General features: G+C 62.5%; 53 protein-coding genes (2 of these 53 cut by a window edge). 26 read left to right on the top strand and 27 right to left on the bottom strand.

Annotation, left to right across the window (positions count from 1 at the left end; all coding sequences use genetic code 11):
- Both VGL01_RS01980 and VGL01_RS01975 read left to right on the top strand, forming a co-directional pair.
- Nucleotides 1-911 carry the 3' portion of a DUF6708 domain-containing protein gene (locus VGL01_RS01980; RefSeq protein WP_331566525.1) on the top strand. The gene continues 61 nt to the left of window position 1, outside the view, so only the last 911 of its 972 coding nucleotides appear in the window; its start codon lies beyond the left edge, outside the window; its stop codon occupies nucleotides 909-911.
- The gene (locus tag VGL01_RS01975; RefSeq protein ID WP_331566523.1) at nucleotides 908-1,192 is read left to right on the top strand and encodes a PAAR domain-containing protein; all 285 of its coding nucleotides are present in this window, start codon (nucleotides 908-910) and stop codon (nucleotides 1,190-1,192) included. The genes VGL01_RS01980 and VGL01_RS01975 overlap by 4 nt, the downstream gene beginning before the upstream one ends.
- A gap of 450 nt (nucleotides 1,193-1,642) precedes the next feature.
- On the opposite strand, the gene VGL01_RS01970 is transcribed toward VGL01_RS01975, so the two are convergent.
- Nucleotides 1,643-3,760, bottom strand: coding sequence for a D-(-)-3-hydroxybutyrate oligomer hydrolase (locus VGL01_RS01970; protein ID WP_331566521.1), 2,118 nt, complete (start codon nucleotides 3,758-3,760; stop codon nucleotides 1,643-1,645).
- Between the two features lie 327 nt (nucleotides 3,761-4,087).
- On the opposite strand from VGL01_RS01970, the gene VGL01_RS01965 reads away from it, so the two are divergent.
- Nucleotides 4,088-4,525 carry a YciI family protein gene (locus VGL01_RS01965; protein WP_331566519.1) on the top strand — a complete coding sequence of 146 codons (438 nt, stop codon included), beginning with the start codon at nucleotides 4,088-4,090 and terminating at the stop codon, nucleotides 4,523-4,525.
- A gap of 66 nt (nucleotides 4,526-4,591) precedes the next feature.
- On the opposite strand, the gene VGL01_RS01960 is transcribed toward VGL01_RS01965, so the two are convergent.
- On the bottom strand, nucleotides 4,592-5,707 hold the full coding sequence (locus VGL01_RS01960; protein ID WP_331566517.1) for a 3-deoxy-7-phosphoheptulonate synthase: 1,116 nt from the start codon (nucleotides 5,705-5,707) through the stop codon (nucleotides 4,592-4,594).
- A 301-nt stretch (nucleotides 5,708-6,008) separates the two neighbouring features.
- Between VGL01_RS01960 and VGL01_RS01955 the strand changes: the two genes are divergently transcribed.
- Entirely contained in the window at nucleotides 6,009-6,704 is a 696-nt protein-coding gene (locus VGL01_RS01955) for a phosphatase PAP2 family protein (protein ID WP_331566597.1), read from the top strand.
- A gap of 27 nt (nucleotides 6,705-6,731) precedes the next feature.
- On the opposite strand, the gene VGL01_RS01950 is transcribed toward VGL01_RS01955, so the two are convergent.
- The 3 genes from VGL01_RS01950 to VGL01_RS01940 form a co-directional block, all read right to left on the bottom strand.
- The gene (locus VGL01_RS01950) at nucleotides 6,732-6,962 is read right to left on the bottom strand and encodes a hypothetical protein (RefSeq protein WP_331566515.1); all 231 of its coding nucleotides are present in this window, start codon (nucleotides 6,960-6,962) and stop codon (nucleotides 6,732-6,734) included.
- Nucleotides 6,959-8,206, bottom strand: a complete 1,248-nt coding sequence (locus tag VGL01_RS01945; protein WP_331566513.1) for an alkaline phosphatase family protein — start codon at nucleotides 8,204-8,206, stop codon at nucleotides 6,959-6,961. The genes VGL01_RS01950 and VGL01_RS01945 overlap by 4 nt, the downstream gene beginning before the upstream one ends.
- A gap of 85 nt (nucleotides 8,207-8,291) precedes the next feature.
- Complete coding sequence (locus tag VGL01_RS01940; RefSeq protein ID WP_331566511.1) at nucleotides 8,292-9,179, bottom strand: LysR substrate-binding domain-containing protein; 888 nt, start codon at nucleotides 9,177-9,179, stop codon at nucleotides 8,292-8,294.
- Between the two features lie 102 nt (nucleotides 9,180-9,281).
- Between VGL01_RS01940 and VGL01_RS01935 the strand changes: the two genes are divergently transcribed.
- The gene (locus tag VGL01_RS01935) at nucleotides 9,282-10,271 is read left to right on the top strand and encodes a zinc-dependent alcohol dehydrogenase family protein (RefSeq protein WP_331566509.1); all 990 of its coding nucleotides are present in this window, start codon (nucleotides 9,282-9,284) and stop codon (nucleotides 10,269-10,271) included.
- A 103-nt stretch (nucleotides 10,272-10,374) separates the two neighbouring features.
- On the opposite strand, the gene VGL01_RS01930 is transcribed toward VGL01_RS01935, so the two are convergent.
- A complete protein-coding gene (locus tag VGL01_RS01930; protein WP_331566507.1) occupies nucleotides 10,375-11,268 on the bottom strand; it encodes a LysR family transcriptional regulator in 894 nt (297 codons plus the stop codon).
- Between the two features lie 91 nt (nucleotides 11,269-11,359).
- On the opposite strand from VGL01_RS01930, the gene VGL01_RS01925 reads away from it, so the two are divergent.
- Nucleotides 11,360-12,136, top strand: coding sequence for an NAD(P)H-dependent oxidoreductase (locus VGL01_RS01925; protein ID WP_331566595.1), 777 nt, complete (start codon nucleotides 11,360-11,362; stop codon nucleotides 12,134-12,136).
- Nucleotides 12,137-12,190: 54 nt separating this feature from the next.
- Here the strand turns inward: VGL01_RS01925 and VGL01_RS01920 are convergent, their stop codons facing one another.
- From VGL01_RS01920 to dapA, 9 genes are all read right to left on the bottom strand, one after another.
- Nucleotides 12,191-13,246: a GGDEF domain-containing protein gene (locus tag VGL01_RS01920; RefSeq protein ID WP_331566505.1), complete on the bottom strand. Its 1,056-nt coding sequence runs from the start codon at nucleotides 13,244-13,246 to the stop codon at nucleotides 12,191-12,193.
- 70 nt (nucleotides 13,247-13,316) lie between these two features.
- Complete coding sequence (locus tag VGL01_RS01915; protein WP_331566503.1) at nucleotides 13,317-13,901, bottom strand: hypothetical protein; 585 nt, start codon at nucleotides 13,899-13,901, stop codon at nucleotides 13,317-13,319.
- A gap of 386 nt (nucleotides 13,902-14,287) precedes the next feature.
- Nucleotides 14,288-14,554: a hypothetical protein gene (locus VGL01_RS01910; RefSeq protein ID WP_331566501.1), complete on the bottom strand. Its 267-nt coding sequence runs from the start codon at nucleotides 14,552-14,554 to the stop codon at nucleotides 14,288-14,290.
- A gap of 191 nt (nucleotides 14,555-14,745) precedes the next feature.
- Nucleotides 14,746-15,528 carry a DeoR/GlpR family DNA-binding transcription regulator gene (locus VGL01_RS01905; protein ID WP_331566499.1) on the bottom strand — a complete coding sequence of 261 codons (783 nt, stop codon included), beginning with the start codon at nucleotides 15,526-15,528 and terminating at the stop codon, nucleotides 14,746-14,748.
- Nucleotides 15,529-15,565: 37 nt separating this feature from the next.
- Complete coding sequence (locus VGL01_RS01900; protein WP_414720148.1) at nucleotides 15,566-16,768, bottom strand: sialidase family protein; 1,203 nt, start codon at nucleotides 16,766-16,768, stop codon at nucleotides 15,566-15,568.
- A gap of 72 nt (nucleotides 16,769-16,840) precedes the next feature.
- The gene (locus VGL01_RS01895; protein ID WP_331566498.1) at nucleotides 16,841-18,235 is read right to left on the bottom strand and encodes a sodium:solute symporter family protein; all 1,395 of its coding nucleotides are present in this window, start codon (nucleotides 18,233-18,235) and stop codon (nucleotides 16,841-16,843) included.
- A 75-nt stretch (nucleotides 18,236-18,310) separates the two neighbouring features.
- Nucleotides 18,311-20,713 (bottom strand): 4-hydroxythreonine-4-phosphate dehydrogenase PdxA, encoded by a 2,403-nt coding sequence (gene pdxA, locus VGL01_RS01890; protein WP_331566496.1) that lies wholly within the window; start codon nucleotides 20,711-20,713, stop codon nucleotides 18,311-18,313.
- The gene (locus tag VGL01_RS01885) at nucleotides 20,710-21,879 is read right to left on the bottom strand and encodes an iron-containing alcohol dehydrogenase (protein WP_331566494.1); all 1,170 of its coding nucleotides are present in this window, start codon (nucleotides 21,877-21,879) and stop codon (nucleotides 20,710-20,712) included. Before VGL01_RS01885 ends, pdxA begins: the two co-directional genes overlap by 4 nt.
- Before the next feature lie 48 nt (nucleotides 21,880-21,927).
- Nucleotides 21,928-22,815 (bottom strand): 4-hydroxy-tetrahydrodipicolinate synthase, encoded by an 888-nt coding sequence (gene dapA, locus VGL01_RS01880; protein WP_331566591.1) that lies wholly within the window; start codon nucleotides 22,813-22,815, stop codon nucleotides 21,928-21,930.
- 316 nt (nucleotides 22,816-23,131) lie between these two features.
- On the opposite strand from dapA, the gene VGL01_RS01875 reads away from it, so the two are divergent.
- The gene (locus VGL01_RS01875; protein ID WP_331566492.1) at nucleotides 23,132-24,106 is read left to right on the top strand and encodes a LysR family transcriptional regulator; all 975 of its coding nucleotides are present in this window, start codon (nucleotides 23,132-23,134) and stop codon (nucleotides 24,104-24,106) included.
- 129 nt (nucleotides 24,107-24,235) lie between these two features.
- Nucleotides 24,236-25,162, top strand: coding sequence for a polyphosphate kinase 2 (ppk2, locus tag VGL01_RS01870; RefSeq protein WP_331566490.1), 927 nt, complete (start codon nucleotides 24,236-24,238; stop codon nucleotides 25,160-25,162).
- A gap of 57 nt (nucleotides 25,163-25,219) precedes the next feature.
- Here ppk2 and VGL01_RS01865 read toward each other — a convergent pair whose 3' ends face one another.
- From VGL01_RS01865 to VGL01_RS01855, 3 genes are all read right to left on the bottom strand, one after another.
- Complete coding sequence (locus VGL01_RS01865) at nucleotides 25,220-25,600, bottom strand: VOC family protein (protein WP_331566488.1); 381 nt, start codon at nucleotides 25,598-25,600, stop codon at nucleotides 25,220-25,222.
- A 5-nt stretch (nucleotides 25,601-25,605) separates the two neighbouring features.
- Entirely contained in the window at nucleotides 25,606-27,006 is a 1,401-nt protein-coding gene (locus tag VGL01_RS01860; protein WP_331566486.1) for an FAD-containing oxidoreductase, read from the bottom strand.
- Nucleotides 27,007-27,095: 89 nt separating this feature from the next.
- Nucleotides 27,096-27,998 carry a LysR family transcriptional regulator gene (locus VGL01_RS01855; protein ID WP_331566484.1) on the bottom strand — a complete coding sequence of 301 codons (903 nt, stop codon included), beginning with the start codon at nucleotides 27,996-27,998 and terminating at the stop codon, nucleotides 27,096-27,098.
- A 120-nt stretch (nucleotides 27,999-28,118) separates the two neighbouring features.
- Between VGL01_RS01855 and VGL01_RS01850 the strand changes: the two genes are divergently transcribed.
- The 6 genes from VGL01_RS01850 to VGL01_RS01825 all read left to right on the top strand — a co-directional run bounded on the left by VGL01_RS01850 (nucleotide 28,119) and on the right by VGL01_RS01825 (nucleotide 33,683).
- The gene (locus VGL01_RS01850; protein WP_331566482.1) at nucleotides 28,119-29,111 is read left to right on the top strand and encodes a 2Fe-2S iron-sulfur cluster-binding protein; all 993 of its coding nucleotides are present in this window, start codon (nucleotides 28,119-28,121) and stop codon (nucleotides 29,109-29,111) included.
- A gap of 92 nt (nucleotides 29,112-29,203) precedes the next feature.
- Complete coding sequence (locus VGL01_RS01845) at nucleotides 29,204-30,445, top strand: aromatic ring-hydroxylating dioxygenase subunit alpha (protein WP_331566480.1); 1,242 nt, start codon at nucleotides 29,204-29,206, stop codon at nucleotides 30,443-30,445.
- 1 nt (nucleotide 30,446) lies between these two features.
- On the top strand, nucleotides 30,447-30,920 hold the full coding sequence (locus VGL01_RS01840) for an aromatic-ring-hydroxylating dioxygenase subunit beta (RefSeq protein WP_331566478.1): 474 nt from the start codon (nucleotides 30,447-30,449) through the stop codon (nucleotides 30,918-30,920).
- An 8-nt stretch (nucleotides 30,921-30,928) separates the two neighbouring features.
- Nucleotides 30,929-31,240, top strand: coding sequence for a non-heme iron oxygenase ferredoxin subunit (locus VGL01_RS01835; protein WP_173256721.1), 312 nt, complete (start codon nucleotides 30,929-30,931; stop codon nucleotides 31,238-31,240).
- 97 nt (nucleotides 31,241-31,337) lie between these two features.
- A complete protein-coding gene (locus VGL01_RS01830; RefSeq protein ID WP_331566476.1) occupies nucleotides 31,338-32,672 on the top strand; it encodes an aromatic acid/H+ symport family MFS transporter in 1,335 nt (444 codons plus the stop codon).
- A 105-nt stretch (nucleotides 32,673-32,777) separates the two neighbouring features.
- A complete protein-coding gene (locus VGL01_RS01825; protein WP_414720152.1) occupies nucleotides 32,778-33,683 on the top strand; it encodes an endo alpha-1,4 polygalactosaminidase in 906 nt (301 codons plus the stop codon).
- A gap of 24 nt (nucleotides 33,684-33,707) precedes the next feature.
- Here VGL01_RS01825 and VGL01_RS01820 read toward each other — a convergent pair whose 3' ends face one another.
- Together VGL01_RS01820 and VGL01_RS01815 are read right to left on the bottom strand one after the other, a co-directional pair.
- Complete coding sequence (locus VGL01_RS01820; RefSeq protein ID WP_331566472.1) at nucleotides 33,708-34,046, bottom strand: DUF4148 domain-containing protein; 339 nt, start codon at nucleotides 34,044-34,046, stop codon at nucleotides 33,708-33,710.
- Between the two features lie 102 nt (nucleotides 34,047-34,148).
- On the bottom strand, nucleotides 34,149-34,298 hold the full coding sequence (locus VGL01_RS01815) for a hypothetical protein (protein WP_331566470.1): 150 nt from the start codon (nucleotides 34,296-34,298) through the stop codon (nucleotides 34,149-34,151).
- Between the two features lie 389 nt (nucleotides 34,299-34,687).
- Here VGL01_RS01815 and mprF point away from each other — a divergent pair, with 389 nt between their 5' ends.
- From mprF to VGL01_RS01785, 6 genes are all read left to right on the top strand, one after another.
- Nucleotides 34,688-37,282 carry a bifunctional lysylphosphatidylglycerol flippase/synthetase MprF gene (gene mprF, locus VGL01_RS01810; RefSeq protein ID WP_331566468.1) on the top strand — a complete coding sequence of 865 codons (2,595 nt, stop codon included), beginning with the start codon at nucleotides 34,688-34,690 and terminating at the stop codon, nucleotides 37,280-37,282.
- An 8-nt stretch (nucleotides 37,283-37,290) separates the two neighbouring features.
- Nucleotides 37,291-38,712 (top strand): virulence factor family protein, encoded by a 1,422-nt coding sequence (locus VGL01_RS01805; protein WP_414720147.1) that lies wholly within the window; start codon nucleotides 37,291-37,293, stop codon nucleotides 38,710-38,712.
- Nucleotides 38,713-38,925: 213 nt separating this feature from the next.
- The gene (locus VGL01_RS01800) at nucleotides 38,926-39,315 is read left to right on the top strand and encodes a hypothetical protein (protein ID WP_331566464.1); all 390 of its coding nucleotides are present in this window, start codon (nucleotides 38,926-38,928) and stop codon (nucleotides 39,313-39,315) included.
- A 73-nt stretch (nucleotides 39,316-39,388) separates the two neighbouring features.
- Nucleotides 39,389-40,537 carry a transporter substrate-binding domain-containing protein gene (locus tag VGL01_RS01795; protein WP_331566462.1) on the top strand — a complete coding sequence of 383 codons (1,149 nt, stop codon included), beginning with the start codon at nucleotides 39,389-39,391 and terminating at the stop codon, nucleotides 40,535-40,537.
- Nucleotides 40,534-41,154 carry an ANTAR domain-containing response regulator gene (locus VGL01_RS01790; protein ID WP_331566460.1) on the top strand — a complete coding sequence of 207 codons (621 nt, stop codon included), beginning with the start codon at nucleotides 40,534-40,536 and terminating at the stop codon, nucleotides 41,152-41,154. Before VGL01_RS01795 ends, VGL01_RS01790 begins: the two co-directional genes overlap by 4 nt.
- A 38-nt stretch (nucleotides 41,155-41,192) precedes the next feature.
- Nucleotides 41,193-41,666, top strand: a complete 474-nt coding sequence (locus VGL01_RS01785; RefSeq protein ID WP_414720151.1) for a CreA family protein — start codon at nucleotides 41,193-41,195, stop codon at nucleotides 41,664-41,666.
- A gap of 36 nt (nucleotides 41,667-41,702) precedes the next feature.
- Here the strand turns inward: VGL01_RS01785 and VGL01_RS01780 are convergent, their stop codons facing one another.
- The gene (locus VGL01_RS01780; protein WP_331566456.1) at nucleotides 41,703-41,870 is read right to left on the bottom strand and encodes a hypothetical protein; all 168 of its coding nucleotides are present in this window, start codon (nucleotides 41,868-41,870) and stop codon (nucleotides 41,703-41,705) included.
- A 413-nt stretch (nucleotides 41,871-42,283) separates the two neighbouring features.
- Here VGL01_RS01780 and VGL01_RS01775 point away from each other — a divergent pair, with 413 nt between their 5' ends.
- The gene (locus VGL01_RS01775; RefSeq protein WP_331566454.1) at nucleotides 42,284-43,825 is read left to right on the top strand and encodes a methyl-accepting chemotaxis protein; all 1,542 of its coding nucleotides are present in this window, start codon (nucleotides 42,284-42,286) and stop codon (nucleotides 43,823-43,825) included.
- A gap of 5 nt (nucleotides 43,826-43,830) precedes the next feature.
- On the opposite strand, the gene VGL01_RS01770 is transcribed toward VGL01_RS01775, so the two are convergent.
- Nucleotides 43,831-44,088 carry a hypothetical protein gene (locus VGL01_RS01770; protein WP_331566452.1) on the bottom strand — a complete coding sequence of 86 codons (258 nt, stop codon included), beginning with the start codon at nucleotides 44,086-44,088 and terminating at the stop codon, nucleotides 43,831-43,833.
- Nucleotides 44,089-44,110: 22 nt separating this feature from the next.
- Complete coding sequence (locus VGL01_RS01765) at nucleotides 44,111-45,013, bottom strand: DMT family transporter (RefSeq protein ID WP_331566450.1); 903 nt, start codon at nucleotides 45,011-45,013, stop codon at nucleotides 44,111-44,113.
- 192 nt (nucleotides 45,014-45,205) lie between these two features.
- Between VGL01_RS01765 and VGL01_RS01760 the strand changes: the two genes are divergently transcribed.
- Entirely contained in the window at nucleotides 45,206-46,762 is a 1,557-nt protein-coding gene (locus VGL01_RS01760) for a methyl-accepting chemotaxis protein (RefSeq protein ID WP_331566448.1), read from the top strand.
- Between the two features lie 98 nt (nucleotides 46,763-46,860).
- Here the strand turns inward: VGL01_RS01760 and lhpI are convergent, their stop codons facing one another.
- Together lhpI and VGL01_RS01750 are read right to left on the bottom strand one after the other, a co-directional pair.
- On the bottom strand, nucleotides 46,861-47,781 hold the full coding sequence (lhpI, locus tag VGL01_RS01755; RefSeq protein ID WP_331566446.1) for a bifunctional Delta(1)-pyrroline-2-carboxylate/Delta(1)-piperideine-2-carboxylate reductase: 921 nt from the start codon (nucleotides 47,779-47,781) through the stop codon (nucleotides 46,861-46,863).
- Between the two features lie 163 nt (nucleotides 47,782-47,944).
- Nucleotides 47,945-48,853: a LysR family transcriptional regulator gene (locus tag VGL01_RS01750; RefSeq protein ID WP_331566444.1), complete on the bottom strand. Its 909-nt coding sequence runs from the start codon at nucleotides 48,851-48,853 to the stop codon at nucleotides 47,945-47,947.
- Between the two features lie 100 nt (nucleotides 48,854-48,953).
- On the opposite strand from VGL01_RS01750, the gene VGL01_RS01745 reads away from it, so the two are divergent.
- Nucleotides 48,954-49,982, top strand: a complete 1,029-nt coding sequence (locus VGL01_RS01745; protein WP_331566442.1) for a DUF1338 domain-containing protein — start codon at nucleotides 48,954-48,956, stop codon at nucleotides 49,980-49,982.
- A gap of 24 nt (nucleotides 49,983-50,006) precedes the next feature.
- Here VGL01_RS01745 and VGL01_RS01740 read toward each other — a convergent pair whose 3' ends face one another.
- Nucleotides 50,007-50,657, bottom strand: a complete 651-nt coding sequence (locus VGL01_RS01740; protein WP_331566440.1) for an XRE family transcriptional regulator — start codon at nucleotides 50,655-50,657, stop codon at nucleotides 50,007-50,009.
- Nucleotides 50,658-51,012: 355 nt separating this feature from the next.
- Between VGL01_RS01740 and VGL01_RS01735 the strand changes: the two genes are divergently transcribed.
- The 3 genes from VGL01_RS01735 (at nucleotide 51,013) to VGL01_RS01725 (ending at nucleotide 55,063) form a co-directional block, all read left to right on the top strand.
- Entirely contained in the window at nucleotides 51,013-52,512 is a 1,500-nt protein-coding gene (locus VGL01_RS01735; protein ID WP_331566438.1) for an aldehyde dehydrogenase family protein, read from the top strand.
- Between the two features lie 109 nt (nucleotides 52,513-52,621).
- The gene (locus tag VGL01_RS01730) at nucleotides 52,622-53,794 is read left to right on the top strand and encodes an FAD-binding oxidoreductase (protein ID WP_331566436.1); all 1,173 of its coding nucleotides are present in this window, start codon (nucleotides 52,622-52,624) and stop codon (nucleotides 53,792-53,794) included.
- A 63-nt stretch (nucleotides 53,795-53,857) separates the two neighbouring features.
- Nucleotides 53,858-55,063 (top strand): PLP-dependent aminotransferase family protein, encoded by a 1,206-nt coding sequence (locus VGL01_RS01725; RefSeq protein WP_331566434.1) that lies wholly within the window; start codon nucleotides 53,858-53,860, stop codon nucleotides 55,061-55,063.
- Here VGL01_RS01725 and VGL01_RS01720 read toward each other — a convergent pair.
- Nucleotides 55,058-56,049 carry the 3' portion of a DnaJ C-terminal domain-containing protein gene (locus VGL01_RS01720; protein WP_331566432.1) on the bottom strand. The gene runs 85 nt beyond the window's last position, so 992 of the gene's 1,077 nt are visible here — the last part of the coding sequence; its start codon lies beyond the right edge, outside the window — the gene reads right to left on this strand; the stop codon is at nucleotides 55,058-55,060. The two genes, VGL01_RS01725 and VGL01_RS01720, sit on opposite strands and share 6 nt — an antisense overlap.

The following is a 56,049-nucleotide window of genomic DNA, read 5'->3' as shown; positions in this document are numbered from 1 at the left end:
CTGCCCGCCTTCCAACTGCGCAGCCCTGCTCTGAAACCGCGAAGGACGGCAATACCGTCTTCTCGATGAGCGATTGTTGCCTGGAGATTTCGGATGCCAAATATTGGGACAAAGGGCGTGGCCTTCTGGCGTTCTTATTGCCGGGTACGTTTTCGATCGCAGGCACCGGTCTCATCTTGTGGATGATGACTCACGTTCCGCCCGTCTATAAAGAGCGAGGGGAACTTGGGCTTGTATACGGAACCCTCAGTTTTTTCTTGGTGGTAATGCTTTGTTTCATCGGCCTCGGCGTGTGGGGCTTAACAAGGGAGTGCTTCGGCTATACGCGCAATCCTATCCGGTTGAATCGAGCTAATCGGACAGTGTATGTCTTCCGCCGCAACGGGCGGGGTGGTGTGCTTTCGGTGCCATGGGACAAGGCATTGTTTTATGTTGAGCGCAAGCCTAGGGCAGGTCTGATGAAAACTGCCCCGCGTATGGTCCGTTGTCTCGTCCTCGACGGCAATGGTAAGGTCATCGACACGTTTTCAGTGGGGAAACGTCTTGTTTTGGCGTTCGACGAGAACAGCGCTTCCGGCCGGCTGCTGATGGATGAGCTTTATCAATGCTTCGAATTCTATCGACGATTCATGGAGGACGGCCCGTCCTCCGTGCCGCCCGTGACAGAGTTTTTGAGTACGGAAGTCTCATTCCGTAACACGTTGAAGTTGTATTTTGGAAGCGTTTCCGACATCACTCATTCAGGACATCCTCTGCTCTGGTTGCTTTTCGCTATCACGGCACTTCCGACCTTTATGCAGGCAACTGTGCATTACCTGACCCAACGGACCTGCCGCGAGCCAGTTTGGCCGGAAGACGTCGAGCGTGCGTGTACGCCATCCCTGAGACGGCCAGAAGGAGTGGCATCGTGAGCCGCCGGTTCATCCGCAAGGGCGACAAGACCGACCACAACGGCGTCGTCGAAGACGGCATTGAAAACTCGTCGTTCCAAGGCCAACTGTTGGCGTACCTTGGTGGCCGTGTGCGATGCCCGGCCTGCGGGACAGAGGGCGTCATCATCAGCGACGGCTCTCCACGCACGATGACCGCTAGGGGCAAACAGGTCGCGCTTGAAAACGACCTCTGCCAGTGCAAATGCGAGCCGCTGCCGAAGCTCATCGCATCGCAGGCACTTGGTTCCATAGCGACGTAATCAGTCGCGCGTAGTTTTCGGGCCGACCTCGAGTGCGCGCGCGCGCATGCGGGCTCAAACAGTTGTGGCGCTCATTGCGGCGCTTCGAGCGTGGCGACGGAACCGACTCCGATAATCCAACCTTCGACCTGGGCCACGGCCCGCTCCCGGTCAGTCAACGGTGGGCGCAGCACCTGTTGAAGACGCTCTTCAGCGTCGGCCGAGTCGTAGCCAGTTGGCGATGGCGTACGCATCGTACTGGTCGGCGGTCATGTTCTCCGTGCCCCAGTGGCGATCGCCGGCAGCGCTTCCGGAAAACGACAAATCCTCGGCGGCGAGGGAACAGAGCTCAGCGTAACGCCGCGCGCAATGGTCGGTATGAACCAACCGCCTCCACGTGGTCCGGTACTCTCCAGATCACGTGGGGCGCGGCGTCACCGACCATTACGCGGCTCGGACATCACTGCCTGATCAATGCGGTATCAGCACCGTTCCGTGATTCGCCTCGATCGCATTGCTGCCCGGATTTTCCACGATCGCCGGCAGATTGGCTAAATCGAGCGCCGGCGCGGCACCCGGTGTACCGCCGCGCGGCACGGTCCTGACCACTTGCGAAGGCGGCAGCGGGGCACCGCTCTTCAAGTGCGCCCACATCAGATTCAGCGCTTGCAGGTAGTAGTAGTGCACGGGCACGAACCGCGTATCGAAGCCAGGCACGCCGAGAAATGCGTCGAAATGTTGACCGTTCGTCACCTCGTACAACGCAAGCTGGCTATGTGGTTCGCGAACGCTATTGGCAGCAAGATAGGCGCGCGATGCGTGATTAATCGGCACGAGCGCATCGCTGCGGCCCTGTACGATGACAGCCGGCTTTCCATGCAGTTGGGCATTGACGCGTATCGCGTCGACGCTTGCCGTCATGCGCGGGTCTTGACCGGTCCATAACGCGCGCAAGCACGCCGCGCCGGCGAAGCTCGCATCCGCTGTTGCAAGGCGATGGTCGGCCCCTCCCGGCGGCACCGGGTTATAGACGAGATTGATGCCATTGGTAGGCGGTATCCCATTCCCCAGGCCGAACACCGTTGGCATCGGCGAAGCAGCCGGCGGAAAACCGGCCGCACCCGTCGCCGGATTCGTCGTGCCGAAACTGAATCCGCACAGATTGTCCGTCACACTCGAACGCGTGTAGGTGTCGGCATAGGTAACGGCAACGGCCGGTACGGCCTGCGAGTCCCACATCGGCGCGTGCAGCACGTCCGAATCGGCCTCGTAGCCGGCCGCATGAAGCCGGGCGAGCGCATCGGTTGCCTGTGTCTGGGTGTCACTGCCATTGACCATTCCCGCTGCCGCCAGCGACGCGCAGCGCGCTGTCCGAATCGCGGTTGTCGTCGCAACGGGCAAAGCGGTCAGATAAGGCGCACCGGCCGCCGCAGGCGCCAGTGCAGCACAGGGTTCGAGCAGATTCGCGAGCGTCATATAGTCCGCGAGCGGCTTGCCTGCGGCGGCGATAAGCTGGCCGCCTTCCATCACGCGCGCCCGCCCCCGCATGCGAACGTTGATTTGCGGCTCGCCGACGACAACAGCCGTAATCCATCCACGCCTGTCTTGCTCGGCCGCCGCCAACGCGGCCCCACCACCGTTGCTCACCGACGCGGCGATCGTCGTGATACTGCCCGGCTCGTAGCGCACCCGGTGATCGGACGCATCGGCGACCGGTGCGAACTGCCGATTCAAAACCCAGTAAGCGAATTGGACTGCCGCAAGCGTATCTCTGCCCCAATCCGCTTCCGGATTTTGCTGCGAATGCGCATGCTTGAACGCATATCGATTCGGAAATGCCTGATTGAATGCGGCACGGTCTTTCGACGAGACATTCGCGGTGAACAGGCTTTGGGTGCCGGCCGCCGTTGCGTCGGCCAGCAGGCCGTCGATCAGTGTCACACGATTCGTCATGAGTTCGTGCGCGCCATTGCCCGTGCCTTTGTCCGTATAAGCGACCGCACAGGCGCGCTTGAGGCCCCACTCGCCGGCAGCGGAGATGGCACCGTAGACACCGCGCGAGCCCGATGACGTTGCCGTGACAATGCAAGGATTCGCGGGATCGAAGCTGTTTGGCACTTGAACGAGCAGCGTCACATTGCGCCGGCCACTGCCGTCGTCGGCGTAGGCCAGGTATTCGGTGCCCGCGATTTTGCCTTCGCCGAGCGTGTCGTTCCCGTTCAGATCGACGTTAGGTCCCCAAAATCGCCCGTAGCCGCCTGTTGCCGTCATGTCGACGAGCGCCCGATAGTTCGACCAGATGGCAAGCCGCCGCAGCTCCGCTGCGCTTGGGTGGGCCGGATCGGCAATCGCCGGCGCGGGACCCGCCAGCCCTGTCTTGCCGAGGCCTGCGGTCAGCAAATCGTCGGTGACGCCGTCGTATGAGGTCACGCGAAGGCTGTCCGGCACGATGAACGCGGGCAGACGGTTGTGTACACGTTGGCTGGTATCGGACTCGTCGGCCGTTGCAGGTAGAGCCAAGGCGGCACCGGCTAATGCGGTACCGAGAATTACTGCTGCACTCCAAATCGAAATCGGAACATTTCGCATCTGAGTCTCCAATGCAGAGCAGTCGTTTTCAGTCATTTTGGCGGCGGGGGGCGCCAGCCGAGAATGTAGTCGTTCCGGGCGCAAATTGGCAGCCAAATTTTCGTGGTGTTCGACCGGCCCGCCGTTACGCTATTAGCGCCTGCGTATTTCGCGCGAACTCCGTGAAGCATTCGGCTGGGCAAAGCCCCTTTTTCGCGCGGAGCGAACCGCGATGTCGATTTCGACCGCCGCCGTTCGTCGTAGCATCAAAGGCGTAACGAGCGGCCGACGTCATGAGAAGGCGAAGGCTGCTACGCCTGTCGATCATCCACCAGAGGAGATAGGACAATGCGAGTCATGGTAATCATCAAGGCGTCGAACGAATCTGAAGCGGGGAAGATGCCGAGCACCGAGTTGTTGACGGCAATGGGCGAATTCAACGAGCAGCTCGTCAAAGCCGGCATCATGCTGGCCGGCGAAGGCCTGCATCCGAGTTCGAAGGGCAAGCGCGTTCATTTTTCCGGGCGCGAGCGAACCGTAGTCGATGGACCGTTCGCCGAGACCAAAGAGCTGATTGCCGGCTTTTGGCTCTGGGAGGTGAAGTCGATGGATGAGGCGCTCGAATGGGTCAAGCGCTGCCCGAAGCCGATGGAAAGCGACTCGGACATCGAAATCCGCCCACTTTTCGAAGCGTCCGATTTCGGTGAGGAGTTCACGCCGGAGCTGCGGGAGCAGGAGGACCGAGTACGCGGGCAGGCCGACGAACTCGCCAAGCGATCGCGTTGAGGCGTGGGGGCAACGCCGGACTCTCTCCGGCGTTGCGCGGGTTGCCAGGCCAGGCCTGGCCCTGGATCAGCCTCGCCGGCGACGGACGGCCTCGGCCAAAGCATCGAGCACGGGTTCGGTTTGCGCCCAGCTCAAACACGCATCGGTGATCGAGACGCCATGTCGCAACGCCATGCCGGGCTTGAGATCTTGACGTCCTTCCTCGATGTTGCTTTCGATCATGACGCCGACGATGCGCTTTTCGCCACGCGTGAGCTGCTGCGCGAGATCGTCTGCCACGTCGCGTTGGCGCAAGTGCGATTTGCCGGAGTTGGCGTGCGAGCAATCGACCATGACCTGTTCACGGAGCCCCGCTTTGCGCAAGACCGTGCAGGTTTCCTCGATTGCGGCGCTATCGTAATTGGGCCCTTTCTTGCCGCCGCGCAAGATGATGTGCGCTGTATCGTTGCCGCGCGTTTCAAAAATCGCGGCCATGCCCATTTTCGTCATCCCCATGAACGCATGGCTCGCGCGCGCGGCGACGATGGCATCCGCGGCGACCTGAACGCCGCCGTCCGTGCCGTTTTTAAAACCGATGGGGCAGCTCAGTCCTGACGCGAGCTGGCGATGGCTTTGGCTTTCGGTCGTACGCGCGCCGATCGCCCCCCAGGCGATCAGGTCCGCGATGTACTGCGGGCTCAGCAAGTCGAGGAACTCGGTGCCCGCCGGCAGCCCGAGCGCGTTGACGTCGAGCAGCAGCTCGCGGGCACGCCGCAGTCCTTCGTTGATCCGGAAACTGCCGTCGAGGCGCGGATCGTTGATATAGCCTTTCCAGCCGACCGTCGTGCGCGGTTTTTCGAAGTAGACGCGCATGACGACGAACAGCTCGTTTTGCAGTGCGTCGGCCGCGCGCTTGAGCATATGCGCGTATTCGAGCGCCTGATCGTGATCGTGGATGGAACAGGGACCCACTACCGCCAGCAGGCGATCGTCGCGCCCATGCAGGATGTCGCCGATGGCCGTGCGGCTTTTCTCGACGAGCGCCTGTATATCGGGCGCGACCGGCAACTCGTCCTGGAGCAGCGCCGGCGAGATGAGCGGGCGCACCGCGCCGATGCGCACGTCGTCGATGCGGGTCGTGTCCTGCGTTGTGTCCGCCACTCCGACTTCCAGGTCGTGCAGCGGGTTGTCGATATGTTTCAAGTTGGCCTCTCTCAAGCTTCAATGGCAGTCCGGGATTATGGCACTGCGGCGTTCGCGTCCGAAACAAGATCGCCAAACACGCGCGCGCAAAGGTGTTTTGAAAGGCGTTCGTAACATTTCTGTGCGAGGCGCCGCACGCCCTCGGACCAGCACCTGAACCGCCGTTTATTTACATTTTTGTGTCGATTTCGCGGTGATACGTTCGGCATGCCTCCGCGGGGGGAGGCCCGAAAAAAACGCCCAATCCACCGAGGAATGTGGGTCAATCGGACAATCCAGGAGAGCGATCGGAATGATCGGAATGAACGGTTTCGATACGGCCATACAAACATACATGACGCAGCATGCGGTGCATTGGGTATTGTTCAACCATGCGGTGAGAGTGGTTGCGGGGCTCTATACGTTCAAAGGCTTCGTTTTGATACCGATGTTGTGGTGGATCTGGTTCCATCCGAACGAACGCAAAGAGTGGGATCGCGAAATGGTGATCGCGACGATCGCGAGCGGCCTGTTGGCGCTCGCCATCGGTAGGTTTCTCGCCCACTATCTGCCTTACAGGGTGCGGCCGGTTCACAATCCCGCGTTGCACCTGACGTTCCCGCCCGCGGGTTTGAAAGATCCGGCGTTTAGAACCTGGGGTTCATTTCCGAGCGATCACGCGATGCTCTGGGTCTCGGTGGCGACCGGCATTTTTCTCATGCGCTCGCGGCTCGGTCTCTGTGCGCTTTTCTACGCGGTGTTTTTTATTTGCTTGCCGCGCGTTTATCTCGGTCTTCATTATCCGACGGACATCATTGCCGGTGCTGCGCTTGGGGCAGTCATCACCTGGCTGATGACGAGAGAGTCGCTCAGGGCGCGTTTTGCGCGGCCATTGCTCGACGCGATGCAGCGCTTTCCAGCGCTGGGTTACACCATGGCATTTCTTTTATGCTTTGAGCTCATCACGCAGTTCGATGAGCTACTGATGTTGGGGCAGTCGCTTTCGAAGGCGATATGACGTGCATGCGACGCGCTCGCGTTCTTGCTAGCGGGCGTGTCGCCGACGATTGCGCTCGTGCATGAGCTGCGGCATCAATTCCTCGATGTAGTGCCTCGCATGTGCGCGTGTGTGCACCTGTGCAAAGCGCCGGTGCGCCGCCTCGCGCCCAACGAGCGCGATATGGCCTTTCCTGAGCACATGAAGGAATCCCATCAGGCTGCTGCCGTCGGGGACGTGTTCATCGTCGCGCGGATCGGGGGAGGCGGTCGGGGTCATGAGCCAATCCTTTGTGGGCAGTCGTTACGGCACGTCGTCGTGACGAGCGTCAGCAGGTCTTTGGCGTGGCGGTCCCGATCGGTCAGCGGCGCGAGGCCGAACAGGCGCTCCAGCGTTGCAGGGATCGAACTGTGGTCGTAGACCGTCTGATCGACATGTCCCCGAGCGACCCACGGCGATACGACGATCGCTGGAACGCGTACCCCATAGATGTCGAAGCCGAAGCCGCTCGCGTTCAGCGTTGCAGACGCGCCGTCGTTCGGCGGGACGGCGGCGCCCGGTTTGACGGAATCGTAAAAGCCGCCATGTTCGTCATAGAGGATGACAAAGAGGCTGCTGGTCCATAGCGGTGAGTTGCGGATGGCGTTATAGATGCGCGCGGCGAGCCGGTCGCCCCCGGCAAGGCCGTCCATCGGATGCTGCGAGCTGCCTCCTTCATAGGTGTCGTGCACGATGTCGCCATAGCACGGTTCGATGAACGTGTAGCGCGCGGTATAGCCCGCCGCGAGGTCGGCTTCGAAGTGGGCGAGATCCTCGACATCGAAAAATTCGATGCCCTTTAACGAAGCCACCTGCGGCACGTGGCCCAGGGGCGGTCCCGACTGATCCTGATAGAGCCGGTAGTTGCCTTTGCCCAGCGCATCGAAGATCGAACCCTTGGGATAGGGGAAACCGTTAGTCGTTTCCCATTCCGCCATTTCCTGCCTGGTTGGAGAATGCTCAAGCCCGGCGGACGAGGCGCCATGCAGAAAAAAGCGGTTCGGCCACGTCGGCCCGGGCATCGATGCGTGCCAGCCGTCGCATAGCACGAATTCGCTCGCCAATTCGAACAGCGTCGGCGCTTGCGTGCGAATGTCGACGCCCTGCATGACTTTGCCGACATCGGCCCCGGATAGTCGCGCGCCTTCGGCACCCGTCCTTGCGTAGTTTGCAACGAAGCCGGAGTTGTCGATGGCCGGATACGGTTCGCCGGCGCGATACTGGACGCCGGCGCCACATAGTTGCTCGACGACATCCGCGAACTCGTGACCTGGATCCGTCGGCATCTGAGCGGGCGCGCCGCCGCCAAACGCATATTGCATACGCTCGTAGGTATTGGTGTCCTCGGAGTTGGCCGCGACGATGCCGGGAATGCCCGACAGCGCGAACAGATGATCGAACGACCGGTTCTCGAGCATCAGCACGAATACGTGCCGGATGGGGGACGGCGCCTGCGGCGATGCGGTGATTGCGGCTGCGTTCATAGCGCCTCTTTTACGGTTCGTCGAAGATGGGGCGGAACGGGGCGGGCACTGCGTGGCACTCGATTGTAGTGCAGACGTTGCAGACTTAGCCGAATGTTTCGGTAATGAAATCGACGAAGCTGCGCAGTTTCGGCGTGGGGCGGCGGTCCGGCGAGAAAAGCAGGTGCATCGGGCGCGCCGGTGTTTCGTATTCGGGCAGCAACCGCACGAGCCGTCCGGCCTCGACATCGTCGCGCAGCAGCTCCCATGGTTGAAGAATGATGCCGAGACCCTCGAGTGCGGCCATCCGCAATGCTTGCCCATTATTGATGGCAAGCCGGCTTTTGACCTGCACCATGTGGCGTCCATCGGGTCCGGTGAATTCCCATTCGGCAATCGGCGGACGGGCCCAGTAGGTGAAGCCGAGGCACTCGTGATCGGCGAGGTCCCGGGGGTGCCGGGGCGTGCCGCGCTCGGCGAGATAGGCGGGCGCCGCGCACGGCAAAAGCCGATACGGCGCGAGCGCTCGTGCAATCAGCCCGGAGTCCGGCAACTGCGCCACACGGATCACCGCATCGTAGCCTTCATCGACGAAATCGACGATCCGGTCGCTCAACGTGAGATCGATCTGCACATCCGGATATTGACGCAGGTACCGCGCGAGCATGGGCGTGAGGCTGTATGCGCCAAAGCTGACCGGCGCGTTGACGCGCAGCTTGCCGCGCGGTGTGGCTTGCAAATTGGCGGCGAGCGCGTCCACGGCATCCATCTCGGCCAGCACCGATTTGCTGCGTTCGTAGAAGGCCTGCCCGGCCTCCGTGAGGCTCTGGCGGCGCGTCGTCCGATTGATGAGGCGCATGCCGTAGCGTTGTTCAAGCAGACGCACGTGTTTGCCAACCATCTGGGAGGACAGCCCGAGCGCCGCCCCCGCGGCCGCGAACGAGCCGGTTTCCGCGGCCTTGACGAAGACGGACATGCTCGCGAGTCGATCCATGATTCGAAACCACCTGTTTCGATAGATGCGTTGAACGCGCGATTTATCGCGCCGATGCGTCGAATTATATTGAGTCCTCCTAAATTGGACAGGAGATCGATCATGTCACGTGTCGTGCGATTTCATCAGAATGGCGGTCCCGAAGTTTTGAAGATCGAAGAAGTCGACGTACCTGCGCCGGGCCCCGGTGAGGTGACGCTGCAGGTCAAGGCCATTGGGCTCAACCGGGCGGAGTCGATGTTCAGAACGGGACGGTATGTCGAAACGGCCGTCTTTCCGGCACGGCTGGGCTATGAGGCATCCGGTGTCGTGACCGCGCTCGGTGCGCGCGTCGAGAATGTGGCGATTGGCGATGCTGTCGGTGTCGTGCCGCCGTCTTCCATTACGCGCTGGGGCACCTATGGCGAAACGATCAACGTACCGGCCGACTTCGTCGTGAAGCACCCGGCAGGGCTCGACTGGGTGCAGGCGAGCGCGATCTGGATGCCGTATGTAACGGTCTGGGGCGCGCTCGTCGACATCGCCAAACTTGGGCCGAAGGATGCCGTGATCGTGACGGCTGCATCGAGCAGTGTCGGCATTGCCGCGATTCAGGTCGCAAAGCTGGTTGGCGCGACCGTGATTGCGACGACGCGCACGCATGCGAAGCGCGATGCGCTGCTCGGGTGCGGCGCTGACTTCGTGATCGCGACGCAGGAAGAGAGTCTGGCGGAACGCGTGAAAGAGATCACGAAAGGGGCGGGGGTGCGTGTCGCGTTCGATCCCATCGCCGGTCCGATGCTGACCGAGCTGGCGGACGTGGTATGCAACGATGGCATCGTGCTCGAATATGGCGCGCTGAGCCCGGAGCCCACCGCCATGCCGCTTTTTGCCATGCTGAGCAAGCGGATCGTGGTTCATGGCTATACCTATAAGCGCGTCATACTCGACGCTCAACGCTTTGCCGAGGCGAAACGCTTCATCCTGGCAGGGCTTTCATCGGGGAAACTGAAACCGGTCGTCGATCGGACGTTCGCATTCGACGATATCGTCGAGGCGCATCGCTATCTCGAATCGAACGAACAGTTCGGGAAAATTGTCGTGACGGTTTGAGGGTTCGCCGCGTTCGCTGCGTTTGGGGCTGTCCAGTTCCCGGACGCGGCAAACGCCCGAAGGCTGCACAGATGCGTAGCAGCACCGACAGAATGGGATAGACCTAAACCGAACCCGCAATATACTCACGCAGCCAGCGATGCGCTGGATCCCGATGCGAGCGCTCGTGCCAAAGCATCATCATCTCGTAGCCAGGTACTTCCAGCGGGGCTTCGACGATACGCAACACGTCCGTGTTTTGCACGAGGCGCGCCGGCAGCATCGCAACGAGATCGGTATTGGCCAGCACCGACATCACGAACGTGAAATGCGGCACGGAAAGCGCGACGCGGCGCGCCATGCCTTTCGCGGCCAGCGCTTTATCGGTGGCCGCGTGAAAACCACCGCCATCCGGCGACACGATCACATGCTCGAGCGCGCAGAACTGCGCGAGCGTGAGCCGTCTTTTGAGGCGCGGATGTCCCTGCCGGCCGACGAGCACGTATCGCTCCGCAAAGAGCAGGCGGCTGCGTAAGCCGGCCGGTGCATTGTCACGCGTATGGAACGCGAGATCGATCAGCCCCTCGGCCGCCTGCCGCGCGAAGTCCGCGGGCACCATCTCCACTACCGCGAGCCGGGTGCCCGGTGCTGCCGCGCGCAGACCGCTCAGCACCGGTAGCAAAACGGTCATTTCGCTGTAGTCGGTGGCGGCCACGCGCCACGTGTGGTCGGCCAGAGCCGGGTCGAACGGTGCCGCCGGCGAGATGGCATGTTCGAGCGCTTCAAGAGCACGCCGCAGCGGCTCGCGCAACGCCAGTGCGCGAGCGGTCGGGCGCATGCCGCGCGCGCCCGGCAGCAGCAGCGGATCTCCGAATATCTCCCTGAGTTTGGCCAGATGGACGCTGACCGATGGCTGAGAAAGATGGAGACGCTCAGCAGTTCGTGTGACGTTGCATTCCGAAAGAAGCACGTCCAGCGTCATCAGTAGATTCAAATCGAGCTTGCGGAGATTAACCACGCCAATACCTGAAATAAATGGAATTCATTTCCATTATGCCTCGGGTGACCACTATCCTGCCGATATTCCGCCAATTGAAAAAGGTGCCGTCGTGAATGTCCTGATCGTCTATGCCCATCCGGAGCCCCAGTCGCTGAATGGCTCGCTCAATCGTTTCGCCGTTCGTCACCTGCGCAACACAGGGCATGAGGTGCAAGTCTCCGATTTATATGCGATGAAGTGGAAGGCGACCCTGGATACCGATGATTTCGTCGATCTCGAGCCGGGCGCTCGCTTCACCCCCTCGCTCGCTTCAAAGCATGCGTTCGAAAGCGGTACCCAACCGGACGACGTCGTCCGTGAGCAAGAAAAACTGCGTTGGGCGGATGCGGTCATTTTCCAATTCCCGCTCTGGTGGTATTCGATGCCCGCGATCATGAAGGGCTGGGTCGAACGCGTCTATGCGTACGGGTTTGGCTATGGCGTGGGCGAGCACTCGGATCGACGTTGGGGCGACCGCTTCGGCGAAGGTGTCATGGTGGGCAAGCGCGCGATGCTGATCGTGACGGCAGGCGGCTGGGAGTCGCATTACAGCGCTCGCGGCGTCAACGGGCCGATAAACGACCTGCTGTTCCCGATTCATCACGGCATCCTGTACTACCCCGGCTTCGATGTTTTGCCGCCGTTTACGGTCTTTCGGACCGGCAAGATCGACGAGGCAAGGTATGCGTCGATATGCGACGCGCTGCGTGGCCGCCTCGACGAACTGTGGACCGCCAAGCCGATTGCGTTTCGCCCGCAAAATGGAGGCGATTACGCTATACCCGAATTGACGCTGCGTGACGAGGTCGCGCCGGGCCAGTCGGGTTTTGCGGCGCATGTCGCATAGAGCGGAGAGTTCAGGCGCACCGCACTCTCGGCAAGAACTCGAGGCGAACGGACATCAGGGCGCGGCGTTCGATGCGGGAGCCGCGAACGCATAGCGGCTCTTTCCTGTGCGCTTGACCTGATACATGGCTTCGTCGGCCGCGGCAATGAGCCGGTCGTGATCCCGGATCGGATCGGGACAACTGGCGATGCCGATGCTCGCGGTCACGAAGCCGACGCCCAGACGGTCCGCCGTCTCGCTCACCGCTTTCATGAGTCGTTGCGCGATCGCGGCCAATTGCGTTTCGTTCACGAACTCCTGCACGAGCACGGCGAATTCGTCTCCACCGATGCGCGCCACTACATCGGTCACGCGCAGCACGTGCTGAAATTGGTTGGCCACGGCGACGAGAAGCTCGTCGCCGGCACGATGCCCACGCGTATCGTTGATGGCTTTGAATCCATCGAGATCGATGTAGAGGACGGCAAACTTTCGGGGCCGGCCGTTCTCGGCCGCCTGCGCCGACTTTGCCGCGGCGACTTCGATCGCATCGAGCAGTCTGCGCCGATTCGGCAAGCCAGTCAGGGCATCGTGCAATGCGGCTTGCTTGAATTCCCGCGATTCATGGGCCAATTGCCGATTGCGCGCGGAATACATGACGAGCGCAGTCATCAGCGCGCCGAAGAGCACCGCGGAGAGCACGATCAGTGCATCCGCCACGCGCGAGAGCCGTGTGCGCATATCCGCTGTGGTGCGATCGCGCTGGGCGCGCCAGTACGCAGCCGTGAAATCGAGCAGTGTGCGCGTATCGTCGAGCGTGGCGCTGGGCGAAATCGCGGACTCGGGAATGCGCGACGTCTCGAACGGGCTTGCATTCACGAGTGCGGCAAGCGTTTTCAGACGGTTGTCGAGACTGGCGCGTGCAGCTTGATAGGCAGCGGCGGAAATATCGTCGATGTCTCGCGTTTGCGTGGCTTCGCTGACGGTGGTGCGGGCCGCTTCGGCGCGTTCGATCGCTTCGAACACGAGCCCCACGTATTCCTGTTTCAACTGATCCGAAAAGATCGCCTTGATTTGCAGTGCCAAAAAGAAAAAGCCGATCAGAAGAAAACTCAGCGAGGCAATCGCCATGACGCGAGGGCCGGCCCGCAACCGCGGGGCGGGGGCGTTCCCGTCCCAAGGGCGCCATGGTGGCGGCGCGCTATGGGCGACCGAAGGCGTCTGGCTGACGTCGTGTGCCATGGTGGCGATAGTTGGACGGACGGAAAAACGCAGCGATCTTCCTAAAGGGATTGCGGCTCGTCTTGGCGTGGGCCGGCGCCTCGGCGCGCGTGGATACCGTCGCGCGTTTGGCCGAGGCCGGAGCGGGGTGGGGCGGCTCGGGCTGCGCCGCTGCGACCGCAGGCTGAGCGGGTGCCGGCGCAGCAGCTTGCGCTGGCGCGGCACGCTCGGTCAACTGCGGCGTGAGGGTCGGCTGAGGCAGCACGATGCCAGCGGTCGCCTGGATCGGGGGCGGTCGATCGTTGAGCCGCAACGCGCGTCGCGCGCTTTCCATCGCATTCGCGTAAATGCGCTGATCGTGATTGAACCAGACGCCGTACGCCACGGTTCCCGCCACGCCCAGCGCAAGCGAGGCGGCCGAAACCGCCAATAGGGCAGGCCGCACGAATCCTGCGCGCGGCGCGCTCATCTGTTCATCGAATCCCACGGGGGCGTGCGCATTCGGCGCGGCCCAATCGGGCGCCGCGCCGAGACTGCGGGATTCTTCTTGCGTCGTCTTGTACATCGCTTACTCCGACCCCGATAGTTGAGCCTCATGTTCAAAATCGACGGGACAATTTAATCCGGCCGCGTATCGGTGGCAACCCGATGGCTGGGCGATACGAACGATATGTCATATGTGTGGTGCAAAACACACAAGGAGCAGGGTGCGAAGCGTCCGTTCGGCGGCATGGGGACGATCGTCTCGCGTCTGTTCCCTTGGGCGTGCGAAGAGGCGCAAGGAGTGTGCCCGCGCGCGCGGCCTCGCGCGCGCGATATCGCTGAGCGAGTGCCGCGCATGCGGCCGTGATCGTCAAGGGGACTTTCGCTGCCGGTAGCGCGCGCGCATCGCCGACCGGCGCAAGTTTGGTTTGATCGGATCAACCGCCTCGTCCGACTGAACGGACTGCTTCAATTGCCTCCGCCATAGAAGGCATTCATGCGATCGATGGTGCCGTCTTGCTGGGCACGCAGTAATTCTTGGTACACCTGCTCGCGAGTTTTACCAACGAGCGCGCCGCTGCCGCTCATGCCACCCGTCGTACCGCCGACGGATTCGGTGGTCATTGCCGCGGTGTTGTCCGAGACCGACGCGTTCGCACCCGCATCGTCGCCCGCCCAAGCCTCGGCGGCGCATAGCGCCAAAACAGCAACGGGAATTGCAATCAGTATCTTCATGGCATTCTCCAACCGGTATTCATGACGGACCGACACTGCACCGTGCGGTGCATCGCGTGTCGGGAATTCGTGCCGCTCTGATCCAGGCACGTCTGAAATACCGGCAGGCCCGTCGTTCTATTCCCTCGGGCGTGCGTCTGTGGCGATGAATTTTTGACCGCGTCGAGACGGGCCGCGATTGCGTCGTGCCGCTACGCCGCGGCCGAGCCAGCCACCCGAACCGATTCGATCCTGAGTCCGATCATGCCCGCAAATGCTCGTGTCCCCGCATGCGAGGCATCGGCATCGGTTATCAGCGTCCACGGTCCTTCGATCGGTGCCCAATGCTGCTGACTGTCGCGATTCAGTTTGTCGGACGTGGCCAGCACGTAGATGTTTGCCGCTTGCCGCATGAGACATTCCTTGAGCCACGCCTGGTCCGCGGTGGCCTCGCACAGCCCGCGGCCGGGTACCACCCCGTCGGCACCCATGAACGCTTTGTCGACACTGATACGGCTCAGCGTCAGTTGGGCAAGCGGCCCAAGCGTACTCATGCTGGGCTCGCGGACCTCGCCACCCACCAGTGTCAGCGGCACGCCAGTCGTTGCCAATGTCTGCACGACGAGCAGATTGTTGGTCACGACATGGATGTCCTTGCGGTTCGCGAGTGCGCGGGCCAGTGCCGCCGTCGTCGTGCCGCTGTCGAGAAAGATGGTGTCGCCTTCAGCGACATGCGCGGCGGCGGCCCGGCCGATCGCTTCTTTTTCCGCTGGAAAGCTATGGCGGCGCTCGTCGAGCGATTCTTCCGGTGCGTGGGTGCTGACGGACGCTGCGCCGCCGTAGGTGCGCAGGATGAGCCGGTTATCGGCCAGCGCGCGCAAATCGCGCCGTACGGTGACTTCGGAAATGCCAAAGTGCTCGCACAGAGCCGAGACTTCGGTCATGCCGTTCAATACGGCTTGCAACATGGCTTCGCGACGACGCGCAACTTTCATGGGGTGCTCAGAGCCGAGACAGGATGCGACGTCGGCATCATACCTGCTCCGTCTTTGCCGCGACCCACTCCTCGGTCACGCAGACATATTTGATGCGCTGGCGGAAGTAGGTGAAGGCCATGTGCAGTCGCCCGTCTCGCGACTGAACGATCGACGGATACGAGAACTCGCGATTGAGCCGATCCGACGAATTGTTGGTCATGCAATAACCGTCGCCCGTTTCCAGGTTGCGCATCGCAGGCCATGAGCGCCCGCCATCGATTGAAATGGCGAGCGTCATCGGTGCGCGCGGCGCGCCCCAGAATGCCGTTCCGCGAGTGGACGCCGACTGCGTCCGCAGCGTTCCGCTGTCTTCCGCGTCGTCGATATCGTCGTAAAGCGATGCGCGCCGGGCCGTGCTGTTCGCTGCACTACTGTTGTTGAACACGAGCGCGAGATGACCGTTCGCAAGCGCTGTGAACTGGATCGAAGAATTGTTGTTCGGCAAGGCGAGCGCGCGCGGTTCGCTCCAGTCGGTACCGTTCGACGAACGGCTCAGGTAGATATGATCGGCCCAGCGGCTGCGAAAAAGCGCAATCATCGTGCCGTCGTTCAGCGGCTGGATATTCATATGCACGCACCCGACACTGCCGGGCACTTCGTGCTCGGACCAACTGCGGCCGTTGTCCACGGAGCGCATCACGACACTGATATCGTCGTTGCCGGACCACCGTTCGCCCGGCGCCACGCGGCACATGAAGACAGGGCACAGCCATGCGCCATCGCTCGCGACGACGATCGGCTGGCGCACGAACGTGCCGGGTCGGTCGAAGAGCGTATCGATGGGTCCCCACGTGTGGCCGTTGTCGTCGGAGATGCGGCGCCGAACGATCGACGTATTCTGATGGCCCGACAACTGCGCCGTGTAGAGCAACCAGAGCTTGCCGTCGGGCGCGGCGAACAGGACGGGGTTTTGCTCGGAGCGTGTCGGGTCGTCAGACAGTTTGACCGGATGGGTCCATGTCGAACTTCCCGCAACGAGCCTCGACAAATAGATCGAGATATCGGGTACGCCTTCCTGCGTGCCACCGAACCAGACGCATAGCAAATCGCCATTCGTCAGCGCGAGTAGATTGGCCGCGTGGCTTTGCACGGTCGCAGCGGGAAGATAGGCATCGAGGCGCCCTGTGTCGCCCGGTGCGGGATGCAGCCGGCCCGGCATGGACGACGCCTCGATGGGCAACGTCGATTGATTCGTCATCGCAGGTCCTGTAAGCGGTGAAGCGGTATCGGGGTATCGGTGTAACGGTGTAACGGTGTAACGACCCGCGCGTCAGCGCAGTGCGGTTTGCCGTTGCGACGACGATGGGATGAGCCGTTCCGCCACCATGACGAGCGCGGGTACGACCAGCGCGATGTACATGTTGTCGAGACCGAACGGATTGCCGAGCAGATACCAGACCGTCGTCGCGAGGGTGGCCAGCACCATCCCGACGATGGCACCGCGGCTGCTGCTGAAGAACGGCAGATAGATGCCGATCAGGGCAACAACGGTGACTGACAGCCTGAGCGCGCGCGTGAAGAACGAGAGCGCCAGAATTTGCGGGACGAACAGCACGAAGATGAGCGGCACGAAACCGACGACGAACGAGATATTCCGTGTCATCTGCAACTCGCGCTCAGGCGTGGGCCGATAACGCGGCACGTAGAAATCCTTGACGATCAGCGATGCGATCGCGAGCGCGACGGTACTGACGCTGACGAAGATCGATGCCACGAGCGAAATCGTCACGAGGCCGGCAAGCAGCGGGTGCATATGCTGCAGAAAAATCGGCAGCGCGTAAAGGCTCTTCATGTTCGGGAACAGGAACTTCGCCGAGACGCCGATGAATCCCAACGCAAGCGCGATCGGCACGCAAAGCGCCGCTGCAATCAAGGTCGAATTCCGGGCTTCGTCCGCGGAGCGTGCGCCGGAGATCGCCTGAATGATGAATTGCGTCGAGAAGATCGCGCCCGCGGTACCGATGACCCACGCGCCGATTTTGCTGCCGCTCAGCGTGCCGTTCCAACTGAAGTAATGGGCCGGCATCGAATGACTCATCGCGCTGATCCCGCCCGTCATCGACCATGCGACCCAGACGAGAACGGCGATGCCGAGCAGCTTGACCGCGCTATGCAGAATCGTCACATAGGCGACGCTCTTCAATCCGCCATAGGCGTAGTAAAGCGTACTGACGACCGCAGTGATCAGCGCGGCGGTTGGCAGATTCACACGCATCACCGTTGCAATGGCGGCCGCGCCGCTGACGTAATTGCCCACGTTCACGATGAACAGCGCATAGATCATGATCGCGGAGACGACGAGCTTGGCCGCGTTGCCGTATTTCTGCGCGATGAAACCCGAAATGGTGAACTCGCCCGAGCGATAAAGCCGCTTCGCCATGAACAGTCCAAAAAGCAGGAAGCCGATGGACGCTGCGATGACGGACCACGACGCCGCGAGGCCCACGCTGAACGCCGCTTGCGAGGTACCGACCGTCGATTTCGCGCCGATGAACTCGGACATCAGAAGAATGGCGACGACGATCGTCGGCATCGAGCGACCGGCCACCATGAATTGCTCGTTTGTCTTGCTGCGCAGCCGCAGGCTGATCCAGGTCGTCACGACGATATAAACGGCAACCATCGCGACGATGACGGCCGTATCCCACACGGTGAATCGGTTCATGAATGTCTCCTGCCGGTTGACTTTATTCGGCGCCAGGTTGGACGCGGCGAGCTGCGCCCAACCTTTGCGTTGCGTTCAAGCCGCCTGAACGGCGCGTCGCGTTGCCAGGTCTTGTGCCTGTTTCAGCGCTTCCAGCATGCTGCGTTCGTCCGCGATACCCTTACCCGCGATGTCGAAGGCGGTGCCATGATCGACGGAGGTGCGAATGACGGGCAGCCCGACCGTCACGTTGACGCCCGCCTCGAGCCCCATCACCTTGACGGGGCCATGGCCCTGATCGTGGTACATCGCGACGACGACATCGAAATCGCCTCGTCCCGCCCGGAAGAAAAGCGTATCGGCCGGCAGCGGACCTTCCACATTCCATCCGCGTTCGCGCAGCACCTCGATCGCAGGCATGATCTTTTCCTCTTCTTCGCCGTAGCCGAACAGGCCATTCTCGCCCGCGTGCGGATTGATTCCGCACACGCCGATGCGCGGCTCGTCGATCCCCGCACGTACCAGCGTGTCGTGAGCCCGCTCGATGGTGCGCTGAACGAGGCCCGGCTCGATGCGCGCGATGGCGTCGAGAAGCCCGATATGCGTCGTGACGTGAATGACGCGCAGGCGTGGCGCGACGAGCATCATCGACACTTCGGGAATGCCGGTCAGATGCGCGAGCATTTCGGTGTGGCCCGGGAAAAGATGGCCGCCGGCATGCAGGGCTTCCTTGTTCAACGGTGCCGTACAGATGGCGTCGAGCGCACCCGACGAGGTCAGCGCTACCGTGCGCGCGATATAGCGGTAGGCCGCATCGCCCGCGATGGCCGAGAGCTTGCCGTAGGGCAGATCGGGTGGGATCAGGCCGAGATCGATGCAATCGACCTCGCCGAAAGCGAAGCGCGCTTCGCTCGGTTCGGCGATGGCGCGAACGCGCAATTCGACGCCGACGCGTTGTCCCGCATCGACGAGGCGCTTGGCATCGCCGATGACGAGCGGCCGGCAGCCGTCGTACACGGAACGATGCGCGAGGCTCTTCATGATGATCTCGGGTCCCACGCCGGCAGCATCGCCCATCGTGATGCCGATTACCGGACGATATGTCATGGTTTCCTCTTCGGTGAATGATGGCGATGCCAAGGCACCCTCCTCTCGAAAGGCGACGAGCCGGCGCCAGGCTCGGTAAAGTGTGTCGGGCTCGCCGAAGCCGCCGGCCTTCGTGACGACGGGCAGACCGCGGCATTCGCCCTCGTCCGCCACAAGCAGCGCGACGCCCGACTCGAGTTCCTCGGCGACGGCGAGCGAGCGCACGCCCATTGCCGAAAGCAGGGCGCGCGCGGTCTCGCCGCCGGTGACGAGGAGCGCTGCCGCGTGAACTGCCGCGGGCACGAGATGGGCAGCCAGATGATTGACGAAGCGCGCACCGTCGGCAGCATCGAGCCGCTGATCCTGCCCGAGCGAGACGACGACATGGCGTCCTGCCGCCAATGCCTGCCCGACACGATCGGCCAGTGCGAGGGCGTCGGGATGGGCCGGCTCGGTCAGTGCCGTAGCGTCGATGTCGATGCGTTCGATCGAGCCGGCTGCATTGGCCTGCAGCATGGCGACTTGACGATGGGACACACTGGACATGCTGCCCACGACGACGAGTACCCCGCGCGGCGATCGATGCAGTCCCGATCGGAGCGCAGCCGAGCCCGGCAGGGTTTCGATGGAAGGTGCGGGAGGTACGGACGGTGCGGAAGGTGCCGTGCTCGCACTCGCTTCGCAAAGCGCTTCGAAGAGCGGCGCGGCCAACCCCGCGGAACCGACCCAGAACACTTGATCGAGCGCTATCGAAGCTTGTGCGATACAACGCAGATCGTCATCCGTCTCCGCATCGCAGACGACGGCCTGCACGCCGCTCGTTCGATGCGAAGCCAGCGTCGCAGCGAGCTCGGTCGGCCCGTTGCGAATGCCGGACAGGCCGACGGTCGCCACGCGCAGGCCCGCAACGGACAGCATCGCTTGCAAATCGCCCTTGCCGACGATGCCTTCGTTGCGCCAGAGCTCAGACTCTTCGACCGGCACACCGAACACCATTTGTCGTGCGTTACGCGTGGTGCGTCCCGCGTGCGGGAACGCAGGTGCGACGATGGCCATGCCTGCACGATCGGTCAGCGCACAGATCTCGGCGGCAATATTGCCGCGCAGCGTCGAGTCGATCTTTTTGAAAAGACGCCGGCCGGCGCCGAATACCTGCCATGTCTCGGTGGTGACGGCCATTGCTTCCGATGCGACCAATCGACGCGAATCGGTATCGACCGCCAACACATCGACGTGTTCGTTCGCGGCAAGCGGAGACGCCGATGGCGCTGAATTCGTTGCGCCATGGGCGTCGAGCACGACGCGCGCACGCATCGCGCAGCGGACGCAGGCAACGGCGCTGTCGGCCGTGCCGGACAGATCGTCGCCGACGACGAGGAGTTTCGGCGCCTGCCGTTGCGCGGACGAACTCATGGCAGCAGCCGCTTGTAAATCCCCTTGATGTCTTCGAGATCGAGGGGTTTGGGGTTGTTGCCGAGCAGCCGCTTCACTTTGAGTGCGGCTTCGGCCAGCGGCTGCAAATCGGCTTCCGATACACCGAACGCGCGCAAATCCTGCGGGATGGCCATGACCTCGGTCCAGGTGCCGATCGATGCGAGCAGGCTGTCGGCTGCCGCCGCGTCGTCATCGCCATGAACGGACAGTCCAAGCGCGCGCGCCACGTTGGCAAGGCGCCCGACGATCGCATCGCGATTGAATCGCATGACGTGCGGCAACAGCATCGAATTCGCGACACCGTGCGTGATATTGAACATCCCGCCGAGCGGGTAGGCGAGCGCATGCACGGCTGCGGTCCCCGCGGCCGTGAGGGCGAGACCGCCGTACATCGATCCGAGCAGCATCGCCTCGCGCGCTGCAAGCGAGCTGCCGTTCCGATAAGCGTCGACGATGTTCGCACCGATCAGGCGCATCGATTCCATCGCATACATATCGCTGATCGGATTGGCCTTCGTCGAGATATAGGATTCGAGCGCGTGAATGAATGCGTCCATCCCGGTTGCCGCGGTAATCGGCTGCGGCAGACCGAGCGTGAGCGTCGCATCGAGGATCACCACTTGCGGCAGCAGATGACGGCTCACGATGCCCACCTTGAGCGCCTCGTCCGGTAGCGTGACGATGGCATTGGGCGTGACTTCGGAGCCGGTGCCGGCGGTCGTCGGCACGAGAATCAGCGGGATGCCGGGCGAGCCGATGCGATCGACGCCAAGCCAGTCGCGCAACGGCTCGCGATTCGTCATGCGCGCCGCGAAGAGCTTCGCCGCATCGAGCACGCTGCCGCCGCCGATCGACAAGACCGCGTCGGGCGCGAACGGCGCGATCTGCTCGCCGAAGACGGTCTCGACGTTTTCGATAGTCGGCTCGGGCTCGACATCGCGTACCGTCAGGACCTGGATATCCTTCGATTCGAGCGCCGCGACGACGCGCGCAGCGACACCGTTGCGTTCCATGGCCGGCTGCGTGATGAAGGCGACGCGGCGGATAGGACGCTCGAGCAGGGCGAGCTTCTCGGGCAACTGCTCGAGGCTGCCGGCTCCGTGCACGATGTGCCTGACTGTTTGGAAGTGGTAAGCCGGGTTCATAGGGGGGCCAAGGATTTTCGGATCGGATGAGGGCGTGAAGACTGTCTGTCAATCCATGCGCGGATAGTGCTCGATCGCTTTCGCGAGCCGCTCGCGGGCCGCTGCATCGAGCGGTTGCGCGGGCGAGCGCGCCGGTCCTGCAGGCATCCCGAGCATCTGCGCGGCGGTCTTCAACACGACGGGCAACGTCCCCAGCGCGAACGCTTCGCGCAATGCGCGCAGCGATTCCTGCGCCCGCCGCGCAGCCGCGATGTCGCCACGTTGAAAGTTGTTCCAAATCGACATGACAACGCCGGGCACGGCGTTCGTGGTGGCGGCAACCGCGCCATCGCCGCCTGCGATCAATGTCCACAGGATCATCGAGTCGGTGCCCGTGAACACGGCAAAGTCGTCGCGGCGCAACGCGATCAATTGCAAGAGCCGATCGAAATCTCCGCCGCTGTCCTTGATGCCGCGAATGTTGGGAATGTCGGCCAGACGCCGAACGGTATCCACATTCAACGTAACGCCCGCTTTGGCCGGAATCGTATAGAGCATGACGGGCAGCGCAGTGGCGCGCGCGATGCGTTCGTAATGCGTGAACAGCTCCGCCTGCGTGGCACCGTTGAAATAGGGCGTAATGACCGACACGGCGTCCACGCCGACGTCTTCCATCTTGCGATTGAGCGCGATGACATCGCGCGTGGCGTAGGCGCCGGTGCCGGCAATGACGGGCACGCGCGAACGTGCCTGATCCACGGCAATGCGCGCGATCCGAAGCTTCTCCGGTTCCGAGAGCGAAATGAACTCGCCATTGGTACCCAGCACGAAAAGACCGTGTACGCCCGCCTCGATGAGCTTGTCGACGAGCGTCCGGAGTCCTTGCTCGTCGATTTCTTCGTCCGGCGTCATCGGTGTGATCAGCGCGGGCACGATTCCTTTGAATGCCACTGATATATCTCCTGCTCGATGGTGCGCCCGATCGCGGGTGCATTGTTTTGATCGGTTCGGTCAATTTGAGGCCGGGCATGGGAGGAACGACGCGCTAGCGAGCGCTGAGGCGGCCATCGCCGGTGATCGATGCAAGCATGTTAGACGACCGGATCGGTCGTTTCAACTCTGTGTAAACCCTTATTTTGATCGAATCGATCAAATTGATGTGCGTTTCTCCGGAGGAACGGCGCGGCCTTGCGCGAGGCGTTACGGAGCCGGAGACTTGTGTCGCGCCCGCTCGGTGACCTATTCTCGACTGTTGGCTATTCGGAGGGCGAGCATGGACCGGCTACAGGCGATGGAAGTCTTTACCCGCGTGGTGGAGGCGAACAGCTTCACGCGGGCGGCGGAAACGCTGCGCATACCGCGCGCGACCGTCACGACCGTCATTCAGAATCTCGAGGCGGTGCTGGGCGTGCGTTTGATGAATCGCACGACACGGCGGCTGGCGCTCACCTCGGACGGCGCGGCTTACTACGAGCACTGCATCAAGATTCTTGCGGAGATCGCGGAGACCGACGCGAGCTTTCAGGTGGGCAATCGCAAACCGGGCGGCATGCTGCGCGTCCATATGCCGGGCGCGCTCGGGCGGCGGCTCGTGATTCCGGCGTTGCCGCTCTTTCACCAGCGCTATCCGGACATCACGCTCGATCTCGGGTTGTCGGACCGTGCCGTCGATCCGGTCGAAGAGGGCGTCGATTGCATGATTCGAATCGGCCCGCTCGAGGATTCTTCGATGGTGGCGCGTCGCATCGGGATGTTGCGGCGGGTCACATGCGCATCGTCGGGTTATCTCGAGCGCTATGGCGCGCCGCAAAGCATCGCCGATCTCGTTTCGCATCGTGCCGTCAACTACCGCGCGAGCCATGACGGACGCGCCGTGCCGTGGGTGTTTCTGATCGACGGCAAGCCGGTGGAAGTGAAGATGAATGGCGTTGTCACGGTCAACGATTCGGATGCCTATGTCACCTGCGGCCTGGAAGGATTCGGCCTGATTCAGCCGACGCTTTTCATGGTGTTGCCGCATCTGATCGACGGCTCGTTGAAAGAAGTCTTGCCCGATTGCAATCCGAAGCCAAAGCCCATTTCGATCGTTTATCCGCATAACCGGCATTTGTCCGCGAAAGTGCGCGTATTTGCGGAGTGGATCGCCGAGCTCTTCGAATCGACGCCCGCGTTGGAAGGCGGGGAGCCTTGGCGTTCCGCGGTGAACAATCGGACGGCCAAGCACGACAGGGGGCAGTTGGTGGCGTGACGCGCGTGCGCATGGCCCGGAACCGGAGCGAAGCGCCCCCGGTAATATGGTCGTCATGATCCGCCCCGAAAATCGGGGCGGGTTGGACCGTCCATATTCGCCGCCGCGCATTGCATTGGGAGAATCGCCATGAAGGAAGAGGATCGGAGATCCGACACGTTCGCGCTCGACGAGCGGCAGCGCCGTCTCCACGAGGACCTCATCGACGCCTACGACGAAGAAGTCGAAATGGAAGTGGACGACCGGCTTCTTGACGGTGCGGGCGTGCTTTCGCCCGAAGCACGCGAGGCGCGCAAGCACTATTTTCGCGAGCTGTTCCGGTTGCAGGGAGAACTGGTCAAGCTGCAGGACTGGATCGTGGCAACGGGCCATCGCCTGGTCGTCATCTTCGAAGGACGCGATGCGGCCGGCAAGGGCGGCGCGATCAAACGCATTACGCAGCGGCTCAATCCGCGCGTGTGCCGTGTGGCTGCCTTGCCTGCGCCGAGCGACCGCGAGCGCACGCAATGGTATTTTCAGCGTTACGTGGCCCATCTTCCGGCCGGCGGCGAAATGGTGCTGTTCGATCGGAGCTGGTACAACCGCGCGGGTGTCGAGCGCGTCATGGGATTTTGCGACGATGACGAGTGCGAAGAGTTTTATCGCTCCGTGCCGGAATTCGAAAAGATGCTCGTGAGAAGCGGTATCCAGATCCTAAAATACTGGTTCTCGATTACCGACGAAGAGCAGGAAATCCGCTTTCAGGCGCGCATCAAAGACCCGCTCAAACAATGGAAGCTGAGCCCGATGGACCTCGAGAGCCGGCGCCGTTGGGAAGCCTATACGCAGGCGAAGGAAGTGATGCTGCAGCGCTCGCATATTCCGGAGGCGCGCTGGTGGGTGGTCCAAGCCGTCGACAAGAAACGCGCACGCCTGAACTGCATCCATCATCTACTGAGCCAGGTGCCGTACCAGGAGGTCGAGCACCCGGCCGTTACGCTGCCGGAGCGTGTCTACAACGAGGACTACATTCGAAATCCCGTCCCGGCTGACATGATCGTGCCTGAGATCTATTGAACGAGGCAGCGCGGCACGAGGCGCTGCGTCGAGCGACGAACGGCATACGGCGCTTGCTCAAGCTCCGCCGTAGGGTCGCGTAATGATCTCGAGGAAGTGGCCGTTCGGATCTTCGAAATACGCGCCGCGGCCGCCGTCGTTCGTGTTGATCTCGCCCTCGCGCCGCTGGGCGGGATCGGCCCAGTACCGCAGCTTGCGGGCCCGTATGCGTCCCATGATTTCGTCGAATTCGGTCTCGCTGACAAGGAACGCATAGTGCTGCGAGGCGGGCCGTTTGCCGGATGTCAGAAAGTCCATCGTCACGCCGTTGCTGAGCCGCACGGCGAGAAACGGGCCGAACGCAGTCGGCGCGGGGAGCCCTAGAATCTCCGTCAAAAACGCCGCCGACGCATCCCTGTCCTGCGCGTAGACGATAGTGTGATTGAGCGCCACGCTCATCGCCGCTACCTCCTTTCAGCATCGATATCGGTCAAAGGCTTCAACTCGCCAAGCACCGTCGGCAGCAGCTCCGATACCGTCGGATGAATATGCATCGCACGCTGCATGACGGTGTAGGGCGCTTTGGCATACATCGTATCGAGCACGCAATGAATGGCCTCGTCGCCACCGACGCCCAGAATCGCCGCCCCGAGGATTTCTTTCGTATCGGCATCGACGACGATTTTCATGAAACCCTGGGTTTCTCCCTTTTCGACGGCACGCCCCACGCGCTCCATCGGCCGCATGCCGATGAGCGCCTTGCGGCCCGCGCGGCGGATTTCCTCGAGCGTCATGCCGGCGCGGCCGAGAGGTGGGTCGATGAACAGGCCATAGGCCGTAATCCGGTCGCGCACGCTACGGTTGTCGCCATTGAGCAGATTGTCGGCGACGATCTCGTAGTCGTTGTACGACGTATGCGTAAAAGCCCCGCGGCCATTGCAGTCGCCGAGCGCCCAGACGTGCGGAACAGCCGTCTGAAGCCGGTCGTCGACGGTGATGTAGCCGCGTTCGTCGACGGCGATACCGGCCCGATCGAGCCCGAGGTCGTCGGTATTCGGTTTGCGTCCGACCGCGACGAGCAAATGCGAGCCGACGATCTCGCGCTTGCCGCCTTGGCAGTCGAGCTTGACTGCAATGTGCGCGCCGCGCTTTTCCACTGCCATACACTCGGCATGCAGTTCGATCCCAATGCTTTCTTTCGCCAAAATATCGCGCACCGCTGAAGAGACGTCCTCGTCTTCGCGGCCGATCAGGCGCGGGCCTTTTTCAACGACCGTGACGTTACTGCCGAAGCGCCGATACATTTGAGCGAATTCGAGGCCGATATAGCTGCCGCCGATAATGATCAGGTGTTCGGGCAGAAAGTCGACGTCCATCATCGTGGAATTGGTCAGAAAGTCGACTTGGTCGAGCCCCGGCATAGGGGGAATGAAGGGACGAGTGCCCACGTTGACGAAAATGCGCTCGGCACTGAGCACGCGGTCGCCGACGCGCACGCTATTGGCCGATTCGAAGCGGGCGTGCCCTTCGAGGACGGTGCAACCCTCGAGCCCTTTCAACCATTTCTCGACATTGGTCCTCGATTTGCCGGATATCTGGTCTTTGCGGGCCTTGACGCGACGCATATCGACATCGATCGTTCCGCCGATATCGACACCGAAATCCGCGGCGCAACGGGCCAGATGCGCGGCGTAGGCGCTGGCAACCAATGCCTTGGTCGGGATGCAGCCAGTGTTCACGCACGTGCCGCCGAAAAGATTGCGCTCGGCGATCGCAACGCGCATACCGGCCGACGAAAGCCGCGCCGCCAGCGCGGGCCCGGATTGACCTGTGCCGATGATGACGGCGTCGAATCGATCGGTCATGCTGGCCTCCGCGTATCGCATGGACGAAACATCGTCCCATCATAGGCGAAGCATCGGCGCTTTGCCGGCTTGCGCGCAGGCGTCGGCACTCAAAACGAAAACACGTCGGACACGATCTGCCTCAGCCATTGATTGGCGGGTTCGCGATGGTTTTTTGCGTGCCAGAGTACGTTGATCACGATATCGGGAATTTTCACGGGGCACGGTGCCGATTCGAGACCGAACGGCGCGAGCGTCCTGTCCGCGTAGGCCTGCGGCACCACCGCGATGAGATCGGTGTTTTGCAGGATGTGCCCTACCGCGACGAAGTGCGGAACGCGCAAGCGGACGTCCCGCACGATGCCCGCGCGCTGAATGACCTCGTCCACCATCCCGTGCCCGGTACCTTGCGCGACGACAGCGACGTGATGCGCCGCACGGAACGCTTTCAGCGTCATACCGTCTTCCGCCAGCGGGTGCCGTTTGCGATACAGGCAGACATAACGCTGACGAAACAGTCGTCTTTGAAAGAACCCGGTCTTCAGGCCCGGGACGAATCCGATCGCCAGATCGATCTGCCCGCTTTCCATCAGCTCGTGTAGATCGGGGCGGCTCGTCGGCGTAGTGGAGATCGTCACGCCCGGCGCCGTCAGCGCCAGCCGCTTCATCAGTTCGGGCAGGAAATAGATCTCCCCGATGTCCGTCATGGCAATCGAGAAATCGCGGCGGCTCGTTCCCGGATCGAACGTCACCTTTTCGTTGAGCGACGTATGGATCGCGCCGAGCGCATAGCCCACCGGCTCCGCCAACCGTTCCGCGAACGGTGTCGGCGCCATTCCTTTGGCGGTGCGCAGGAAAAGCTCGTCGCCCAAAAGGCGCCTGAGCCGATTCAACGCATTGCTGACCGCCGGCTGCGACACGTCGAGACTCTCGGCGACGGCGGACACGCGCCGCAGCCGCAATAGCTCGTTGAATACGACGAGCAGGTTCAGATCGATGTCCCGCAGCTCCATGCCATCCCCATGCGTTATCACTGAAATTGATACAGGATATTCACCCGTTTCTATTTATCAATACTAACGGCGCGCGCACTATCTCGCCATACCGAACGATATCTGGAGACGAGCACTGCCATGGAAGTCGCCGTTTTGCCGCTGCAGCGCACCATCGCCGCCGAGCCCGGAGCCAACCTGTTGGACACGCTGCGCGAGCATGGCATCCCCGTTTCGTACAGCTGCATGGCGGGCCGGTGCGGCACCTGTCGATGCAAGGTGGTCGGCGGAAAAGTGATCGAGGCGGGCCCCGAGCAAGCGCGCGCGCCGATGGGCGCCGGGGACTCCGTGCTCGCCTGTCAGGCGACGCTCGTCGAAAGCTGTGCCATCGAAATCCCCGAACCGGACGAGATCGTCGTGCATCCCGCGCGTATCGTCAAATCGACGGTCGTGGGCCTGGAACGCGTCACGCACGATATCGTGCGTCTGCGGCTGGCGCTGGCGAAGCCGCTTCAATTCTCGCCGGGGCAATACGCGACACTGCAGTTCGCGCCGGATCTGAGTCGGCCCTATTCGATGGCCTGTACCGATTCGGCGAACGAACTCGAGTTTCATATCCGCGTGGTGCCCGACGGCCGCGTGACGTCCTATGTCGCATCGACGCTGAAACTCGGCGATACGGTCCGCGTCAGCGGCCCAATGGGCACCGCGTATCTGCGTCGCAAGCACGAGGGGTCGATGATCTGCATCGCGGGCGGAACCGGGCTCGCCCCGGTGCTCTCGATCGTCCGCGGCGCGATCGCCGCCGGAATGACGAACCCCATTCATTTGTACTTTGGCGTGCGCTCGTCGGCCGATGTCTATGGCACGGAGTGGCTCGACGCATTGAAAGCCGAATATCCGCCGCTGCGCAGCCATATCGTCGTCGCCTCCTCGTCCGAACCCGTGGCAAAGAGCGGGCGAGCCGGCGTCGTCACGCATGCGATCGATGAAGACTGGAAAGAGATGAGCGGCTGGCGCGCCTACGTCGCCGGCTCGCCACTGATGGTCGACGCAGCCACGCTCGTGCTCGCGCGCAAAGGCATCGCGCGCGAACACATCTACGCCGATGCCTTTTACCCCAGCGGCGTTTGATCGATGAAACGTGCCGACGCAGTGGCGCCGGACGGCAACGAGGAAATATGGGTATCCGCGTAAAGAGACAGGAGACGACGATGGCGGACAGCATGAAGCGATCCCACCCAGCCTGGGGTTCGGAAGGATCGAGTCGCATTCCCTTTTGGGCTTACACCGATGCCGACATTTATCGGCGGGAACTCGACCGGTTCTTTTATTCGGGCCATTGGTGCTACATCGGCCTCGAGGCGGAAATCCCGAACGCGGGCGATTTCAAACGGACTGCCGTCGGCGAGCGCTCGGTTATCGCGACGCGTTCGGCGGACGGCGAGGTGCATGTCGTCGAAAACGTCTGCGCGCACCGGGGCGCGCAGTTCTGCCGCGAAAAGTTCGGCAACCGCAAGGACCTGACGTGCCCGTATCACCAGTGGAACTACGACCTCAAGGGCAACCTGGTGGGCGTACCGTTTCGCCGGGGCGTCAAACAGGACGGGAAGATCAACGGCGGTATGCCGGCCGATTTCGATCCGAAGGAGCACGGGCTCACGAAGCTGAAGGTCGCCTGCCGCAACGGCGTGATCTTCGCATCGTTCGATCACGACGTGCAGCCGCTCGAGGACTATCTCGGTCCGACCATTTCGCGATATTTCGATCGGCTCTTCGATGGCCGCAAGCTGACTGTGCTCGGCTACAACCGTCAGCGTATCCCCGGAAACTGGAAATTGATGCAGGAAAACATCAAGGACCCGTATCACCCCGGCCTGCTGCATACCTGGTTCGTCACATTCGGCCTTTGGCGGGCCGACAACAAGTCCGAACTGCGGATGGACGAGCACTTCCGGCACGCCGCGATGATTTCGACGCGCGGCGCCGGCGGCAAAGGAGAAGTCACGAGCGGTGTCACGAGCTTCAAGGAGCAGATGGCGCTCAACGACGACCGTGTTCTCGATGTCGTCCATGAACCGTGGTGGGGTGGGCCCACCGCCGTCCTGATGACGATTTTCCCGAGCGTCATCATCCAGCAGCAGGTCAACTCGGTCTCGACGCGGCATATCCAGCCAGTCGGGCCCGATGCGTTCGACTTCGTCTGGACCCACTTCGGATTCGAAGACGATCCCCCCGAGATGACGCAGCGCCGTTTGCGGCAGGCGAATCTGTTCGGTCCCGCCGGCTTCGTTTCCGCCGACGACGGCGAGGTCATCGAATTTTCGCAGGAGGCATTTTCGAAGAAGCGAAACCATCGGACGCTCGCGGAGCTCGGCGGGCGCGGCGTCGAAGAGGCCGAGCACATGGTGACCGAGACGCTGATTCGCGGGATGTATGACTACTGGCGCCGCGTGATGGAGGTTTGAAATGCTGGACTTCGAAACTTTTCAAGCGGTCCTCGCGCTTTATGCCGACTATGCGGCGGTACTCGATAGCGGCAACTGGGACAAATGGCCCGGGTTCTTCACCGAAGACTGTAGCTACAAGCTTCAACCGCGCGAGAACCACGAACGCAATCTGCCGCTTGCGACGCTTTCGTTCGAAAGCCGGGGCATGCTGAAGGATCGCGTCTACGGGATTTCCGAAACGATCTTTCACGATCCGTATTACCAACGCCATATCGTGAGCATTCCGCGCATCGTTCGCGCGGATCCGCAACGAATCGAGACCGAAGCGAATTACGTGGTGTTTCGTACGAAGCCCGATGGCATGACGACGCCGTTCAACGCGGGCAGATACCTCGATGTCATTCGCCGCACGGCCGATGGACTGAAGTTCGAATCGAAGCTTTGCGTCTTCGACAGCGAAATGATTCCGAATTCAATCATTTATCCCATTTGAGGCGAACCATGGCGGCACAATGGACGAAAGTCATTTCCATCGCAGAGCTTCCAGCCGACGACGTATCGGTGGTCACGCTCGAGAAACGGGAGCTCGCGCTCTATCGTATTGGCAGCGCGGTCTACGCTACGGACAATCTTTGCACCCACGGCAATGCCCGCTTGTGCGACGGATTTCTCGACGGACATGAGATCGAATGCCCGCTTCATCAAGGCAAGTTCGATGTTCGCACCGGACGCGCGATGTGCGAGCCGCTCACCGAGGATATCGCGACCTATCCCGTCGAGCTGCGGGGCGACGACGTTTACGTCGAAGTATGAGCGCCTCGTAAAACGATTCGATCGGCGCGCAGCGACATCGCGCCTGTCCAGACTCAGACTCATAAAACACTAGGCAACATCTGGAGGAGACATAGCTATGCAATCGCACACTGCGAGTGTGGACGTGCGCGCGTGGATGGACGCGCAACGTTTTTCGCCATTCCAATGGTGGGTTCTTATTTTGTCGTTCTGCGTCGTCGCCGTGGATGGCCTCGATACCGCATGTGTCGGCTTCATCGCGCCGGCATTGAGACAGGCGTGGCACATTGGGCCTTCGGTGCTCGGCATGCTGTTCGGTGCCGGCCTTGCAGGCTTGATGATAGGGGCGTTCGTATTCGGACCGGTCGCCGACAAAATCGGGCGTAAAAGAACGTTGATTGCGTGCGTCGCCTTCTTCGGTCTCGCAAGCCTCGGATGCGCCCGCGCTCCGACGATCGAATCGCTGATCGCGCTGCGCTTCGTCACCGGTCTGGGGCTTGGCGGAGCGATGCCGAATGCCATTGCGTTGACGTCCGAGTATTGTCCGCAAAGCCGGAAATCCTTCCTGACCACAGTGATGTTCTGCGGTTTCACACTGGGTTCCGGCTTGGGCGGCGTGCTGTCGGCGCATCTCGTGCCCGAGTATGGGTGGCGCGCTGTGCTCATTGCCGGAGGCGTCCTTCCGCTTGCGCTCGTGCCCGTTCTGATCGTGTCGTTACCGGAGTCGGTTCGTTATCTCGTGGCCGCAGGCGAAAAGTCCGAGCGCGTCGCGAGTTTGCTTGCGCGCATCGCCAAGCATGAATTCACCGAAAAGACGAGATTCGTCCTGGCCGAGGCGAAGGCGGAAGGATCGCCGGTGCGCCAATTATTTGCCAATGGGTTTCGCGCAGGGACGCTGCTGCTGTGGTGCATCTTCTTCATGAGCTTGTTGATCGTCTATCTGATGACGAACTGGCTTCCCACGATCGCACATAACGCCGGCATGAGCTTGGCCGACGCTTCTCGTTTGATGATGCTCTATCAGATCGGTGGAACCATCGGTGCGGTGGCGATCGGCAAGACGATGGATCGGATCAAGCCACCCGTCGTACTCGGTGCGGCTTATGGCGCAGGCGCGCTGCTGATTGCGGCGCTGGGCCACGCGCAGGGCATGCCGTTGATGCTCGCGGTAACGGGAGTCGGTTTTTGCATCAGCGGTTCGCAGATCGGCGCGAATGCTTACGCGGCTCAATACTATCCGACCGAAAGCCGTGTGACGGGCATCAGCTGGGCGTTGGGTGTCGGACGTCTGGGATCGATCGTCGGATCGCTATCGGGCGGCTTGTTGCTCGCCATGAACATTTCGCAATCCTCATTGTTCATGCTTGCCGCCGTCCCCGCGCTGCTGGCTTCGCTAGCGGCGTTTCGTTGCTACCCCCGGGAGCCTGAAGGCATCGCGGCAGTAACGACATGACAACTGTCTGAGGTATCATCGGGCCTGCTTCGGACTTGAGTTCCGATCGTCTGCGCGCTTTGGGGCGCGTGACAGTTGAATGTCGACAATAACTCAGGGGAAGTCATGCGCCTTGCGGGGCTTTGCATCGGGGCCGTTGCCGCGACGGGGCTCGCAGCCTGCGGCGGAGGCGGATCGTCATCGGTCGCCGACGCGTCGTCGGCCGCCGCGGGTTCCGTCGTGGCGTCTTCCGCGGCGAGCACTTCGTCGGGAGGCGCTTCGGCTGCGACGGCATCGGCCGCGACGCACTGGATGCCGGTACAGACCGACACGTGGCAGTGGCAGCTGACCGGCGCAATCGATACCAGTTATCAAGTCGGCGTCTACGACATCGATCTTTTCGACGCACCGCAATCGGTCATCGACAGTTTGAAGGCGCAGGGTCGCAGGGTGGTTTGCTATTTTTCGGCAGGCACCGCGGAAAACTGGCGGCCCGACTACTCGCGATTCCTGCCGTCCGATCTTGGCAACAGCGTGCAAGGGTGGTCCGGTGAACGCTGGGTCGATACGCGATCGACGAACGTGCGCAACATCATGTCGGCACGGCTCGATCTGGCCGTCAGCAAAGGGTGTGATGGCGTCGAGCCCGATAACGTGGACGGTTACACGAACAACCCCGGATTACCGCTCGACAGCTCGACGCAAGCCGACTTCAACCTCTTCATCGCAAACGCCGCGCATGCGCGGCACTTGGCTGTTGCGCTGAAGAACGACATCGAGCAATTAGGCGCGTTGGGTGCGAGTTTCGACTTTGCAGTCAACGAGCAATGCCACGCTTTTAACGAGTGCAGTGCCTATGGCGCATTCCTGGCCTCGGGTAAAGCCGTTTTCAATGCCGAATACGCGTCGAAGTACGTGCAAAACACGGGCGGCGCGCGCGATCAGCTTTGCCAGACCGCGAAAACCGAGCGCCTCCGCACGCTGGTGTTACCGCAGGCCCTCAACGACAGTTTCCGCTTCAGTTGCGATTGAGGGCCGCTGCGGCGGCGCGCACGCTCAGTGATATCCGAACATCGACCGTTTATTCATATCCGGTGTCATCGCGGGCATGGTATGTCCGGTTTCCGCAGTGCCCGTCGCCGTTCCGCCGACGTCGGTCGCCGATGCGTCGTTCATGCCGTTGTGCTTTGCGGCGACGCGCGCTTCGGCAGCCTGAATCTCGGCCGGATAGGTTCCCCGATTGCCATGCGCCGGGTTATAGCCGGCATGCTCGAGCTCGATCAACTGAGCCCGTACCTGATCGCGCGTCACCGGCCCATTGGATGTTTGAGCGAATGAAAGGGCCGGCACGACGAGTGTGATGGCAATGGCGGTGGTTTTGACGATGGCTTTCATGGTGCGACCTCCCGATCTGTTTGCCAGTTGCGCGCAAGATCGTTCGCGCTCGGCAATATCAGCGTAGGGCGCCAATCTTAAGGATGGCTTAGTCGAAAGCGGTCAATCGCCACGGGTCCGTTTGCCGGGGGCTTCGCGCGGCGGCCGCGCGCCGCGTTTGCCGAGCAGGCTCAGCAGATGGCCGCCCCAAAAAAGGAGTGCGACGATGGCAAAAATCAGACAAACACCCACAAGGAGCTTGATCACGATCATATCGGTCGGTGCGCGAGGTTATTGTCAGCGTAATGATATGCCTGCTTGCGACTCCTTTCCCAAAACGCATGAGCGCCCCGTCCGGCGCGGGTCACGGCGCCATGACCGTCGATCGAAGGAGTGCCGGACAACGCGAACGGCTCCCTAAAGCAACGCCTGCCCGGTGTCGATATGGAGGGAAGGCTTGTTGCCGTAACGGCGAACGTGCGGTCGGGTTTCCTCGGGGTGTTATCGAAGTCAACCGGATGCATCCTTCCAGCGTTTGTTAGATCACAATTTGCTACATCGATCGGTAAAGGGGCTTGATCGCTCTTCTCGACGGTCGGCGACAGGCGTCAGTGCTGTCGCGGGCCGGGAGCGGCTGGTCGTGTTACCGGTGTCCAGGAAATATGCAGCGACATGAGGGGGAGTACCGCCGAAAGGCGCTGACAGCGCTTCGCGGTACGTATCGACGCATCGATTACAAGCGGTTGGTGTCGCCCGCGCTCGCGCTGGGTATCTGCGTACTGCTGCTGGTGGCCATCCAGCACATGTCGCAAGGCATCAACTATCACTCCGTCAGCCGGCAGTTGTTCGCCATTGCTCCGGACAGGTGGCTGATCGCGCTCGGCGCCACGGCACTGAGCTTCGTCGCGCTCGTCGCGCGCGACGCCATCGGGCTGCGCCACGTCGCAGCCAAGGTGCCGCGCCCATTGCTCTGGGTGGGGGCAGCGACCGGGTCGGCGCTCGGCAATGCCGCGGGCTTCGGCGCCTTGACGGGCGGCGCGGTGCGTTGTCGCGTGTATGGTGCGGTGGGCGTCACACCTGCCCAGGTGGGCCGCCTCACGGTGTTCACTGGCGTCTCGCTGGCCCTTGCACTGTTGCTGTCTAGCGCGCTGGGCGCGCTCTGGGATACGGCGCCGCTCGCGGCGATGATGCATGTGGGCCGCGCCAGCCTCGCGATCGGCAGCGCGCTCGTGCTGGCCCTGTTGGCGGTCATCGTCGCTTGCTGCGGGACTGCAACGCGACAACTGCGCACGCGCTGGCGGGCTCTGGCGTTCGACATCCCTTCGCGAGCCGATCTGATCTGGGAAATCGCGCTTGGGGTACTGGATGTGGTCGGCGCCGGCGCGGCGCTCTGGGTCTTTCTCCCGCAAACGGATGTAAGCTTCGTCAGCTTCCTGACCGTCTATTCGGCGGCGCTCCTGCTCGGCATGGTGGGCCATACGCCGGGCGGCGTCGGCATATTCGAGTCCGTCATGGTCTTCGCGCTGGGCGGGGACTTGAGCGCACCGTCGCTGGTGGCGGCTCTTCTCGCTTACCGCGTGGTTTATTTCGGGCTGCCGCTTCTGCTGTCGGCCGGCGTGCTGGCCGGCTTCGAAGGGCGTGCGCTTCGCCAGCGCCTGCCGCTACGGCGCGTCGCGGGTCTGGCGCAACTCGCGCCGCTTTTTTTGTGCCTCATTACATTTCTCGCGGGCTCGATGCTGATCGTTTCCGGCGCGACGCCGGCTTTCGGCCGCCGGCTCGCGATTCTTCGGCATCTGGTCCCGCTTTGGGCGCTCGAGAGTTCGCAACTGGTCAGCGCCGTGCTCGGCGTGCTATTGCTGTTCGTCGCTCGCGGGTTGCTGCGCCGACTGGATGCGGCCTGGTGGCTCACGCTGACGCTCGTGGCCGTCAGTCTCGTCCTTTCCGTCATCAAAGGGCTGGCCTTCGTCGAAGCCGGCATCCTCGCTTCGCTGGTCGTATTGCTGCTTTGTACGCGTCGCCGGTTCAGCCGGCGCTCGTCGCTTTTCGCGGAGCGTTTCACGCTTGGATGGGTCATGTCCGTGGCGATCGTGATCATGTGCGCCGCGTGGATCATGTTCTTCGCGTACCGCAACGTTCCCTACAGCAACGATCTCTGGTGGCAGTTCGCGTTCGACGAGCGCGCCTCGCGCTCGCTGCGCGCCATGCTGGCGGCCGGATTGTCCGCGGCGGCTTTCGCGCTGTGGCAACTGCTGCGTCCCGCCAAGGGGCGTTTCGTCCATCCGAGTTCGGAAGACCTGACCGATGCGGTTCAGATCATCCGCGGGCAAGAGCGCAGCGATGCAGGGCTCGCGATGATGGGGGACAAGAGTTTTCTTTTTTCGGGTTCGCGCCAGGCATTCCTGATGTATGCCAAGCACGGTCGCACGTGGGCGGCCCTGCACGATCCGGTGGGGCCCCGGTGCGAATGGGCCGAATTGATCAACAAATTCGTGGCGCTCGCGCATGCGCACGGCGGCCGCGCGGCGTTCTATCAGGTCCGCGCGGATTCGTTGCCGCTCTATCTGGATTCGGGCCTCACGCTGATGAAGCTCGGCGAGGAGGCTCGCGTGGGCCTCGATGCGTTCGATCTGAACGGGCCGAAGCGGGCGGCGTTGCGTTATTCGCTGCGCCGCGCGCAACGCGACGGCTGCACGACGGAAGTCGTCGATGCGCCGGATATCCCCGCTTACTTTGAAATACTGCGGGATATTTCCGATCGCTGGCTCGGCAGCCGGGCCGGCCGTGAAAAGAGTTTTTCGGTGGCCGCATTCAGCGAGGCCTACCTCGCCGCGCAATCCGTGATGCTGGTCCGTCAAAACGGCGTGCCGGTTGCATTCACGACCTTCATGACGACCGATCTGAATGTCGAGGCGACGGTGGGCGTGATGCGGCATCTGCCGGAAGCTTCGCCGTACGTCATGGACTATTTGTTCATCGAACTCGCGATGCATTTGAAAAGCGCGGGATATCGGTTCCTCAGCCTCGGCATGGCGCCGTTTTCCGGCGTCCAGCCGATGCCGCTCAGTTCGCCGCTTCATCGGCTCGGATCGATGGTCTGGAAATTCGGCGGGCGTTTCTATAACTTCCAGGGATTGCGCGCATTCAAAGGCAAATTCCAGCCAGGCTGGGAGCCGCGCTATCTCGCGGTCTCCGGCTGGATCGGCGCGCTTATGACCTTGGTCGATCTTTCAATTTTGGCGGGCGGTCGCCGTTCATGACAATTCGTTTGGCAGTACGAAAATTGGGTTCGCTCGCCATGGCGGCGGGCATGTTGATTTGCGGCGCGGCGCATGCCGAGCCTGCGCGTATTTCGGGCGGTCGCTACGGCGACGTTACGGTGGCGTGGCCTACGGGCGAGTTGCGCGGCTTCGTCGTGCTCTTCTCGGCCGGCAAGAGCTGGAAGCCGGCCGATCAGCAAGCCGCCGAGGCATTGGCGCATGAGGGGGCGCTGACCGTAGGCGTCGATACCGAGCGCTACACGGCCCGTCTCGCGGCGGACCCGAATCCTTGCCAGCAATTGGTCGGGGACGCGGAGGCGGTCAGCCATCAGCTCGAGCGGCAACTGAAGTCGAGCCGCTATTTCGCACCGATCGTCGCGGGGACCGGCGCGGGCGGCACGCTTGCTCTGCACGTGCTCGCCCAGGCGCCGGCGAATACGGTGGCGGGCGCCGTATCGATCGATCCGCACGGCACCTTGGACAAGCGGATCAAGCTTTGCCCTCCCGATCCGACGATCAGCCGCGGCAGCGTCTTGCCCGGTTTCGTGGAAACGGGCGTGACGAGCCCGGGCGGCATTGCCCCGATGCGCCAGGCCGAACGTTCGGCCGTCAAGGAAGGCGCCGATTCGCCCAGTTTTCGGAATCGGAAGGACGACAAGAGCCTGACCGCACCGGTCTTGACGCAGCCGCCGCATCTGTTTGCCGCGACCACGACGCGCAGCGAGCAATTCGTCACGCTGGTCCGCCCACATCTGCTTGCCGATACGGTCGGCGAACAGGACGTTTCGGATTTGCCGCTGATCGAATTGCCGTCGGCTCATCCGCGCGGGATGCTCGCGATCGTCATGTCGGGTGACGGCGGCTGGCGGGATCTGGACAAGAGCATTGCCGAGGAGTTCGCCAAGGATGGCGTCTCCGCGGTTGGCTGGGACAGCTTGCGTTATTTCTGGAGCGAGAGAACGCCGGAGCAGGTGAGCCGCGACCTCGCCCGCGTGATTCGTTTTTATTCGGCGCGGTGGCATATCAAATCCGTTGCGTTGATCGGCTACTCGTTCGGTGCCGACGTGATGCCGTTCGCCTACAATCGGCTACCGGCCCCGCTGCGCGAGAAAGTTGCGCTCGTCTCGCTGCTGGGCTTTGCGCCGACGGCCGATTTCCAGGTTCGGGTAACCGGTTGGCTCGGCTTGCCGCCGAGCGACAAGGCATTGCAGGTGCGCCCGGAGGTGGATCGGCTCCCGGCAGGACTCGTCCAGTGTTTTTACGGCGAGACTGAGGAAGACAGTCTATGCCCAGCGCTTGCCGGCACGCGGGAAGTCATTCGCACGCAAGGAGGCCACCACTTCGGCGGCAGTTACGGCGAGATGGAAGATCAGATTCTCGCCGCCTGGGAAAAGCGCATGCCGGTGCAGGTCACGGGCGCCAAGCCCTGAGCCCGATGGGCGCGCGCAACGCGCGCCGTTTCGCCTTCGGCGAATGTCGTCCTGCTCGAACGAGACGCTCAAATAGCTTATATTGAGCGGGCTTGTTCGCAGGGAGTCGTCAGTCGGCCGCGACGTTCGTTTTCGTCTTATCGTGTGCCTCCTTTGCTTATCCATTCAACGCCGCGGTTTTCCGATACCGCCGGCCCACCAGGAGATCGTCTCATGGACGCACAGCAGCTCATTTCCGAGTTTCTTTCCTCCGAGCATGGGGCTCAGGCGGCTCAGGCATTGGCGTCGCAAGGCATTGGCGCCGACGATGCGCAGCAGATGCTGAGCCAGGCGGCGGAGACGGCGCATGCTCACGTCGAAGAGCAGGGCGGGGGCTTGCTCGGCCAGAGCCCGGGCAAAAGCTTTTTTGCCGCGTTTGCCGCAGGTATCGTGCGCGGCGACGGTGTTTTCAAATCGCTGATGGAAGGCGGCGAAGGCGTGCTCACCGGACGCGTCGCCGAGTCGATCGCGAACCGGATGGGCGTCGATCCGTCCGTCGCATCGACGGTCGCAGCCGCCGCGACGCCCTATCTCGTCGCCTTCCTGAAGGAAAGGCTGGGCTGAGGCTCGCTATCGCGATCCCAGTGTGGACCGGGCCGCGCGGCGGGAGCGCGGCGCGCGCAACGAGGGGACTCAAATGACGCGGGACGACGAAGCGGCATGGCGCATAGGCATTCTGTATTCGCGTAGCGGCGTCACGGACGCAACCGAGTCGGAACATTTCTTCGGCACGGTACTCGCGATCGAAGAGATCAATGCCAGCGCAGGCGTGGCAGGGCGTCTGCTCGATCCGGTCGCATACGATCCCAAATGCGATGCCGACGAGTATCGCCGGCTCGCCACGCGCATGTTGCAGGAAGACGACGTGACCGTCATCTTCGGCTGCTCGACATCGTCGAGCCGCAAGGCCGTGCTGCCCGTGATCGAACGCAACAATGCGCTGCTCTGGTACTGCTCGATCTACGAGGGGTTCGAGTATTCCCCCAATGTGATCTATACCGGCGCCGTGCCCAACCAGAACAGCATGCAGTTGGCCGCATGGTTGTTGCGCAATCGGGGCCGCCGGTTTTTCCTGGTCGGCGCGGACTACATCTATCCGCGCGAATCGAACCGGATCATGCGCGATATCGTCGAGGAGCACGGCGGCGAAATCGTGGATGAAGTCTATTTGCCCAGCGACGCGGAGCCCGCGGCGCTCGAAACGGTGGTCGCCGAAATCGCTCGCATGCGGCCCGACGTCGTCTTTTCAACGCTGATCGGACGCGGCGCACGCGCGTTTTACAAGCTGTATCGCGACCACGGGCTCGATCCCGCCGAAATCCCCATTGCCAGCCTCACGATGACCGAAGGCGAGATACGCATGATCGGCCCGGCGTTGTGTGGCGGACATATCGTTTCCGCCACCTATGTCAATTCATTGGACAATCCGGGCAATCGGCGCTTTGTGCAAGCGTGGCGGGCTCGGTTTGGCGACCAGCCGGCCAGCATGTGGTCGGAGATGGCATATAACCAGGTGCACCTGTTTGCGCTTGCATTGGCGCGTGCGCAGAGTCTCGACACGTCGAAACTCGTCGATGCGGTGCATGAAGTCGAGTTCGACTCTCCCGAAGGTCTGCTGCGGATCGATGCGGGCAACAATCATGCGATGCTGACGCCACGTGTTGCCGTGTGCAAGCCGGACGGGACCTTCGATGTGGTCTGGGAGGGGCGCGAGCCGGTCAAGCCCGACCCCTATCTGACCACGTACGGATTCGCCGAATTCTGGCTGGACGGAGATTCAGCATGAGCGCCACCGCGCGACGTCTGTTCGACGATCTGCGCTCGCTTCGGGTCGCGGTCATCCATCCGCCCGGAGACGACCGAAGCATCCTCGAGGAGCAACTGCGCCGGATCGGCTGTCCGGTGCGCATCGTGTGGCCGTTCCCGCCGCAGTTGCCCGCGGACGCGGACGTCATCCTGTTTTTGGTTGGACCGGAGCTTCGCAGCGCGGGCAACTGGTGTGCGGCCGATACCGCGGCGACGCTGATTGCGCTGTCCGACTACGAAAACCCCACGGCATTGAAAATGCTGGTCGATACACAGGCGCACGGCGTGATTGCCAAACCGTACCGTTCGACGGGCATTCTCAGCACGCTCGTGCTCGCGCGTGCATCGTCAGGCTATCAGCAGCGTTTGCAGAACAAGATCGGCAAGCTCGAGGAGGCGATCAAGTCTCGGCGCCATGTCGAAAAGGCCATTCGTACGCTGATGGACGCGCATCGCCTCAGCGAAAACGAAGCGTATGAGCATATTCGCTCGCGCGCGACGGAATTGCGCGTGACCGTCGGAGAGGTCGCGACGATGGTGATCGATGCGCACGAAGCGATGGAAAAGCTCGGGCTGGGTAAGCCCGGGAAACGATGACAGACATTCGAAGCAAGCTATTCGCGATGAACATTCAAATGCGCCGCCACATTGCTGCGGTCTGGTGGCTCGCCACTGCCCTAGCGGCCTCGCACGCGTTCGCGGAAGAAATCGGCAGTGTCAATACGAACTTCCGATTGCCGAAATCGGACCGCGTGGTGGTCGAGGCTTACGACGATCCGGCCGTGCCCGGTGTGACCTGCTACGTCTCGCGTGCGAGAACGGGCGGCCTCAAGGGGGCCTTCGGCGTAGCCGAGGACCCGACCGAAGCATCGATCGCTTGCCGGCAAGTCGGCCCGATCCGTTTTCAAGGCACGGTGCGCCAGCAAGAAGATGTCTTTACCGAGCGGATGTCGCTGATTTTCAAAACCTTGCACGTGGTGCGAATCGTCGACGCCAAACGCAACGCGCTCGTCTATATGACGTATAGCGACCGCGTGGCGTCGGGGAGCGCAAAAAACAGCGTGAGCGCGGTGCCGCTTCCCCCGGGAACACAGATTCCGCTCAAGTAGAGGTTCCGATCCGTCGATCGCGTCCGCGTACCCGCGTCAACGAATCCGGAAGACGCCGCCGATACCGACGCTGACGGGGGGCGGGGCGTAGTACGCCGGCGCATAGGTGTAATAGCCTGGCGCCGGTCCATAGGCGTAGGGCGGTGCGACCACGCAGCCGCCAAGGCCGACTGCGAGCGCAAGTGTAAGAAGAAGCTTTGGCATCGTATTGTTCTCGTCGAGTGTCAAAGGGTGCCGCCAGAAATTCGCGATGCAATGATTTGAAGGGCGTCTCAATTGAGGCGACGAGCCGAGTCTAATGCGCAACATTCCGGAATGGGTTTCGCGCAGCTTTACACGTGTTACCGGTTGTGACTGCTGCGGTTCAACGCGGGGGCGACTGCGGGCTGTGTCACGGCGCTGCGCGACGCCTGCCGGCGGGCGCAGCGGACCATTAGCGTAACTAAATAATATTTATCGCTATTAACTTATCGTTCCTGAAAATTACGCTTATCGGGTCTATTCCATCTCAAGTCCGGGGCAAATGTGCCGATAACGATTGCAGGCGGCATGCTCCGTTATTCGTAATACGGATGCTTCGAATTCCGCTCCGGCACCGCTCCAAAAACAGGGACGAAATGAACTCCAAACTCACGATCAAGGGACGCATCGCTTTGGCGATGGGCTCGCTCGGTGTGTTGCTGATCGCTGTCAGTATCTTGGGCTTGATCGGCATGAGCCGCGCAACGGACGCGACGTATGCGGTCTTTTCGGACAACCTGCCCAGCGCGGTCGCGACGGGCAACGCCGCGGCATTCGTTTTGCGCGAGCGCGTCGTACTGGATCGCGCCGCGTTGACACCGGATGCGCCCGACGTGCAAGCCACGTTCGATCGTGCCAGACGGTATCGCGATGTTTCGAATCAATGGTGGAACAGATATCTCGCACTCCCTCGCGATGGCGAAGAGGACCAGCTTGCCGGCAAGGTTACGGCGACCCGTCAGCAGATGTACGAGGCGATCGATCGTGTCATCGACGCGATCAAGGGAAAGGATGCGAGCGAGATCCGCGCGAAGACGTCGGCTCTGACTGCGCCTTATGTGGCGCTCGGCGCGGCAACCGATGCGTTGACGGATCTTCAGGAGCGCAAGGCGAAAGCGCGCTATGACGGCGCCAGCAGCCAGTACCGGCTGTTTCGTGCGCTCGCGATCGGTATGTTGCTGATCGGTGCCGGCGCAGCGGTGCTTGCCTGGGTGTCTTTACGCCGCGCCATCGGCCGGCCGCTCGACGTGGCGCGCGCACACCTGAGGGCAATAGCCGAGGGCGATCTGAGCCGTGCCGTACCCGTCACGAGCCGCGACGAGATGGGCCAGATTCTCGAAGGGCTCGCGCGCATGCGCGACGCATTGCGCGATACCGTGCGTTCGGTTCGAGACGGCAGCGAATCGATCGCACAGGCCACGCAGCAGATCGCCGCCGGAAATCTGGATCTGTCCGCGCGCACCGAGGAGCAGGCCGCGTCGCTGCAGCAGACCGCGGCCGGCATGGAGGAATTGACCGGGACGGTCCGTCAGAACGCCGATAATGCGGGGCACGGCAGCAAGGTGGCCGAGGATGCCACGACGGTCGCCCATCGCGGCAGCGAAGTGTTCACGCGCGTGGTCGGGACGATGGGCGAGATCAGCGATAGTTCATCGAAGATCGCCGACATCATCGGCATCATCGAAGGCATCGCTTTCCAGACGAACATTCTGGCGCTCAATGCCGCCGTCGAAGCCGCGCGTGCCGGCGAACAGGGACGCGGTTTCGCCGTGGTGGCCGGTGAAGTCCGCGCGTTGGCGCAGCGATCGTCGGGTGCCGCCAAGGAGATCAAGCAATTGATCGACACATCCGTGTCGCGCGTGCAAGCCGGTGCGTCCTACGTCAACGAGGCGAGTACCGCCATGCACGAGATCATGGGCTCCGTCGCACAAGTCCGGGAAATCATGACGGGGATTGCATCGGCATCGTCCGAGCAACGTGTCGGTATCGACCAGATCGCGCTGGCCGTGACGCAGATGGATACCGTCACTCAACAAAACGCCGCGCTCGTGGAGCAGGCGGCCGCGGCCGCACAGTCGCTCGACCAGCAGGCCATGAAGCTGAAAGAAGCCGTCGCGATTTTCAAGCTCGACGCCTAGCGGTCTCAGCCCACATCGTCGTCCGCTTCCTTGCGCTCGCGCCGCGCTTCATTGCCGCGGCGAGCCCGCAGACGCTGGCGCGAAAGCACATGGATGACTTCCCCGGGGCTGGCGCCCGGGGGTATTTCGTTCCGGATCACATTGGGCAGCATGGGGCGCCCCGCGCGATGTCTGCGCAGCGCGCGCGCAATGGCTTTACGGCAGTCTTCCCCGTGGCAATCCCATTCGTCCCGGATTTTTCCGCAGTATTGACACTTTTCCATAGCGAACAGTCTAGCGGCAATCTCACGAGATGTCCGCGCGCGTGGCCAGATAGACGCCCAGGGCCGCAAGCGCCATGCCGAACCACGCGCGCACCGCGATGGGCTCGTGCAGTGCCACGAGCGCGATAGCGGCGGTGGCGGGCGGCACGAGGAAGAACAGCGCCGAGACGCGCGAAGCCTCGCCGTAGCGCACCATCGCCAGCAGCAGATAAATGGCGACGAGCGAATTGCAGATGACGAGATAAGTCAGCGAGCCGAGCAATTCGATTGTCCACTGCACGTGCATCGGCTCGAGAAAAAACGCGAGCGGTGCGCTGATGGCCAAGCCGACCGCGTATTGCACGAGGCTCGCGGAAACCGGATGCGTCGTCGTGCCGAAACGTTTTTCCCATAACGTGCTGCCGGTGATCGTCAGCAAGGCGAGCACCGCGAAGATCAGCGCCCATGTCGATGAGATATGGATGGACGATTGAGCGGTAATGACGATGACGGCACCTGCCACCCCGAGCGCCAGTCCGAGCCACCGTTTTCGACCGACATGCTCGCCTGCCATCGCGGGTGCGAGCAAACCGATGAGGATGGGCTGCTGCGAGGTGATCAGCGCGACGGCGCCGGCGGACATGCCGTATTTGAGGCTGAGATAGGTGAAGGCAAAGTAGCCGGCCTGCAGCAGCAGACCGGTCATCGCGAGATGAAGCCACGTTATCGGCCGCGAGGGAAACTCGGGCTTGAGCAACAGCGCGAGCGCAACGAGAATGCCGACGACGATGGCATAGCGCAGTGCCAGAAACGTCAGCGGGTCGGCGTAGCGCAGCCCGAGCTTCAAGAACACGAATCCGCTGGACCAGAGCAGCAAAAAAAGCGACGGTGCAGCTTTGAGCCAGCGCGGCCGGACGGCGGTGACGGGTTCGGTGGTATGCGACATCGCGTGTCTGTCTTTCGATTCGAAAGGAGCGGTCCGTTTTACCACATCGCACGGATTTGCGAGTCCAGGCGCGCGTGCCCTCCGGCGCGTGCAGTCGCGTTTTCCCGATCTCAAGAAACGATTCACGCTGCCGTAAAAAACGTCGATAGGAGGTGAAATCCTTTCGCCGGTCCGATAGCAATAGAGGAAAAAGTGAATCGTCTCAGCCTGAACGCCAAATTGTGGCTAGCCTTGGTCGTAACGTGGCTCGGCCTGTTGTTCCTGGGCGGCTGGGCCGCCATGCAAACGCGTGACATCATGCTTACCGAACGTAAGGCGGCTATTCGCAACGTGGTCGAGGCTGCCAGTGGCATCGTCGCCGAGTATGCGAAGCTGGCCGACAACCATACGCTCACCGAGGAGCAGGCCAAACACGAGGCGATGGCGCGTTTGTCCGAGATGCGTTATCCGGGCTTCGGATACCTGATGATCGCGAATGCGAAGCCCGTCGTGCTCATGCACCCGACGCTCGCCGATTTGCGCAACAAGGATGTCAGCAACTACGCCGATTCGAACGGCAAGCTGCTGTTCGTCGAGATGGTGAAGGTGGCGCAGGCGAACGGGCAGGGCTTCGTTCCCTATATGGCGCGTCTGCCGGGCAAGACCGACCGCGTGCCGAAAATCAGCTACGTCAAGCGCTTTGCCCCGTGGGATTGGTATTTGATGTCCGGGCTTTATATCGACGACATCGATACGGCGTTCCATGCCGATCTGCTTCGCTATTTCATCGCAGTCCTGATTATCGGAGCGCTCGGCTCAGGCGCGCTCGTTACGATCATTCGCAACGTCAAACGCAGCCTGGGCGGCGAGCCGGCCTATGCGGCCTCGGTCGCACAGGTCATTGCCGAAGGCGACCTTTCGCATCGTGTCGTCGTCGATTCGGGAGACGGCAACAGCATGCTGCTCGCGATGCAGCGCATGCAGCAGCACCTCGCGCAGGCGATCCGGCGCATCCGCGGCAGCACGAAGACGATCGAAGAGGCCGTGCAGCAGATTGCCTCCGGCAACCTCGACCTTTCGTCGCGCACGGAACAGCAGGCGGCGTCGCTCGGCGAAACGGCCGCGAGCATGGAAGAGCTTACCGCGACGGTCAAACAAAATGCCGACAACGCGCGGCAGGCGAACCAGATGGCGACGGACACCTCGCGCATCGCAAACGAAGGCGGCGAGGCGGTTCAGCAGGTGGTGGCGACGATGCAGAACATCGCCGACAGCTCGACGCGCGTGGTGGACATCATCGCCGTCATCGAGAGCATCGCGTTCCAGACGAACATTCTTGCGCTGAACGCGGCTGTCGAAGCGGCGCGCGCGGGCGAGCAAGGCCGGGGCTTTGCAGTGGTCGCCTCGGAGGTGCGGAATCTGGCACGCCGCAGCGCCGATGCGGCGAAGGAAATCAAGTCGCTCATCGAGGATTCGGTGAGCCGCGTGGAGGACGGCAAGTCGCTCGTCGCGGTGGCCGGCACGAAAATGGAGTCGCTCGTGCAGTCGGTCAAGCACGTGAGCGAGATCATTCGCGAGATTTCCTCGGCCTCCGAGGAGCAAAGCCGCGGTATCGAACAGGTCAATATCGCTATCGCACAGATGGACCAGACTACGCAGCAGAATGCGGCGATGGTCGAAGAGGCGGCTGCGGCGGCCCAGTCGATGCAGGAGCAGGCTCGCACGCTCGCCGATGTCGTCGACGTTTTCCGGCTGCCCGCGGAGGTTTGAGCGTACCCGGGCGGCCGCGACGACAGCTCGAGAACCGCCGCGCCGTTACGCGTACGGGCTTTCGTGCTGTCGTGCTTAACCTGTACGGTGCTGCGCAATCAATTGGACCGCCCCGCGATGGCGGCGCGCGCGACGCGGCATGCGGCGAGATCCCAGGCACCGCTGCCCACGGTTTTCAGCAACATCGGGGTATTGGCGGGTGCGCGCGCGGAGATTGCCGCGCCGATCGGCTGCACCGAGGACCAATCGATACCCGCTTGCAGCAGATCGCCGGCTTCTTCGCGTGCGGCCGCGAAATCGTCGACGAAGACGCGGCTCGCGCGAACGGTGTCGGGACCGATCTCCGCGGCGTCGGGCGTGAATGCGCCCACGGCTACGATCAGCCGGTCCGCGCGCGCAGGCTCGTTATAAACGGGCGTTTTGCTCGTCGTCGCGGTCATGACGACGTCGATGTCATCGGCGATCGTTCCATTCGTCGGCAACACACGGATGCCTTCGTGGCCCGTCTCGTCGCAAAAGCGCTGTTCCGATGCGAGGGCCTTGCCCGCGACGAAGATCGTCGCGCTCGGATATAACCGCGCAATGGCCGCGGCATGATGGCGTGCCTGTTGTCCCGTCCCGATGATGAGGAATCCGCGCGGCGCGCGCGGATAGAGATACTTCACGCCGAGCATCGACAACGCGGCGGTTCGGCGTCCCGTTACCGTCGGCCCGTCGAGGATGAACTCCGGCGCACCGGTCACCCCGTCGCAAACAGTCACGGTGCCGAAGATGGTCGGCATGTTGCGCGCGGCGTTGCCAGGGCACACGCTGACGAGTTTATGGATGGCCACGTCGCTGGCGGCGGCGGGCATCGAAAGCAGCACGCCATTGTCCGCCAAGGGTACCGCGGTGCGTACCGGCGAGCGAATCGCGCCCGCTTCGAGCTCATGCGCCGCATGGGTCAGCGCTTCGATGAGCGAGGCGAAATCGAGGAGGCGGGCCGTGGCCGCGGCATCGAAGGTGGGAAGCGTCGACATGATGGGATCGGCAGACCGAATGTTCAAGGGCGGACGGGGTGCGCGTGCGTTTCGCCGATGCTATCTGAAAATGTTTCTGATTGGAAACGTATTTTGAAGGCGCCGATGGCCGCGCTAGATGCGATGCCGAGGCCGGCTTCATGAAACCGCCCGAGTCAGCCACTCATCTCACCGGCGAACCGTCATAGGCGCTGGCCTCGTCCAGGAGCCAGGCGCGAAACTGCTCGAGTGGCTTGCCGTGGCTCAACTCGGTCGGGTAGACGAGGTAATAGGCGGCCTCGGCAACGGAAGTCGCCTCGAACGGGATGACGACGCCGAGCTGCTCGAGCCGCCCTTCGACGAAGAACTTCGGCACGAGTGCGATGCCGAGTTCGGCTGCCGCCGCACTGAGGAGCATCGTATGGAGCTCGTAGCGCACGCCTTGCATCGCCCGGTTGTCGTCGACGCCGAGCTCGGAGAACCAGCGAGACCAGGCATCGGGCCGCGTCGTCGAATGCAGTAGCGGGTAGGCCAGCAACGCGCGGACGTCCTCGACGGGTTCGGGGATCAGAGCCGGCGAGCATACCGGTACCACCTCTTCGCCGAAAAGGTAATCGGACGATGTGCCGGGCCACGTGGGCTGTCCGTAATGGATCGCAGCATCGAAATGCGACTCCTCGAACGAGAAGGCATCGGTGCGCACGCCCATGTTGACGCGAATGTCGGGGCTGCGCGCGTAGAAGTCTTTCATGCGCGGAATGAGCCATTGCGAGGCAAATGTCGGCAACACGGCCAGCTCGAGCGAGCCGCCGCCGCTGCCGTGCGCGATGATCGACAAGGTGTCGCGATCGAGATATTCGAGGATGCGGCGCACTTGTGTGCCGTAAAGCTTGCCGGCTCGCGTCAGGACGACGCGTTGCTTCGAGCGCACGAAAAGGCGCACGCCGAGGTTCGATTCGAGCGACGCGATTTGCCGCGACACCGCACTTTCCGTCAGAAACAGCTCGCGGGCGGCGTGCGTGAAGCTCTCGTGGCGAGCCGCCGCCTCGAACGCGAGCAGCGCACTCATGTTAGGAATCCTGAACTTTCGCACGATCATTCCAAAAACGCATCAAGTCCCGATTTTATCTCGCTTTACGCTAGCGGGAATCGTTTCGATAATGCGCGCGGTGAAGATCCAACGAGAAAGAGCGATGCGTAACGCGAATGTCGAGCTGCTGCTGTCGAACCTGTTGGGCCGGGAAAAAGCCGATGCGCTTTTCTCGACGCTGAATTTCCCGTCGATCCTCGCCGACTGGGAGGCCGGGACCGTGACGCGGGCGGAGCTGGCGCAGGCCATGAACATGGCGCTGTTCGAAGACTTGCTCGCGCGCTCGCCGAACGGGCGGGCCTATACGCAGGAGACGGTTGCGCACGGCGGCTCCGTCTATTTCGATCATGGTGCGCTGCGTACTGTGCGCTGGACGCAGACTGGCGCTTTGCCGCCGGGCGAAGCGGCCTTCACGCGCATCTTGCGTCCGCTCGGGTTCCGGCTCAACGGCCGTTATCCGCTCGATAGGCTCGGCATGACAGGGCGCGCGTATGCGCACGAGGACGCCCCCGACGAAATCGCCCAATTCTTCGTGAGCGAGCTGCATCCCGAACGTTTCTCGACGGCATTCCAGCAAGCGGTGACGAACGTCGTCGGCACGTCGAAGGACCCGTTGACGCCGCGCTCGCTGGCACAGCTCTGGGAACTCGAGCGCGATGGCGCGCTTCCGATCGATGCGGCGCAAGCGCTGCTCCCCGTCATCGTCGGCGCATTCGCGCGCCATCACGATGTGCCGAGCGAAGCGGATTACGAAACGCTCTTGAGCGAATCGGCCGAAATGGCGTGGATTGCGACGGAAGGCAATGCGTTCAATCATGCGACGGATCGCGTTGCCGATGTCTTCGCCTTGTCGGAAAGCGAAAAAGCCAAGGGCCGGCCGATGAAGCCCGAGGTCGAGCGTTCCCGGTCGGGGCGTGTCTTTCAGACCGCGTACCGCGCCGATATCGTGACGCGGACGTTCAAGGCGGCTGACGGCGCGCTCGTCACGCGAGACGTTCCGGGCTCGTTTTACGAATTCATCACGCGCAAGCGCGAATTCGATCAGGCCACGCGTAGCTGGGTGACGGATCTGCGCTTCGATGCCGGCAATGCGCAAGGGATCTTCAAGATGACGGCGCATGCCGCCGCGTAATGTCCGGATGGCGGGTGCCGGCGCTCAGGCGGGTCCGGCGCTGCCACCGTTGGCAAGCGGCCTCGCCTCGCTGTCGTAGGGCGCGTAGCCTTCGTCGATAATCCAGAGGACTTCGGCGTCCTCGTCGCTCGTCGATACAGCGGCGTGGCCCATGCGGCTGTCGAAATAGATGCTGTCGCCCGCTTCGAGATGCGTTGGGGCGTACAGCTCGGAATACAAGCAAACGCTGCCGCTCAGCACGAAAAGAAACTCCTCGCCTTCGTGCCGTCCCCATTCCGTGAATGCGTCGAGCGAGTGCGCCGTGATCCGGATGCGAAACGGATGCATGGCCTTTTTTGCCAGTTCGGTGGCGAGCAATTCCATTTCGTAACAGCCGGCCGCGTGCGGTTGTCCCGCGCCTTTGCGCGTGACCGCGCGCCGGCCGCCGACGTTCGGTTTCGACGCGGAGCCGAACAGTTCGCTCAAGTCGATCTTGAGGCCGTGAACGATCTTTTGGAGGACGTCGAACGTCGGAGACATCACCCCGTTTTCGATCTTGGACAGCGTCGAGCGCGATACGCCGCATACGCGGCTTGCCGTTTCGAGCGTGTAACCGTGGAAGAGCCGCGCGGCTCTGACGCGCTTGCCGAGCTCCGAAGGCGCCTGCTCGGCCGGCTTCAAGATGGTCCTGTCCATGCGGGGGATTGGGTGGTACGGTCTATCGGTCCTGCGAGTTTCGCATCATAACATCGGCTCGCCGCCGCGTCGGGCCGCGGCGAGACGCCGCCGCTCACGCGCGGATTCATCCGGGTTTGATGAGCAACGCGCATCACGTGTTGCGCAGATATCGTTTGCCAGTCGTTTAAAGGCTGAACACAATCGCGGCACGCGTTTTCGATCGCGGCTACGGCCAGTGCAATCGGGTCGGTGGTGGTGGTCACGCCGCGCTGGCATCCGCGCGCAATCGGCGTGGTTGCCGCACCTGTCGCGGGCGTGTATAGTTTCCTAACGTCCCAAAATTTCCTATCGGAAACAATCGAGGTACTTCCCGATGAACGCATCGACCATTCTGTCCGAGCTCGGTATTTCGCATCTTGCGGAAAGCGGCGACATCGCCGTTCGCTCGCCTATCGACGGCGCACTGATCGGTCGTGTGCCGAGCCATACTGCCGCCGACATCGACGCCGCACTGGCGAAGGCGCAGGCTGCCTTCGTGGCCTGGCGCGACGTGCCCGCGCCGCGGCGCGGCGAACTGGTGCGATTGCTCGGCAACAAGCTGCGCGAGCGCAAGCAGGCGCTCGGCAGCCTCATCACGCTGGAGACGGGCAAGATCCTGCAGGAAGGGCTGGGCGAAGTGCAGGAGATGATCGATATTTGCGATTTCGCGGTCGGCCTGTCGCGTCAGCTCTACGGTCTGACGATTGCATCGGAGCGCCCGGGCCATCGAATGGGGGAAAGCTGGCATCCGATGGGGGTATGCACGGTCATTTCGGCGTTCAATTTCCCGGCGGCGGTGTGGTCCTGGAATGCGGCGCTCGCACTGGTATGCGGCAATGCCGTGATCTGGAAGCCTTCCGAAAAAACGCCGCTCACCGCGTTGGCGGTGGACAGTATCCTGCAAGAGGCGCTGCAAGCGTTCGGCACGGCGCCGGCCGGCTTGACGTGCCTCATCAACGGCGGTCGCGAAGTGGGCGCGCAGCTCGTGGGCGATCCGCGTTCGAACATCGTCAGTGCCACGGGTAGTACTGAAATGGGACGTGCTGTCGGCGTCGACGTGGCGCGCCGCTTTGGTCGTTCGCTGCTCGAACTCGGGGGCAATAACGCGGGCATCGTCTCGAACACCGCGGACCGGGAGCTCGCGCTGCGAGGCATCCTGTTTTCGGCGGTCGGCACGGCCGGCCAACGTTGCACGTCGCTGCGGCGTTTGTTCGTCCATGAAAGCGTGTACGACGAGACGGTCGAGCGTTTGAAGGCGCTTTACGGGAAGGTCGCGATCGGTAATCCATTGCAGCAGGGCGTGCTGATGGGCCCGCTCATCGACGCGCAATCGTTCGAGCGCATGCAGGCTGCCCTCGAAGCGGCGAAGCGCGACGGCGGCAAGGTATTCGGCGGGGAGCGCCATACGGTGGCCGGTTGCGAGCAGGGCTTCTACGTGCGGCCGGCGATCGTCGAGATGCCGGCCCAGACCGGCATCGTGCTCAAAGAGACGTTCGCTCCGATCCTTTACGTCATGAAGTATCGCGACTTCGGCGAGGCAATTGCAGCGAACAATGCGGCGTCGCACGGCTTGTCGTCGTGCGTCTTCACGACCGATCTGCGCGAGAGCGAACGGTTCCTGTCGGCATCGGGCAGCGATTGCGGTATCGCGAACGTCAATATCGGCCCGAGTGGCGCGGAAATTGGCGGTGCCTTCGGCGGTGAAAAAGAAACGGGCGGTGGGCGCGAGTCGGGTTCCGATGCATGGAAGGCCTATATGCGCCGTGCAACCAATACGGTCAACTACTCGTCGGCATTGCCGCTCGCGCAGGGCATCGATTTTTCGATCGAATGATGCGGTGGCCGGGCGCTTGCCTTGCCAAAGGCACGTGCCCGGCTCGCCAATCGACGCGCCGCCGTTCGGTGTGCGCGTTTTTCCGACGCAATCCAAGGCGGGGCAACGCGTGAGCTCTCAAGTCGTTATCGTGGGCGGTGGCGTGATCGGCAGTTCGATCGCCTATTTTTTACGGGCATCCGATCCGACGGTTCCGGTCACCGTCATCGAGCGTGATCCGACCTACGCGAAATCGTCATCGGCGCTTTCGGCCGCGTCGATCCGGCAGCAGTTTTCAACGCCGTTATCGGTGCAAATGTCGCTGTACGGTATCGAGTTTCTACGCAATATCGGCGAGCTGCTGGAAGTCGACGGGACGAAGCCGTCGATCGATCTGCATGAGGGCGGCTATCTCTTTCTCGCGACGCCCGCCGGTGCTCCGACGTTACGTGAGAATCATGCCCTGCAAACGCGTCTCGGTGCCGATATCCATTGGCTCGATCGAGAAAAGCTGCAGGCGAAATTTCCCTGGCTGAACATCGAGGATCTCGAGGCGGGTGCCTTCGGCGCCAGCGGCGAAGGGTGGTTCGACGGGTACGGTCTCGTGCAGGCGCTGCGCAAGAAAGCGCAATCGCTCGGCGCGCGCTATGTTGCGGCCGAGGTCGGCGCGATCGCGCGAGCCGGACGCCGCGTCACCCACGTCGAGACGACCGACGGCGAGCGCTATCCGTGCGACATGCTCGTCAATGCGGCCGGGGCATGGGCGCGAAAGCTATCGGCGATGATGGGCATCGAGATTCCCGTCTTCGCGCGCCGGCGCAGCATTTTCAACGTATCGTCGCCGGCGCGCCTTTCGCCGTGCCCGTTGTTGATCGACCCGAGCGGGGTTTATTTCCGCCCGGAAGGCAAGACGTATATCTGTGGAACGTCGCCGAACGCCGATAACGATCCGGACGATCTGCCGCTCGATGAAGTCGACCATGCCTTGTTCGACGACGTCATCTGGCCCACGCTGGCGCACCGCGTGCCGGAGTTCGAAGCGCTGCGAGTGGAGAACTGCTGGTCCGGCTATTACGAATACAACGTCTTCGATCACAACGCGATCATTGGCTTTCACCCCGATATCGACAATTGCATCTTCGCCAACGGCTATAGCGGCCATGGTCTGCAGCAAGGGCCGGCGACGGGGCGAGGTGTGAGCGAGCTGATCCTGGACGGCAAATATACGTCGCTCGATCTATCGCCGCTGGATTGGAGCCGCGTTATCGAGAACCGGCCTATCGTCGAGAAAAACGTCGTTTAGGCCTCGGCGCTATCGAATCCGATACCCGCCATAACGAAGCGAATGCCGAAGCCAGAGGGCACCATGTACCGATTCACCGAGCCGTTTGCTCATCCGTCCGGCTCGCCGATTCGAGAGCTGTTCAAATACGTCGGCCAGCCGGGCATGATTTCGTTCGCGGGCGGTTATCCGGCTGCCGATCTATTCGACGTCGAAGGACTGAACGCGGCTCAAACTCGTGCGTTCGAGTCGCCGGTTCGCTGCCTGCAGTATGGCCCGACGGATGGCCTGCCCGAACTGAAGCAGGAAATCCTCGCGCTGATGGCGCGGCGCGGCGTGACATGCTCCGCCGATGAATTGCTGGTCACGACAGGATCGCAGCAAGGCTTCGATTTGCTGCTGCGCGTGCTCGTCGGTCCGGGCGACGTCGTGGCGACCGAGCAGCCGGCCTATCCTGCCGTCCTGCAAGCGCTGCGGCTTCAGCAGGCAAAGATCGTGACGGTGCCGATCGACGATGAAGGGATCGACGTGGCGAAACTGGCCGAGATGCTCGCAGCGGGCACGCTCGATCGGCCGAAACTGCTGTACACGGTGCCGACGTTTGCCAATCCTTCCGGCGCGATGCTCACGCGCGCACGCCGCATCGCGCTGCTCGAACTTGCCGTTCGTTATGGCTTCCTGATCGTCGAAGACGACCCGTACGGCGATTTGCGCTTCAAGGGCAGTGCGCTGCCATCGATCCTGGCGCTGGCGAAAGAAGTCGAGGGAGCGCTTCCGTGGGTAGTGCACTTCGGGAGCTTGTCGAAGATCGTCGCACCGGGCTTGCGCGTCGGCTGGACCATCGCGCCTGCCGAGATCGCCCGCCGCTGCGTCGTCGCGAAACAGACCGTCGATCTTTGCAGCTCGCCGTGGACCCAGGCGATCGCCGCGCAGTATCTGGCCGCGGGCTCGCTCGAGCGGCATTTGCCGCGCATTACCGCGATGTACGGTTGCAAGTGCGGTGCGCTATGCGACGCGCTCGAGGCGGAGTTCGGCTCGGCGATCGCGTTCCATCGTCCGCAGGGCGGGATGTTCGTCTGGGCCCGCATCGAGGGCATCGATTCATCGGCACTGCTCACGAACGCGATCGAACGGAAGGTCGTATTCGTGCCGGGCAAAGCGTTCTTTGCGGACGATGTCGACATCCATTCGCTCAGGCTGTCATTCGCGGCGCCAGGGATCGACGATATTCGCGAAGGCGTGCGCCGGCTCAAAGCGGCTTTCGACGACGGGGTGCAGCGGCGTCTATAGCGATGTGCCGCCTGCTCGCTGCGCGGCCAGCGCGAACAGTTCCCGAAAGCGGCGCCGTTCCTCCGCGCTCAGATGCGATGCCGCCTCGGGCATGACCAGGACGATGCGCAGCCTCAATTCGCCCCGGTTGCCCGAGGCGTCCGAGAGACCCTGCGCCGGCAGGCGGATCGTGCTGCCATGCCGGGCATTCGCTGGAATTGCGATGTCCAGATCGCGGCCCAGTACTTTGGCTGTGAGCGGACCGCCCAGCGTCGCGGTGACGAAATCGACTTCGAGTTCGCCGCTCAGATGCAGCCCTTCCCGCTGAAAATCGGGCCCACAGACGATGACGACCGTAAACGTCGCATCGCCGGGTTGTCCGCCGTGCATGCCCGCAAACCCGCCGCCGGGCACGACGATGCGCTGGCCGTCCCATGCGCCGCGCGGCACGTTCACCGGCTGCGATTTCGTTTGATATTCGACGCCCTTGCTTTGGCATGTCGCGCACCAGTGCGTGCTTTTCATGCGCCCCTGGCCGCCGCATGCGGTACATGCGGTACCGTCGTAACCGGTGCCGTAGCCGGCACAGTTCGAACAGGGCAGCACCGTTGCGCGTGCGCTCGCGCCCCGGCATTGCCGGCACGTTTCGCCGACCTGGTAACTGGCGAGCACTTCGCCGCCGTTCAATGCCACATCGAGCGGCACGTGCAACTGGGTATGCCGGTTTGCGCCACGCACGGGCATCGGGCCGCCGCTCGCCCCGTAGTGCTTCGACCAGGCGCCGGCCCCGCCCGCTCCTGCGCCGCGGTCGGCGTCGCCAGTCGAGGCGCGTGCTGGCCGCATGTCGGTCCTGCGTGTGCCGGCGGCGGGAGCCGGCTGCGCGCGCACGGGCGCCTGCCGCTGCCCCGTGAGGATTTCGAAGGCCTCCTGCACCTTTTTGAATAGCGATTCGGCGGCCGATTCCTCGCCCTTGTTGCGATCGGGGTGGTACTGCGCTCTCAGGCGGC

This window comes from Trinickia sp., from assembly GCF_036503415.1.
Lineage (GTDB): Bacteria > Pseudomonadota > Gammaproteobacteria > Burkholderiales > Burkholderiaceae > Trinickia.
The sequence above is the reverse complement of the archived record's forward strand: the minus strand, read 5'-3'. Positions and strand labels throughout refer to the sequence as shown.

What these genes read in the sequence shown, in the direction of transcription:
- VGL01_RS01825 (WP_414720152.1), top strand. Translation starts at nt 32,778, where the DNA reads ATGCGCCTTGCGGGGCTTTGCATCGGGGCCGTTGCCGCGACGGGGCTC.
- VGL01_RS01795 (WP_331566462.1), top strand. Translation starts at nt 39,389, where the DNA reads ATGACGCGGGACGACGAAGCGGCATGGCGCATAGGCATTCTGTATTCG.
- VGL01_RS01905 (WP_331566499.1), bottom strand. Translation starts at nt 15,528, where the DNA reads ATGAAAGTTGCGCGTCGTCGCGAAGCCATGTTGCAAGCCGTATTGAAC.
- VGL01_RS01850 (WP_331566482.1), top strand. Translation starts at nt 28,119, where the DNA reads ATGGAAGTCGCCGTTTTGCCGCTGCAGCGCACCATCGCCGCCGAGCCC.
- VGL01_RS01770 (WP_331566452.1), bottom strand. Translation starts at nt 44,088, where the DNA reads ATGGAAAAGTGTCAATACTGCGGAAAAATCCGGGACGAATGGGATTGC.
- VGL01_RS01785 (WP_414720151.1), top strand. Translation starts at nt 41,193, where the DNA reads ATGCGCCGCCACATTGCTGCGGTCTGGTGGCTCGCCACTGCCCTAGCG.
- VGL01_RS01815 (WP_331566470.1), bottom strand. Translation starts at nt 34,298, where the DNA reads ATGATCGTGATCAAGCTCCTTGTGGGTGTTTGTCTGATTTTTGCCATC.
- VGL01_RS01765 (WP_331566450.1), bottom strand. Translation starts at nt 45,013, where the DNA reads ATGTCGCATACCACCGAACCCGTCACCGCCGTCCGGCCGCGCTGGCTC.
- VGL01_RS01970 (WP_331566521.1), bottom strand. Translation starts at nt 3,760, where the DNA reads ATGCGAAATGTTCCGATTTCGATTTGGAGTGCAGCAGTAATTCTCGGT.
- VGL01_RS01935 (WP_331566509.1), top strand. Translation starts at nt 9,282, where the DNA reads ATGTCACGTGTCGTGCGATTTCATCAGAATGGCGGTCCCGAAGTTTTG.
- VGL01_RS01920 (WP_331566505.1), bottom strand. Translation starts at nt 13,246, where the DNA reads ATGGCGATTGCCTCGCTGAGTTTTCTTCTGATCGGCTTTTTCTTTTTG.
- VGL01_RS01840 (WP_331566478.1), top strand. Translation starts at nt 30,447, where the DNA reads ATGCTGGACTTCGAAACTTTTCAAGCGGTCCTCGCGCTTTATGCCGAC.
- VGL01_RS01910 (WP_331566501.1), bottom strand. Translation starts at nt 14,554, where the DNA reads ATGAAGATACTGATTGCAATTCCCGTTGCTGTTTTGGCGCTATGCGCC.
- VGL01_RS01895 (WP_331566498.1), bottom strand. Translation starts at nt 18,235, where the DNA reads ATGAACCGATTCACCGTGTGGGATACGGCCGTCATCGTCGCGATGGTT.
- VGL01_RS01950 (WP_331566515.1), bottom strand. Translation starts at nt 6,962, where the DNA reads ATGACCCCGACCGCCTCCCCCGATCCGCGCGACGATGAACACGTCCCC.
- VGL01_RS01820 (WP_331566472.1), bottom strand. Translation starts at nt 34,046, where the DNA reads ATGAAAGCCATCGTCAAAACCACCGCCATTGCCATCACACTCGTCGTG.
- pdxA (WP_331566496.1), bottom strand. Translation starts at nt 20,713, where the DNA reads ATGAGTTCGTCCGCGCAACGGCAGGCGCCGAAACTCCTCGTCGTCGGC.
- VGL01_RS01845 (WP_331566480.1), top strand. Translation starts at nt 29,204, where the DNA reads ATGAAGCGATCCCACCCAGCCTGGGGTTCGGAAGGATCGAGTCGCATT.
- mprF (WP_331566468.1), top strand. Translation starts at nt 34,688, where the DNA reads ATGCAGCGACATGAGGGGGAGTACCGCCGAAAGGCGCTGACAGCGCTT.
- lhpI (WP_331566446.1), bottom strand. Translation starts at nt 47,781, where the DNA reads ATGTCGACGCTTCCCACCTTCGATGCCGCGGCCACGGCCCGCCTCCTC.
- VGL01_RS01915 (WP_331566503.1), bottom strand. Translation starts at nt 13,901, where the DNA reads ATGTACAAGACGACGCAAGAAGAATCCCGCAGTCTCGGCGCGGCGCCC.
- VGL01_RS01830 (WP_331566476.1), top strand. Translation starts at nt 31,338, where the DNA reads ATGCAATCGCACACTGCGAGTGTGGACGTGCGCGCGTGGATGGACGCG.
- VGL01_RS01965 (WP_331566519.1), top strand. Translation starts at nt 4,088, where the DNA reads ATGCGAGTCATGGTAATCATCAAGGCGTCGAACGAATCTGAAGCGGGG.
- VGL01_RS01885 (WP_331566494.1), bottom strand. Translation starts at nt 21,879, where the DNA reads ATGAACCCGGCTTACCACTTCCAAACAGTCAGGCACATCGTGCACGGA.
- VGL01_RS01780 (WP_331566456.1), bottom strand. Translation starts at nt 41,870, where the DNA reads ATGCCAAAGCTTCTTCTTACACTTGCGCTCGCAGTCGGCCTTGGCGGC.
- VGL01_RS01945 (WP_331566513.1), bottom strand. Translation starts at nt 8,206, where the DNA reads ATGAACGCAGCCGCAATCACCGCATCGCCGCAGGCGCCGTCCCCCATC.
- VGL01_RS01860 (WP_331566486.1), bottom strand. Translation starts at nt 27,006, where the DNA reads ATGACCGATCGATTCGACGCCGTCATCATCGGCACAGGTCAATCCGGG.
- VGL01_RS01740 (WP_331566440.1), bottom strand. Translation starts at nt 50,657, where the DNA reads ATGGACAGGACCATCTTGAAGCCGGCCGAGCAGGCGCCTTCGGAGCTC.
- VGL01_RS01835 (WP_173256721.1), top strand. Translation starts at nt 30,929, where the DNA reads ATGGCGGCACAATGGACGAAAGTCATTTCCATCGCAGAGCTTCCAGCC.
- VGL01_RS01955 (WP_331566597.1), top strand. Translation starts at nt 6,009, where the DNA reads ATGAACGGTTTCGATACGGCCATACAAACATACATGACGCAGCATGCG.
- VGL01_RS01775 (WP_331566454.1), top strand. Translation starts at nt 42,284, where the DNA reads ATGAACTCCAAACTCACGATCAAGGGACGCATCGCTTTGGCGATGGGC.
- VGL01_RS01725 (WP_331566434.1), top strand. Translation starts at nt 53,858, where the DNA reads ATGTACCGATTCACCGAGCCGTTTGCTCATCCGTCCGGCTCGCCGATT.
- VGL01_RS01940 (WP_331566511.1), bottom strand. Translation starts at nt 9,179, where the DNA reads ATGGATCGACTCGCGAGCATGTCCGTCTTCGTCAAGGCCGCGGAAACC.
- VGL01_RS01865 (WP_331566488.1), bottom strand. Translation starts at nt 25,600, where the DNA reads ATGAGCGTGGCGCTCAATCACACTATCGTCTACGCGCAGGACAGGGAT.
- VGL01_RS01875 (WP_331566492.1), top strand. Translation starts at nt 23,132, where the DNA reads ATGGACCGGCTACAGGCGATGGAAGTCTTTACCCGCGTGGTGGAGGCG.
- VGL01_RS01855 (WP_331566484.1), bottom strand. Translation starts at nt 27,998, where the DNA reads ATGGAGCTGCGGGACATCGATCTGAACCTGCTCGTCGTATTCAACGAG.
- VGL01_RS01790 (WP_331566460.1), top strand. Translation starts at nt 40,534, where the DNA reads ATGAGCGCCACCGCGCGACGTCTGTTCGACGATCTGCGCTCGCTTCGG.
- VGL01_RS01735 (WP_331566438.1), top strand. Translation starts at nt 51,013, where the DNA reads ATGAACGCATCGACCATTCTGTCCGAGCTCGGTATTTCGCATCTTGCG.
- VGL01_RS01800 (WP_331566464.1), top strand. Translation starts at nt 38,926, where the DNA reads ATGGACGCACAGCAGCTCATTTCCGAGTTTCTTTCCTCCGAGCATGGG.
- ppk2 (WP_331566490.1), top strand. Translation starts at nt 24,236, where the DNA reads ATGAAGGAAGAGGATCGGAGATCCGACACGTTCGCGCTCGACGAGCGG.
- VGL01_RS01900 (WP_414720148.1), bottom strand. Translation starts at nt 16,768, where the DNA reads ATGACGAATCAATCGACGTTGCCCATCGAGGCGTCGTCCATGCCGGGC.
- VGL01_RS01745 (WP_331566442.1), top strand. Translation starts at nt 48,954, where the DNA reads ATGCGTAACGCGAATGTCGAGCTGCTGCTGTCGAACCTGTTGGGCCGG.